Origin of the sequence: endosymbiont of Bathymodiolus septemdierum str. Myojin knoll (genome assembly GCF_001547755.1) — a bacterium.
Classification (GTDB): Bacteria; Pseudomonadota; Gammaproteobacteria; order PS1; family Pseudothioglobaceae; genus Thiodubiliella.
On sequence record NZ_AP013042.1, the window covers coordinates 513,873 to 571,543 of the forward strand.

50 protein-coding genes, 1 other RNA gene and 1 pseudogene (2 of these 52 cut by a window edge) are annotated in these 57,671 nt (G+C 38.3%); 34 read left to right on the forward strand and 18 right to left on the reverse strand.

Annotation, left to right across the window (positions count from 1 at the left end; genetic code table 11):
• The 8 genes from BSEPE_RS02740 to BSEPE_RS02775 all read right to left on the reverse strand — a co-directional run.
• Positions 1-10, reverse strand: the start of a protein-coding gene (locus tag BSEPE_RS02740; RefSeq protein WP_070104552.1) for an aminoglycoside phosphotransferase family protein. 917 nt of this gene lie to the left of the window's left edge; only the first 10 of its 927 coding nucleotides appear in the window; its start codon is at positions 8-10; its stop codon lies beyond the left edge, outside the window.
• Positions 7-846: a D-amino-acid transaminase gene (gene dat, locus BSEPE_RS02745; RefSeq protein ID WP_157059371.1), complete on the reverse strand. Its 840-nt coding sequence runs from the start codon at positions 844-846 to the stop codon at positions 7-9. The genes BSEPE_RS02740 and dat overlap by 4 nt, the downstream gene beginning before the upstream one ends.
• Entirely contained in the window at positions 847-1,983 is a 1,137-nt protein-coding gene (locus tag BSEPE_RS02750; protein ID WP_157059372.1) for a D-alanyl-D-alanine carboxypeptidase family protein, read from the reverse strand. It lies immediately after the preceding gene.
• A gap of 9 nt (positions 1,984-1,992) precedes the next feature.
• Positions 1,993-2,988, reverse strand: a complete 996-nt coding sequence (gene mltB / locus BSEPE_RS02755) for a lytic murein transglycosylase B (protein ID WP_066043804.1) — start codon at positions 2,986-2,988, stop codon at positions 1,993-1,995.
• Positions 2,985-4,115: a rod shape-determining protein RodA gene (rodA, locus tag BSEPE_RS02760; protein WP_066043807.1), complete on the reverse strand. Its 1,131-nt coding sequence runs from the start codon at positions 4,113-4,115 to the stop codon at positions 2,985-2,987. The genes mltB and rodA overlap by 4 nt, the downstream gene beginning before the upstream one ends.
• On the reverse strand, positions 4,112-4,489 hold the full coding sequence (locus BSEPE_RS02765) for an Mth938-like domain-containing protein (RefSeq protein WP_231893521.1): 378 nt from the start codon (positions 4,487-4,489) through the stop codon (positions 4,112-4,114). The genes rodA and BSEPE_RS02765 overlap by 4 nt, the downstream gene beginning before the upstream one ends.
• Before the next feature lie 234 nt (positions 4,490-4,723).
• Positions 4,724-9,448, reverse strand: a complete 4,725-nt coding sequence (locus BSEPE_RS08180; protein WP_066043810.1) for a cadherin-like domain-containing protein — start codon at positions 9,446-9,448, stop codon at positions 4,724-4,726.
• Between the two features lie 2 nt (positions 9,449-9,450).
• A complete protein-coding gene (locus BSEPE_RS02775; protein WP_066043813.1) occupies positions 9,451-10,074 on the reverse strand; it encodes a hypothetical protein in 624 nt (207 codons plus the stop codon).
• Between the two features lie 120 nt (positions 10,075-10,194).
• Here BSEPE_RS02775 and BSEPE_RS02780 point away from each other — a divergent pair, with 120 nt between their 5' ends.
• From BSEPE_RS02780 to pdxH, 6 genes and pseudogenes are all read left to right on the forward strand, one after another.
• Positions 10,195-10,380 carry a helix-turn-helix domain-containing protein gene (locus BSEPE_RS02780; RefSeq protein ID WP_066043815.1) on the forward strand — a complete coding sequence of 62 codons (186 nt, stop codon included), beginning with the start codon at positions 10,195-10,197 and terminating at the stop codon, positions 10,378-10,380.
• A 186-nt stretch (positions 10,381-10,566) separates the two neighbouring features.
• Positions 10,567-11,221: pseudogene (locus BSEPE_RS08290) on the forward strand (IS256 family transposase); the annotation flags it as partial.
• Between the two features lie 276 nt (positions 11,222-11,497).
• Positions 11,498-12,424 (forward strand): hypothetical protein, encoded by a 927-nt coding sequence (locus BSEPE_RS02795; protein WP_157059374.1) that lies wholly within the window; start codon positions 11,498-11,500, stop codon positions 12,422-12,424.
• 158 nt (positions 12,425-12,582) lie between these two features.
• Positions 12,583-13,029, forward strand: a complete 447-nt coding sequence (locus BSEPE_RS02800) for a tetratricopeptide repeat protein (RefSeq protein ID WP_066043823.1) — start codon at positions 12,583-12,585, stop codon at positions 13,027-13,029.
• Entirely contained in the window at positions 13,026-14,396 is a 1,371-nt protein-coding gene (gene gltX, locus BSEPE_RS02805) for a glutamate--tRNA ligase (RefSeq protein ID WP_066043825.1), read from the forward strand. Before BSEPE_RS02800 ends, gltX begins: the two co-directional genes overlap by 4 nt.
• Positions 14,386-15,024, forward strand: a complete 639-nt coding sequence (gene pdxH, locus BSEPE_RS02810) for a pyridoxamine 5'-phosphate oxidase (protein ID WP_066043828.1) — start codon at positions 14,386-14,388, stop codon at positions 15,022-15,024. The genes gltX and pdxH overlap by 11 nt, the downstream gene beginning before the upstream one ends.
• Before the next feature lie 154 nt (positions 15,025-15,178).
• Here pdxH and aroE read toward each other — a convergent pair whose 3' ends face one another.
• The 3 genes from aroE to BSEPE_RS02825 all read right to left on the reverse strand — a co-directional run bounded on the left by aroE (position 15,179) and on the right by BSEPE_RS02825 (position 19,249).
• Entirely contained in the window at positions 15,179-15,988 is an 810-nt protein-coding gene (gene aroE, locus BSEPE_RS02815) for a shikimate dehydrogenase (protein ID WP_066043831.1), read from the reverse strand.
• 5 nt (positions 15,989-15,993) lie between these two features.
• Positions 15,994-18,198 (reverse strand): Rne/Rng family ribonuclease, encoded by a 2,205-nt coding sequence (locus tag BSEPE_RS02820; protein ID WP_083502961.1) that lies wholly within the window; start codon positions 18,196-18,198, stop codon positions 15,994-15,996.
• Between the two features lie 331 nt (positions 18,199-18,529).
• Positions 18,530-19,249, reverse strand: coding sequence for a pteridine reductase (locus BSEPE_RS02825; RefSeq protein ID WP_066043833.1), 720 nt, complete (start codon positions 19,247-19,249; stop codon positions 18,530-18,532).
• A gap of 14 nt (positions 19,250-19,263) precedes the next feature.
• On the opposite strand from BSEPE_RS02825, the gene BSEPE_RS02830 reads away from it, so the two are divergent.
• The 18 genes from BSEPE_RS02830 (at position 19,264) to BSEPE_RS02915 (ending at position 41,881) form a co-directional block, all read left to right on the forward strand.
• Complete coding sequence (locus tag BSEPE_RS02830; protein ID WP_066043836.1) at positions 19,264-20,355, forward strand: class I SAM-dependent methyltransferase; 1,092 nt, start codon at positions 19,264-19,266, stop codon at positions 20,353-20,355.
• Complete coding sequence (gene pepN / locus BSEPE_RS02835; RefSeq protein WP_066043839.1) at positions 20,352-22,844, forward strand: aminopeptidase N; 2,493 nt, start codon at positions 20,352-20,354, stop codon at positions 22,842-22,844. Before BSEPE_RS02830 ends, pepN begins: the two co-directional genes overlap by 4 nt.
• Positions 22,841-23,299: a CinA family protein gene (locus tag BSEPE_RS02840; RefSeq protein ID WP_066043841.1), complete on the forward strand. Its 459-nt coding sequence runs from the start codon at positions 22,841-22,843 to the stop codon at positions 23,297-23,299. Before pepN ends, BSEPE_RS02840 begins: the two co-directional genes overlap by 4 nt.
• A gap of 183 nt (positions 23,300-23,482) precedes the next feature.
• Positions 23,483-25,477 carry a site-specific DNA-methyltransferase gene (locus BSEPE_RS02845; RefSeq protein WP_066043842.1) on the forward strand — a complete coding sequence of 665 codons (1,995 nt, stop codon included), beginning with the start codon at positions 23,483-23,485 and terminating at the stop codon, positions 25,475-25,477.
• Positions 25,477-28,365, forward strand: a complete 2,889-nt coding sequence (locus BSEPE_RS02850; RefSeq protein ID WP_066043845.1) for a type III restriction-modification system endonuclease — start codon at positions 25,477-25,479, stop codon at positions 28,363-28,365. The genes BSEPE_RS02845 and BSEPE_RS02850 overlap by 1 nt, the downstream gene beginning before the upstream one ends.
• 77 nt (positions 28,366-28,442) lie before the next feature.
• The gene (gene dusA / locus BSEPE_RS02855; RefSeq protein WP_231893522.1) at positions 28,443-29,429 is read left to right on the forward strand and encodes a tRNA dihydrouridine(20/20a) synthase DusA; all 987 of its coding nucleotides are present in this window, start codon (positions 28,443-28,445) and stop codon (positions 29,427-29,429) included.
• A complete protein-coding gene (ftsA, locus tag BSEPE_RS02860) occupies positions 29,422-30,684 on the forward strand; it encodes a cell division protein FtsA (RefSeq protein WP_066043848.1) in 1,263 nt (420 codons plus the stop codon). Before dusA ends, ftsA begins: the two co-directional genes overlap by 8 nt.
• Position 30,685: 1 nt before the next feature.
• Entirely contained in the window at positions 30,686-31,603 is a 918-nt protein-coding gene (lpxC, locus tag BSEPE_RS02865; RefSeq protein WP_066043851.1) for a UDP-3-O-acyl-N-acetylglucosamine deacetylase, read from the forward strand.
• Between the two features lie 45 nt (positions 31,604-31,648).
• Positions 31,649-33,382, forward strand: a complete 1,734-nt coding sequence (gene ilvB, locus BSEPE_RS02870) for a biosynthetic-type acetolactate synthase large subunit (protein WP_066043854.1) — start codon at positions 31,649-31,651, stop codon at positions 33,380-33,382.
• 8 nt (positions 33,383-33,390) lie between these two features.
• Positions 33,391-33,873, forward strand: a complete 483-nt coding sequence (ilvN, locus tag BSEPE_RS02875; RefSeq protein WP_066043857.1) for an acetolactate synthase small subunit — start codon at positions 33,391-33,393, stop codon at positions 33,871-33,873.
• Positions 33,874-33,894: 21 nt separating this feature from the next.
• Positions 33,895-34,899 carry a ketol-acid reductoisomerase gene (ilvC, locus tag BSEPE_RS02880; RefSeq protein WP_066043859.1) on the forward strand — a complete coding sequence of 335 codons (1,005 nt, stop codon included), beginning with the start codon at positions 33,895-33,897 and terminating at the stop codon, positions 34,897-34,899.
• Positions 34,900-34,973: 74 nt separating this feature from the next.
• The gene (pssA, locus tag BSEPE_RS02885; RefSeq protein WP_066043863.1) at positions 34,974-35,720 is read left to right on the forward strand and encodes a CDP-diacylglycerol--serine O-phosphatidyltransferase; all 747 of its coding nucleotides are present in this window, start codon (positions 34,974-34,976) and stop codon (positions 35,718-35,720) included.
• 176 nt (positions 35,721-35,896) lie between these two features.
• Positions 35,897-37,429: a 2-isopropylmalate synthase gene (locus tag BSEPE_RS02890; protein ID WP_066043866.1), complete on the forward strand. Its 1,533-nt coding sequence runs from the start codon at positions 35,897-35,899 to the stop codon at positions 37,427-37,429.
• Complete coding sequence (locus BSEPE_RS02895; protein WP_066043869.1) at positions 37,426-37,863, forward strand: DNA polymerase III subunit psi; 438 nt, start codon at positions 37,426-37,428, stop codon at positions 37,861-37,863. Before BSEPE_RS02890 ends, BSEPE_RS02895 begins: the two co-directional genes overlap by 4 nt.
• Positions 37,851-38,555 (forward strand): epoxyqueuosine reductase QueH, encoded by a 705-nt coding sequence (locus tag BSEPE_RS02900; RefSeq protein ID WP_066043872.1) that lies wholly within the window; start codon positions 37,851-37,853, stop codon positions 38,553-38,555. The genes BSEPE_RS02895 and BSEPE_RS02900 overlap by 13 nt, the downstream gene beginning before the upstream one ends.
• Positions 38,556-38,620: 65 nt before the next feature.
• Complete coding sequence (locus tag BSEPE_RS02905; protein WP_066043873.1) at positions 38,621-40,405, forward strand: ABCB family ABC transporter ATP-binding protein/permease; 1,785 nt, start codon at positions 38,621-38,623, stop codon at positions 40,403-40,405.
• Positions 40,406-40,412: 7 nt separating this feature from the next.
• The gene (gene tgt / locus BSEPE_RS02910; protein ID WP_066046070.1) at positions 40,413-41,516 is read left to right on the forward strand and encodes a tRNA guanosine(34) transglycosylase Tgt; all 1,104 of its coding nucleotides are present in this window, start codon (positions 40,413-40,415) and stop codon (positions 41,514-41,516) included.
• Positions 41,516-41,881, forward strand: coding sequence for a hypothetical protein (locus tag BSEPE_RS02915; RefSeq protein ID WP_066043875.1), 366 nt, complete (start codon positions 41,516-41,518; stop codon positions 41,879-41,881). The genes tgt and BSEPE_RS02915 overlap by 1 nt, the downstream gene beginning before the upstream one ends.
• Here the strand turns inward: BSEPE_RS02915 and mrdA are convergent.
• The 4 genes from mrdA to BSEPE_RS02935 form a co-directional block, all read right to left on the reverse strand.
• Positions 41,861-43,705, reverse strand: coding sequence for a penicillin-binding protein 2 (mrdA, locus tag BSEPE_RS02920; RefSeq protein ID WP_066043878.1), 1,845 nt, complete (start codon positions 43,703-43,705; stop codon positions 41,861-41,863). The genes BSEPE_RS02915 and mrdA overlap by 21 nt on opposite strands.
• A gap of 51 nt (positions 43,706-43,756) precedes the next feature.
• Positions 43,757-44,230, reverse strand: coding sequence for a rod shape-determining protein MreD (gene mreD, locus BSEPE_RS02925; protein WP_066043881.1), 474 nt, complete (start codon positions 44,228-44,230; stop codon positions 43,757-43,759).
• A 1-nt stretch (position 44,231) separates the two neighbouring features.
• A complete protein-coding gene (mreC, locus tag BSEPE_RS02930; protein WP_066043884.1) occupies positions 44,232-45,032 on the reverse strand; it encodes a rod shape-determining protein MreC in 801 nt (266 codons plus the stop codon).
• A 189-nt stretch (positions 45,033-45,221) separates the two neighbouring features.
• Positions 45,222-46,253 carry a rod shape-determining protein gene (locus BSEPE_RS02935; protein WP_066043886.1) on the reverse strand — a complete coding sequence of 344 codons (1,032 nt, stop codon included), beginning with the start codon at positions 46,251-46,253 and terminating at the stop codon, positions 45,222-45,224.
• An 88-nt stretch (positions 46,254-46,341) separates the two neighbouring features.
• Here BSEPE_RS02935 and BSEPE_RS02940 point away from each other — a divergent pair, with 88 nt between their 5' ends.
• Positions 46,342-47,829, forward strand: coding sequence for a fumarate hydratase (locus tag BSEPE_RS02940; protein ID WP_066043889.1), 1,488 nt, complete (start codon positions 46,342-46,344; stop codon positions 47,827-47,829).
• 18 nt (positions 47,830-47,847) lie between these two features.
• Here the strand turns inward: BSEPE_RS02940 and BSEPE_RS07980 are convergent, their stop codons facing one another.
• A complete protein-coding gene (locus tag BSEPE_RS07980; protein WP_157059375.1) occupies positions 47,848-48,021 on the reverse strand; it encodes a hypothetical protein in 174 nt (57 codons plus the stop codon).
• A gap of 154 nt (positions 48,022-48,175) precedes the next feature.
• On the opposite strand from BSEPE_RS07980, the gene rnpB reads away from it, so the two are divergent.
• From rnpB to BSEPE_RS02975, 7 genes are all read left to right on the forward strand, one after another.
• Positions 48,176-48,516, forward strand: an RNA gene (gene rnpB / locus BSEPE_RS02945) — RNase P RNA component class A.
• 53 nt (positions 48,517-48,569) lie between these two features.
• Positions 48,570-49,886, forward strand: coding sequence for a 23S rRNA (uracil(1939)-C(5))-methyltransferase RlmD (gene rlmD / locus BSEPE_RS02950; protein ID WP_066043892.1), 1,317 nt, complete (start codon positions 48,570-48,572; stop codon positions 49,884-49,886).
• On the forward strand, positions 49,883-50,326 hold the full coding sequence (locus tag BSEPE_RS02955) for a L,D-transpeptidase (RefSeq protein ID WP_066043895.1): 444 nt from the start codon (positions 49,883-49,885) through the stop codon (positions 50,324-50,326). Before rlmD ends, BSEPE_RS02955 begins: the two co-directional genes overlap by 4 nt.
• On the forward strand, positions 50,326-50,727 hold the full coding sequence (locus BSEPE_RS02960; protein ID WP_066043898.1) for a rhodanese-like domain-containing protein: 402 nt from the start codon (positions 50,326-50,328) through the stop codon (positions 50,725-50,727). The genes BSEPE_RS02955 and BSEPE_RS02960 overlap by 1 nt, the downstream gene beginning before the upstream one ends.
• On the forward strand, positions 50,721-52,247 hold the full coding sequence (locus tag BSEPE_RS02965) for an AmpG family muropeptide MFS transporter (RefSeq protein ID WP_066043901.1): 1,527 nt from the start codon (positions 50,721-50,723) through the stop codon (positions 52,245-52,247). The genes BSEPE_RS02960 and BSEPE_RS02965 overlap by 7 nt, the downstream gene beginning before the upstream one ends.
• Before the next feature lie 8 nt (positions 52,248-52,255).
• Positions 52,256-53,242 (forward strand): beta-N-acetylhexosaminidase, encoded by a 987-nt coding sequence (nagZ, locus tag BSEPE_RS02970; protein WP_066043904.1) that lies wholly within the window; start codon positions 52,256-52,258, stop codon positions 53,240-53,242.
• On the forward strand, positions 53,239-53,517 hold the full coding sequence (locus tag BSEPE_RS02975; protein ID WP_070104555.1) for a hypothetical protein: 279 nt from the start codon (positions 53,239-53,241) through the stop codon (positions 53,515-53,517). Before nagZ ends, BSEPE_RS02975 begins: the two co-directional genes overlap by 4 nt.
• Before the next feature lie 13 nt (positions 53,518-53,530).
• Here BSEPE_RS02975 and BSEPE_RS02980 read toward each other — a convergent pair whose 3' ends face one another.
• Together BSEPE_RS02980 and uvrD are read right to left on the reverse strand one after the other, a co-directional pair.
• Positions 53,531-54,091, reverse strand: coding sequence for a DUF2278 family protein (locus tag BSEPE_RS02980; protein ID WP_066043916.1), 561 nt, complete (start codon positions 54,089-54,091; stop codon positions 53,531-53,533).
• 135 nt (positions 54,092-54,226) lie between these two features.
• Entirely contained in the window at positions 54,227-56,392 is a 2,166-nt protein-coding gene (uvrD, locus tag BSEPE_RS02985; RefSeq protein ID WP_066043919.1) for a DNA helicase II, read from the reverse strand.
• 129 nt (positions 56,393-56,521) lie between these two features.
• Between uvrD and BSEPE_RS02990 the strand changes: the two genes are divergently transcribed.
• Together BSEPE_RS02990 and BSEPE_RS02995 are read left to right on the forward strand one after the other, a co-directional pair.
• On the forward strand, positions 56,522-56,707 hold the full coding sequence (locus BSEPE_RS02990; RefSeq protein ID WP_066043921.1) for an Alvin_2107 family globule sulfur oxidation protein: 186 nt from the start codon (positions 56,522-56,524) through the stop codon (positions 56,705-56,707).
• 52 nt (positions 56,708-56,759) lie between these two features.
• Positions 56,760-57,671 carry the 5' portion of a KamA family radical SAM protein gene (locus BSEPE_RS02995; protein ID WP_066046073.1) on the forward strand. It continues 30 nt past the right edge of the window, so the window shows 912 of its 942 coding nt (coding positions 1-912); its start codon is at positions 56,760-56,762; its stop codon lies beyond the right edge, outside the window.

Consider the following 57,671-nt stretch of genomic DNA (forward strand, 5'->3'; position numbering starts at 1 on the left):
AATCTATCATTCGGATGCCTCTTTGAGGTGTTGATAATGTTCATACACACATTCCCAATATTGCCCGACTTTACCGCTATTCACAGTGCGCCCATCTATCTGGATAATCGGCATCACTTCACGGGTGGAGCTGGAAATCCAAACCTCGTCAGCGTTCAATAATTTATTTAGCGTGAAGGTTGATTCATTAATCGTAAGGCCACAGGCTTGTGCACTTTCCATTGCTAAATCTCGGGTAATGCCTGAGAGGATATTCACCCCTGTTGGGTGCGTGTAAAGCGTACTGTCTTTTATCATAAAGACATTAGAAGTTGCGCCTTCGGTGATGATATTATCACGGTGCAAAATTACTTCTTCCATTTTCTGTTCTTTGGCGTTTTGTGCGTAGAGCGTATTTGCTAATAGCGAAGTGGCTTTGATGTCGCATCGTGACCAGCGAATATCAGGCTGGGTAATAACACGAAAACCCTGTTCTAATACTTGTTTGGGTTTTGGTATTAACGGGTTAGTCTCAATATAAACCGTTGGGGTTAGCGATTCAAAACTGTGTTTTCTTTGTGTGTCTACGCCACGCGTGATTTGAAAATAGATGGATTGGTCATCTGTTTTTGCATGGCTGAGTAATTGATTAAAAATATCTAACCACTCACTTTTGGTATGAGGGTTGGGGATTTTTACTGAGTCTAAACTTTTTTGTAGGCGTTTAAGATGTGCTTTTAGACGAAATATTTTGCCGTTATAAACAGGGATAACCTCATAAACACCATCGCCGAATAAAAAGCCTCTATCCATAACAGAAATAGAGGCTTTGTTTTTTGCAATAAAATTGCCGTTCAGATAGACCATTTATAGCCCAATTTTATCCAGTAGTCGTGAGAAGAAACCAGATTCAGGTGCATCTTCCAGGGCGATAATCGGCAGTTTTGCCAACACATTGCCTTCAAATTTAATAATAAAGTGTCCAATGTTATCGCCTTTGCTAATTGGTGCTGCCAAATTATTATTTAACTCAATCGCCTGCTGAGACAGTCTGTATTGACCACGCGGTAAAGTGATTGCTTGCGGATGATTAAAACCCACTTTTATTGCTTTTTTGGTTGAACTGGGAATCGGTATTTTATTGCTAATTTCACTAATTTTTTTGGTTTCATAAAAACGGAAACCATAATCCAAGAGTGTTTGAGTTTGTTCTGCTCTGGCTTGCGTACCCGTTGAGCCAAGCACTACGGAAATTAGACGCATATCGTCAACACGCTTAGCACTAACAACAAGATTGTACCCCGCCCTTTTAGTGTGACCTGTTTTTAGCCCGTCTACTGTGTGATCGGACCAAAGTAATTTATTACGATTACGCTGTTTTATACCGTGATAAGAAAACTCTTTTTGTGAAAACCATGGGTAGAACTGTGGGAAATCACGAATAATTGCGGATGCAAGTTTTGCCATATCTCTGGCGGTAACATTTTGCTTGTTATCTTTGACTGGTAAACCTGAGGCATTTTCAAAATTAGAACTTAACATCCCTAGCTCTTTAGCATACTCATTCATATAAGTCGCAAAAGTACCCTCAGTGCCAGCAATATGCTCTGCCAACGCGACCGCCGAATCATTGCCAGATTGAATAATCATACCTTGTAATAAAGTTTCTAATTTAATGGTTTTACCGACCTCAACAAAACTTTTTGACCCGCCTGTTTTCCATGCTTTTTTACTAATGCGCACATCATCATTTAACCCTACTCTACCATCTTTAATCAGTTGAAAAACCACATAGGCAGTCATTAATTTGGTTAAACTTGCGGGTGCGCGTAATTCATCTGCATCGCTAGAGGCAATCACTACGCCTGAATTATGGTCAACGACGAGATAGGCCGCTGCATTAATTGAAGGCGCCTTAGGTGTGATGAAAATAGACGCCTGTACATTGAATGATAAGACGCTAAGGGTGATCATTAATTTTTTAATAAGTGATTGATATTTCATAGTTTTTATTTAGTATTTTAAATTAAATTGTTGTTTTATTTTTTCTGATAAACGATAAGCGGTTATTGCATATCGGTTATCGTGATTATAACGGGTTAGTACATAAAAATTCCAAAAAGTGAGCCAAGTTTCGTCAATTGTTTTTTGCGGTAGCCGAATAAAGGCTAATTTTGTTTTATCATTAATATCTACATCAATGTTGAAGCCTTTGTTGCGCCAAAATTTTGCGTTCATTTTTGGTTTAGAATTCGCGCGTTTGGCGTGTTCAAGTTGTTTACCATGGAGTTCAATAGGGCGAGCGATTTCACCAAAATCGTGCCAATGGTGCTGGTCAAAATAATTGGCAATAGAGCCAATAGCATCCGCAGGCGAAGAGAACAAATCAATCACACCATCGTGGTCAAAGTCTACTGCATAATGACGATAAGAACTGGCAATAAATTGCGGAAATCCCATTGCCCCTGCGTATGAACCTTTAACAGACAAAGGCGCAATGGCATTGTCACGCGACATTAGCAAGAATGACTCTAATTCATTGCGGTAAAAATTGCGTCGGCGGTAATTAGTAAAGGCGCGGGTTGTTAAAACCTTGAAAGTCGAGTGCGTACCTTTTTTGCTACCATAACTGGTTTCTATGCCTAAAATAGCAACGATAATTTCAGCAGGTACATTGTAAGTTTTTTCAGCGCGCGTTATGACTGCTAAATTATCCTTCCAAAACTTAACGCCATTATTAATGCGTTCTTCGGTAAGAAATAAGTCTCTATATTTGTCCCACACCATCGGCGGTTTTTTCACGCGCTTGACTTTATTTTTCTTGATAGGTTTATCAGCAATTTTAAATTTAACAGTGGCAAAAATAGTCAGTAATTCATCACGATTAAAATCGTGCTTTGTTACCATTTTATCAATGAAATTCTGCGTGGTTTTAAAGTAGGTTGCTGGCACTATTTTGGCAGAAACCAATGAGGATAGGAGCAAGAGAGAAATAGCAAGGAGTCTCATGATAAGTAACTCGGTGCTTTATGTTTACGGATTGACATAATAATACCAAAACTTGCAAATAGCGTAATCAACGATGAGCCACCATAACTAATAAGCGGCAATGGCACACCTACAACTGGCAGTAAGCCTGACACCATTCCGATATTAACAAATATATAGGTAAAGAAAATCAATGTTAAACTGGCGCCAAGCAGTTTGGAAAAAGTATCTTCTGATTCAATGGCAATGACGAAGCAGCGCCAAACAATTAAACCGTAAAAACACAATAATAACAAGACACCGATAAAGCCCAATTCTTCTGCAATGACAGCAAAAATAAAGTCAGTACTGTGCTCTGGTAAGAAGTTAAGTTGCGCCTGAGAGCCTTGCTCAAAACCCTTGCCAAGCAGTCCGCCAGAGCCAATGGCAATCTTAGATTGCAAGATATGATAGCCCGCACCAAGCGGGTCTAAAGTTGGGTCAATCATGGTTAGAATGCGTTTCTTCTGATACCCTATCAATAAATAATTCCAAGCGACATAACCACTGCCAATCACACCTGCACCGATGACACCAAGATTGAGAAAATTGTTTCTCAGGATTTGAATACGCACGCCTGAAAGTATTAATACATAAATACCACTAGCACCGATGAGTAGGGAGGTGCCTAAATCAGGCTGTTTGGCAATCAATAAAACAATAACGATGATTGCTGACAATGAAGTGAATATTGACACAGGCTGCGGTGGAAGGGTTTTTTCACTAAGGATTGAAGCAATCGCAATCGGCACAATAACTTTCATAAGTTCCGATGGTTGAAAACGCATAAATCCCATGTCCAGCCAGCGTTGAGCGCCGCCACTACTGGATCCAAACAGTAAAACCAAGAGTAATAAAAAGATACCAAGTAACATTAAATAGGGGGAATATCGCCTAAAGATATAAGGTGGTATTTGTGCAATAATCAGCATCATACTGATTGCAAGCGCAAAGTGCAACATTTGCTTATAAACCAAACTGATTGATTCAGCCGAGGCGCTATAAAGTATGGTCAATCCAAAAATACTAATACCCATTAACATTAAAAATAAAGGGGTGTCCATTTTGAAGTAGTGCCAATAATGTCGAAGTTTGTCTATTTGAGTCATAGCAAAAGGAGCCCCACTAAGCGCATATCAGACAATAATAAATTAAAACTGCGATAGGCAGATTCCGTACTCATACTTTCAATGCCAATCCCCATTTGTTGAATGGCAACTTGCTGTTGCGGGTCTAAAAAACAACCAGTTGCACCTGTGCCAACAATGAGTATGTCAATATCATCTTTTGAAGAAAGTGGAAATAATGACATTTTATCCAACTTTTCTAGTGTCATATCCGGTGTTTCTGTGTGATAGTTAGTGGAGACAAAGCAGGGCGTAGTCAAACTTGTGTGCGATAAAGTGATGGTTTTATCATTCACAGAAATAATGCTATTTTTCTGGTTGTCCTGCTGGTTAAATTCCACTTTTAAAATATGCATATGTGTAAAAATGATATTATAACAGCGAGCGTTTTGTTATTTATGTTGATTCTGTTTATTACATCGTCTAATAATTATAAACTCACAAAGACCTTAATCTGATTATGACAAGCGTTAATCATGTAATAAATCAAAGTCATGGAATAAGTCCCCTTGTATCTTTTTATTAATATTTGCACTCCTTTATTTTACTTTTGCCTTTATATATTTTTTGGTTTGATGGATTACTATTTATTAAATAACGCTCATATCATCAATGCCCAGTGAATAAGTGCCTATATTAGAGCCAAAAGACTCAGCAGAGATATAATAAGTACCAGATTCTACCGCATTAAAAATAAGTCGTGAGTTAGTTGACACACCTCCATCATCATTGTTGGTGCCACTTATTATATGGCCATTGGCGTCACAAATACCACCTAGATAAGTATCGCTCAATGTACCTGCATTAGTAGGGGCGCCCTCTAGGTCGATCTGATAGTTTATACCGGCTTCCAAAGTAATACGGAACCAATCTGTATCATTGGATGTTTCAATAGCACCAGTAATAACATCGCCTAATGTCAGCTCGCCCGTGGTGTTAATATCATTAGAAATATCAAAGTTTACAGCCTCTATATTTGCTATGGCAATAGCGTTAATCGTTGCCTGCCCATCACTAATATCATAACTCAATTGAATTTGACCATTGAAGTTAGCATTTGGCGCAAGACTCCAAGTGCCATCGTTGTTATTAGTTATGCTTGCATTGTTGCCAATGACAACCAAATTACTAACAGTCAAATCATCACCATCAACATCACTCGCATTGGCTAGTAATTGCGCCGTGGTAATACTTAGATTTTGGTCTTCTGTACCTGTAAGGCTAACCGCAGTAGTTACAACTGGCGCGTGATTATCACTTATAATTTGAGCGCTAGAGTATGTAGTTACACTTTCTAAAGTGCCACGATCATCAGTATAACTAACAACAGTTCTTACATACTTGCCAGTATGCGCTTGTGCTAGGGTTAGTTCACTACTTGTGGCGCCAACAATATCTACCCAGGTTTGCCTATCTGTCGATACTTGCCATTGGTAATTAACATCACCCATACCATCAGCATCAGACACAGAGCTAGTTAATGTTAGGGTTTGCCCCTGTGTTGTTTCACCTTGCAGGTAAATCCTTCCTGTTGCATCTGCATTAAAATTATCATTTGCTGCATTGATATACCAAATAGCGCCATCGGCAAACATAATGCGCTCAATAACCCCATTTTCCGTGTCTTTTATGCGAATACTGTCTTGATCGTTTATAGTAAGTAATAAATCAGCTCCATCTATAGTAACGCTAATATCAGCAATTTCAATGCCATCGCCAAATACAATACTATCCACACCTTGAGCATCAACAATAACATCATTTCCATCGCCTAAACTAAAGTGATAAGTATCATTACCCACGCCACCATCTAAATTATCATCACCTGCGCCGCCTGTAATAACATCATTTCCAGCTTGGGCTTTAATATTATCATCACCTGCTAAACCTTGCAAAGTGTTATTACCACGATTACCAATAATATAGTTTGCTTCATTGTTACCAGTTGCATCTATATCCTCATTCCAAAGTTTAACCGTTTCTTTGGTGTAAATAGTATATGCATTAGCAACATCTGCTGCCTTGCGGAAGGTTTCAATATCAACAAAACGCGTCATATCATTAACCTTACCACGCCCCGAATCACTGATATAGAACCCTACAAGTTCGCCATTACCAGCGTTGTGCACTGCACCCGTTAAAGTGACGGCGTGGTTTACACTGCCGCTACCTACATAATTTTGCTCATCCCATAACACACCTGCATTAACGGATAGTATTAGCCCACGACCGCCGCGTAATAAATTAGCAATGCCTGTTTCGTTATAGCCTTGAATAACATCATTATCAATCCCATAATTATCTAGGATTGCTTGTTGTTGTAGGTAGTTTGAACCACCTAATTGACTTGCTGGCAAACTCGGATTATTAACTGCCCAGTTGTTTTTAATAGCCAAATTAACCACCTCACCCTCTGTGGTAGGTTTGCCTGTTTGGGTGATAAGATTGGCAATTGAAGTGAGTGCACAAGTGCCTTGGTAATTCTCAACAGCATCACCTTGGATGTAATCAAGTTCGTTGCGTTTTGGAAAGCCGTAAACCAAAACATCTTCACCGTCCACTTTGCCTTTTTCAGGCTTAGAGAAGTCAAGTAAGATGAGGTTTTCAGTATTAGAGTCTAGTGTGTAGGTAATGCTACTTTGTACATTGTCTATGCCTTCGTTGTTGTTTTCAATAACTTGGTCATTGATATTATCAACATAATAAGTATCGTTGCCTAAACCACCAATCATCACATCAGCACCCGTTACGCCATCAATGATATTATCACTACTGTTGCCAATAATTTTATTATCTTGTGCATTACCTGTGCCGTGGATATCAAATCCTTCCAGTAGGCGCAATTCTTCAATATTAGCATTCAGCAAATAACTAGTACTAGAGATAACTGTGTCATAACCTTGATTGCTTTGCTCATAAATACTATCATTCACACTATTTACAATATAAATATCATTGCCTTTGCCACCGACCATGACATCTGCATCAGCGCCACCATCAAGATAATCATCACCTAAGCCACCAACTAGAGTATCAAAGCCCGCGCCACCGTATAGGTGGTCGTTATCGCTTTCACCTGCATTTAGAGTTTGCTTGTCTTCATTGCTTGCGGTAAATCCAGCTAAATAATCATTTCCAGCGCCACCATACAAAACATCATCACCCACTTGACCAAACAGATTGTCGTTGCCTTGTTCGCCATAGAGTTTATCATCACCCTCATCGCCTTGGAGCTCGTCATTCTCAGTGCCACCATACAATATATCATCACCCAAGCCAGCGATTAATACATCGTTGCCAGCACCGCCATGGAGATAATCATTATCAGTTTCCCCAGCATCCAGGCTTTGCTTGTCTTGATTCGCAGCAGTAAAGCCTAGAAGTAAATCATTCCCAGCACCACCCCAAAGCTTGTCATTGCCTGTTTGTCCAAACAGCCTATCTTCGCCGTCTCCACCGATTAATTCATCATTACCCTCATTGCCTTGGAGTTCATCATTACCACTACCGCCAAAGAGTTTGTCATTGCCCTTACCGCCAACCAGCACATCATTCCCAGTGCCGCCATCAAGGTAATCATTGCCTAAGCCGCCGTATAGATTATCATCGCCCGCACCGCCATATAAATGGTCGTTATCACTTTCACCTGCATTTAGCGTTTGCTTGGCATCGTTACTGGCAGTAAAACCTAGTAGTAAATCATCACCAGCACCACCTAAAACAGTGTCATCACCTACATCTGCAAAGATTCTATCGTTACCTTGCTCGCCATATATCATGTCGTTGCCTGCATAGCCAAGTAACTCATCATTACCCTTGCCACCCCAGAGGCTGTCAGATCTAGCACTACCACCCATAAAATCATTGCCATCACCTGCAAGGAAGTGGGTGATTAGATTAAGGTTAAAGTAGTTAGTGCTAGCATAATAATTCACATTAAAGGCATCATTACCATCAGTGCCGATTAAATAACTTTTATTGTTGTAGTTTATCTTTACCATAGACGAGGTCCATTTGTACGCGCCTCCATTAACAAAATAAACATTATCTGTATCTCGCAGATGGCGATAGTTACTATTAGGTGTTGTTGGCTCGGCTATTTGACTTACTTGATTAGGCTTGTTTGTAGCAATATGTGCATTGCCTTGGGTATAAAGAGCGTAATCAGCTTGTTTAATAGGGCTTGATAATGTACTTAACTCAACTAATTCATCGGTATTTAGTTGCCCATCTTCGTTAGTGTCCGTCCAGAGTTTTAGTCCGGTGGTTTCATCAGTTGTTAGTTGTCCGTCGTTATTAGTATCTAGCGCTGCTAGTTGTTCTTTGGTTATTGGGTTTAGGTTACTGTCAACAAGCACACCTGTGCTGCTAGCAATACTTTGGGCATTGTCATACTCTGCACTTTGAGAATCATAAAATGCACCAATTGGGTAGCAGAGTTCATTAAAATCATAGTTAGATTTAAATTTATAATTACCTAAGGAGGAATTTAATACATAATCTTGGAAGGCTCTAAACTCTTCACGAGTTATCCAGCCATCTTTTAATTCTTGGCGCATGGCTTTTTCTGCGTTAAACAAATCACCGATATCGTTAAAATCAACATCAGGGGTGTTAACTACCCATTTACCTTGGTCGTTAAGGTCTAGGATGTCTTGGTTTTGCCAGTTTTTTAGGGCTTGGTCTGCGGTTTGAGAGGTGAATTTGTCTATTGGGTTGCCCAGGAAGGATTCACGGGCAATTGCGTTTAGTATGTTTTGCTGTTGGGTTGAACTATCCGATGGCTGTAGGTTGAATTCAGTACTGATTTCTGCCAAGGTTTTGGGGCTTTCTATTTCAAAGGCTTGTTTGAATTCACTAGATGTACCATCAGCAATGGTGTTGAATTGTTGTTGTTTTTGTTCAGGGGTAATGTCATCATTAAACCAGTTGTTGAGAGTAGATTTTACTGTATCGCTGATTGTATTATTATAAACTATACTGCCACCCCAGCTTATAGTAATTAATGTAATAGCAGCGCCTATTGGATTGGAGACAAACGCTACTGCACCAACACCAGCAAGTGTACCAATACCCCAGCTAATTGCTGCATCAATGCCTCCTGCTGCACCCTCTTGATGAGTAGCAAGAGCAATTTGAGCGATACCCAGTGCACCACCTTTGAGTTTAAAGGTGTTATTCATCATTTTAAGTGCGTCATCACTAGCGCCTAAGGCTCTGGCTGTTTCCACTTGTGCAGAAAATACAATGTCTACAGCTAATTTAACTTTTGCTAGATTGTCTTGATTTTGTTGCTCTTCATTTGTTAGACTCATGGTTATTCTCCTTTATTTGAATTGTTTGTAAAAAGTGTTTTTGTGGCTAGTATTGAAACTATAAAATAGAATGTCATCAAATAGATAAGAGAACCAAGCACTAACCTGTTAAAAATAAAGCCATAAATACTATTCCACTGAAAAATATCATTATTTCTACCTACCTTGTCTAATTGGTCATACAGCATATAAAATTTTGAACCTTCGGATGCATTCGAGAAAATCGTTCCAATAAGGAAAATCCCTGTAAAAAAAATATAAAACACCATTAAATATTTTTTTCTAACTCTTTTATGGGTGTAGTGAATTGCATTCTGTTTATACCAAGCCCAATCTTTAATAAAAATCCCGATGGTCGTAATAAAAACAAACCAAAAAATCCCTTGATACAAAACATACAGCAGTATCATTTTCTCCCGGTACGCCACTGACACATTTACCCAGTATTGCGCCTTTGGAAAAACCTCTAGCAGTTGAGTATTGTATTGCCCTAAATTAAATATCCACTCACCAATGGGCGTATTTAGCAAATAAATGGTAATTACAGAATAGAATACTGCCAAAGCTAGATAGAGTTTTTCTGGTCCTGTTAGCTTATATTTTTCCTTTTCTTTGTTGTTTCCCATTTTTAATTATATTCCCTGATTGCAACCAATACTGATTGTCAAATATTATACTCTCTATATTAGAGAGTTTATCTTTTCTACATTCAATTATTATTTTTTTATTTTATTGCAAGTTCCATAATGAAATACATTGATTTTAATGAAAACGAAATACAAGATTTTTGCAAAGAAGCGGCAAAAAATGTAAAAGATCTTCGTATAAAAAAAGGTGTGAAACAAATAGATTTAGCAGTGGCAATAAACATAAATTCAACAGGTTCTTATAGTGATTATGAAAATAATAAACAAAACAAAAGTTTAGTTTAATCCATCTGTATAAAATATCAAAAGTGCTAGATGTTAGTATCAAAAAACTCCTCCCTTAGAAAAATAAAAAGACCCTGTAAACCAGATTGTGTAAACCCTCATATTTTATAATCCCTAAAAAGGAGAAAAAACATGAGTAACGCAACACTAAGAAAAAACCAAAAGAACCAACTGAACAACACAGGCATTAACCAACAAAAACTCCGTGCTTTTGCTGGTGAGCTTGCCAAAGACATCCACACCCAAGATGACTTGGCAGACTTGTCTGCATCATTGGTTAAGATGACCATAGAAGCGGCACTTGGTGCTGAGATGGAACATCACCTTGGCTATCCAAAATATGGACAAAATGGCAATGAATCTAATGCCAGTAATAACGCTCGCAATGGCTACTACTCTAAAATTGTTAAAGGTAATCATGGCGAAGTTGAACTTGCTATTCCAAGGGATCGATGCTAACTTTGAGCCTGCTATCATTGAGAAGGGTCAAACCAGATTAGGCACTTTTGATAATCAAATATTAAGCCTGTATGCCAAAGGCATGAGCACCCATGATATTGTCACAACCTTTAAAGAGATGTATGACGCTGACATCTCAGCAACGTTGGTGTCCAATGTAACACAAGCGGTTATTACTCACGCCACAGAGTGGCGTAATCGTCCATTGGATGAGATTTACCCCATTGTTTATTTAGACGGTATTGTCATTAAAGTTAGGCAAGATAAACAAATCATTAAAAAGACCATGTACATTGCCCTAGGCGTTAATCTTGAGGGTAAAAAAGAATGTCTTGGCTTATGGTTGTCCAAAAATGAATCTTCTAAGTTCTGGTTGGGCGTTTTTTTACTCATTTTTTACTCTGATTTTTTACTCTGATTTTTTTTGTTTAGTTTAACGGGTTTGAAATAAGAAAGTTTAGATTGTTGTTTGAAATTGTTGGGGTTTTATAGTTTTGAGATAATAAATTAATAAGCCAACTTTTTACTATAAAATATTGGATTTATTAAAAGATTTTTGATAAAAACTGGGGAAAATTATCTGATTTTGTTTTTAATATGATGTATCGGGGCGATAATGCCTTATTTAACCAGTTAGATTGAAAAAATGGTGATAGACATGCGTTTTACTGTAATATTAGTATCTTTAATATTTCCTATTTTATCTGGAATATCTTTTGCGCAAGAAAAAATAATTTCAAAAACTAATACTTTTTATACATCAAACGATTTACAAATATATAAGAATATTCTCCATAAATTTGAAGTTATAGGAGAAAAACATACTTACGACAAAAGCTATAATTATTCAAATCATCAATGGACAATTGGCTTTCTTTCTGGAATTTTCAAAAAATACCCGAAAATAAGAAAGGAAATTTTAAACAAAAGCACATCAAAATTTGTACAAGGTGCATTTCTAATTTCCTTATATAGGGCTAACATTCCAAATGAGGCTGAAAAATATGCAGCAAGTAATTTATCAGAAAAATGGAGTAATTATTATAAAACTAGAATTCTATCTTTAGAAGAGGTAATACCTCGAGATACCCCATCAGAAAACGACCTTCTTTTAGGGGCTTTTGCCGCTACTGGAACAAAACAATATATCTACAATATGTTATATTACTTTGAAAAAGAAAATATCGAAAAAATTACAGATGCTATTAAAGTGGGCTTACTTATAGAAAAATTTGGACCTGAAATGACACCTAAAAAAGGATATAAAACTAAAATAACCAGCGCTTTTGTCAAAAAATATAACGCTAAAAATGATATAAAAAGTTATTTACACTTAATGACTATGGGGGTAGCTATTTGGTCTATACGCTCCAACATGAAAAAAGATGACAACCTTAAAAAGCTATTTGAAGATTTCCTTTCGAAAAATAAAATTTTAAAACCTATACTAAAATCAGAAATTAATTATCTGTCAAATTATATTGTTGACTTTATTGGTTACAATGCCACAAAAAGCAATATCCTAAAGAAAAGTTTAGATCGTTATGAAAGCCTAGAGACGCAAATTAATTTTAACAAAATCTAACAAGTCATTCCCATCTATCTGCTTACGTATTAGGTGATTTTAGGCGTTACAAAAAAATGACAATCAAACTAAAGAACTTACTACGACATCAGTATTCAGCCTAACTATAGTTTATGACCGTGTAAAATAATACTATTTTTTAAAATCACAGAATTCTTATGTCAAACACCAATGAAACAGATGCATTTAGTGCAGATTTAAACAGTGGCATTGCTGCTTTTGATTCCAAAAACTTTACGATGGCTTATCAATTATTAGCCCCGCTTGCCACGCAAAGTAATGCTGAAGCGCTATGGCGTCTTGGAATGATGCAGATGAATGGTTTGGGGATGGTTGAAAATCAGCCTTTGGGTTTTGAGAATTTTAATCAAGCAGCCGAGCAGGGTCACGCTTTTGCACACCATATGATTGCAGTAGCGTATATGACGGGCGAAGGGGTTGAAAAAGATATCACTAGGGCGATTGAATGGTTTGAAAAAGCCGCTGAATTTGGTTTGCCGGGTGCGATGTATGCTTTAGGTATGTTATATGAAGACGGTAAGGAAATTGAAAAAGACCTTGAAAAAACCCAATATTGGTATGACGAGGCGGCGAAAGTCTCATGAAGTCGAGATTTGCCCCTTCCCCGACAGGATACCTGCACATTGGCGGTGCACGCACGGCATTATTCGCTTGGGCGTATGCGAAAAAACAGCAGGGTAATTTTGTATTGCGCATTGAAAATACGGATAGAGAGCGTTCTACACAGGCGTCAGTTGATGCTATTTTAGATGGGATGAATTGGCTAGGATTGGATTATGACGAAGGTCCGTTTTACCAAACTCAGAGATTTGAGCGTTATCAAGCAGTCATTAGGCAATTATTAAATGAAGATAAGGCTTATTATTGCGAGTGTTCAAAGAAGCGATTAGAAGATTTGCGAGAAGTGTTAATGGCAAAAGGTGAAAAGGCTATGTATGACGGTTGTTGTCGTGATAAAAACCTCACCTCAGGCGTTGTGCGTTTCAAAAATCCGCAGGAGGGTGTGGTAATTTTTGAAGATAAGGTTAAAGGCAAAATCTCCATTGCTAATAAAGAGTTAGATGATTTAATTATTGCGCGCACTGACGGCACGCCAACCTATAATTTAACCGTTGTGGTTGATGACCATGATATGGAAATCAGCCATGTGATTCGTGGTGATGACCATATTAATAACACGCCGAGACAGATTAATTTATATGAGGCATTAAATTGGGCGTTACCTAAATTTGCACATTTGCCAATGATTTTGGGCAGTGATGGTGCGCGCCTATCAAAACGACATGGTGCAGTTAGTGTAATGGCGTATCGGGATGCGGGTTTTTTACCTGAGGCACTTTTAAATTATTTGGTGCGTTTGGGTTGGTCACATGGTGACCAAGAGGTTTTTTGTTTGGATGAAATTGTATCGTTATTTGATTTAAAAGACATTAACAAAGCCCCTGCGAGCTTTAATGAAGAGAAGTTATTGTGGCTTAATCAAGAATATATTAAAAAATCCACACCTGAACATTTGATTAAAAATTTGCAATGGCATCTAAATGAACAAAGTTTTAACACCAGTAATGGACCCGATTTACCTTTGGTTGTAAATGCCCTGCAAGCGCGCTCAAAAACTTTGGTGGAGATGGTAGAGGGTATGAAAATGTATTATCAGGATTTTGATAAATTCGATAAAAAACTTGCTGATAAACAGTTTAAAGACACAGCGCCACTTGCTGCATTACTCGAGGAGCTTATGCAATTAGACATCTGGGAAGCCGAAGCAATCAAATCTTGCATTAAGCAGGTGTGCGATGATTTAGGTATTGGTTTCGGTAAAGTTGGGCAACCATTCCGTTTGGCACTCAGTGGCAATGGCAATGCAGGTAATATTGATGCTGTGGCTGAATTAATCGGCAAGTCAATCACGCTAAAACGCTTAGAAAAAGCCATTCAATATGTCGGTTGATTTACAACAATTACGACGCGAATTTACCAGTACAGGTATCGTTCGTGCTCAGTTGGATACTGACCCTTTTGCACAGTTTAAAGTTTGGATGGAACAGGCAATTGATGCAAAATTAACTTTGCCAAATGCCATGAGTTTAGCCACCAGTGACGATAAAGGTGTTGGCATTAGAACGGTGTTATTAAAGACTTTTGATGAACAGGGCTTTGTATTTTTTACCAATTACAATTCTAAAAAATCTAAGCAAATTGCTAACAACCCGAGCGCGGCGCTATTGTTTCCTTGGTTGGATTTAGAGCGTCAGGTAAAGATTTCTGGCGAGGTAGAAAAAATACCAACCTTAGAATCCATCAAATATTTCGCATCGCGTCCAAAAGATTCGCAACTCGGTGCTTGGGCGTCAGCACAATCTTCAGTGTTAAATTCAAGGCAGATTTTATTGTCGGAATTTGACACAATGAAACGCAAATTTAACAAAGGCAAGGTGCCTTTGCCTGATTTTTGGGGTGGGTATCGCGTGGTGCCAAAAACCATTGAGTTTTGGCAAGGTAGAGAAAATCGTTTGCACGACCGTTTTGTTTATACCAATAAAGACGGCATTTGGAATATTAGTCGTTTAGCGCCTTAGGAGACTGTTGAAAGTACAATTTATAAAACACATAAAACAGCACCTTTTCCACTCAAAAACTCGTCAAATAACTGGCTATTCTCCTCATTTTTGAGTAAAAAATGCACTATTTTCTGCATTTCCTAAATTGCACTTTCAATATTCAACAATCTCCTTAGCTTCTTGCTCTAATAGTATCTATAATCGACCGAGTATTAGGTTGTTTACCTGTCCAAAATTCAAAAGCCGCCGCCGCTTGTTCTACCAGCATACCCAAACCATCAATAACCATTGATGCGTTGTTTACCTTTGCCCATGTCATAAACGGTGTGATTTTTCCATACATTAAGTCATAGCAAATCGCACCATTAGCGACGCCATTGGGAATGGTTAACATTTTTCCATCAAGTGAAGCGCTGGTAGCGTTGATAATTATATCAACAGGTTTGGACTTGATTTTTTCCAATCCAAAGCCACAAGTTTTGCCGTATTCTGAAAAGTCATTTGCTAGTGTTGTCGCCTTAGAGGCGGTGCGATTGGCAATCATCACTCGCGTGGGATTTTGCTCTAACAAGGGTAGTAAAATTCCTCTTGTTGCTCCACCAGACCCTAAAATCAAGATGACTTTATCGCGCAAATCAATACCAAGGTTTTTGGTTAAATCATTGACCAGTCCAACACCATCTGTATTTTCACCGATACAAGTATTGCCCTCAACTTTAATGGTATTGACCGCACCTGCTGTTTGTGCGTTGCGTGTGCGTTGCGTGGCAAAGTTAAAGGCGTCAATTTTAAAGGGTACGGTAATATTAAAGCCCAACCCCCCTTGTTGAATAAAATTATTTGCTGTTTGCGTAAAGGCATCGATTGGCGCTAATTCCTTTGTGTATTTAACATTCACACCTGTTTGCTGTGCAAACATTGCGTGAATGGTAGGCGACAAACTGTGCTCAATCGGATTGCCAAAAACTGCTAACTTATACATTGTTCCTATTTGTTGCCGTCAGCGTCAGGGCTTGCGTCGATCTTGTTGCCATTAACTTTGGTTTCTTTTTTAACGACGACTGGCTTAATCTCCTTTTTAATCTCTTTTTTCTTTATTTCTACTGGCTTATCAGGGTTTTCCATTTTTATAACGACTTTTTCAGTCTTAACTTTATCTTTTGGATTGACCTTTTTTTCCTTTACTGCTACTGGTTTATTGGGATTTTCTATTTTTATAGCAGATTTTTCAACCTTAACTTCTGAGTTAATATTATCTTTTGGTTTAACTTCTTTTTTAGTCACAGGTTTTGGCTGAGGCTTTGACTTGACTTGCTTTTGTGGTTTAGGGTTTGCGTCATTCAATTTTTTCTGTTGAGGGTTACCTTTATTTTGTGACTTGCCTTGTTTTGGTTGATTGTTATTTTTCGGCTTCTGGCGTTGTTGCTGTTTATTTTGATTTCTATTTCTGTTTTGATTCCTGTTTCTATTTCGATTTTTATTATTACGCTTTTTATTTGTCTGATTTTTCTTCTTGTTGGCGCTAAATAACGACTTAAGTTTACTCCATAATGAAGTTGAAGGTTTTTTAACAACTGATTTTTTATGTTCAGGGACGCGTGTCGTAGGGTGGTTGGTGTTAATCTCTGGTGTCTCTCTATCGGTACTTAAGCCATTATCAGAAAGCGTATTTTGTGGCTTAGAAATACCTTGATAACTCTTATGGTGTGATTTTTTATCGCCTTTTTGCTTATTAATAGTAAAATCTGGGAACTGCATATAAGGATTAGGCAATAAGGTGATTTTAATGCTATGTTTTTCCTCTAAATGATTGACATCATTACGCTTTTCATTTAATAAATAAGTGATAACATCAACGCTAGATTGAATTGTTAATCTCTGTGTTTGATTAGAGGCGTTACAGCCGTCTTCTAGTTGTCTGAGGATGTTGAGTGCCAAACTTGGAACGGTTGGCGTAGTGCCACGACCATCACAAGCGGAGCAAGTTTTTTCTACTGATTCGGTGACTGAACTCATCAGACGCTGTCTTGACATTTCTAACAAACCAAAGCGAGAAATCGTACCAATTTGAATGCGTGCACGGTCTGAGCTGGTGGCTTTTTCCATGATCTTTTCAATTGACCTTTTGTGTTCTTCAGAAGCCATGTCAATAAAGTCAATCACTACTAAACCACCAATATCACGCAATTGTAACTGTATGGCAATCTCTTTTGCTGCTTCTAAGTTGGCGTTATAAGCCGTTTCTTCAATATCATGACCTTTGGTTGCACGGGCAGAGTTGATATCAATCGCAGTTAACGCCTCAGTTGGGTCAAATACAATTGTTGCACCTGAACGCAAAGAAACTTCACGATTAAAGACGCTTTTAACTTGCGCTTCAATGCCCATGTGGTTAAACAACGAATGTTCAGATGCGTCAAATTGCTTAACACGATCTAAGTAGTGCGGCAATACGAAACTCACGAATTCTTTGGCATTTTGGAAAGTGGCTAAATCGTCAATAATCACACTATCTGTGTCTTTTCTCAAATAGTCACGCAGGGTGCGAATAACGATGTCACTTTCTTGGTAAATTAAGAAAGGGGCTTTGCGATTTTCTGCAGCGGTATTAATTGAACCCCACAGTTCTGATAGGTAATCTACCTCCCACTGTAACTCTTCTAAAGACTTTCCAGCACCCGCAGTACGGATTATTAAACCAGAATTTTCTGGCATGGTAATTTTGTTTATAATTTCTTTGAGTTCTGACCTATCAGAAGCGCCGATTTGTCTTGAAATTCCGTGGCTCTTGGCGTTGTTTGGCGTTAAAATCATGTAAGCGCCAGCTAAGTTAATAAAGGTACTGAGTGCTGCACCTTTGTTGCTTCGTTCTTCTTTTTCTACTTGAACGATAATTTCTTGACCTTCTTTTAGAACATCAGAAATTGTTAATTTATCGCCTTTAGCAGTGGCATTTGCACGCAATGCTTCGGTAATTTCTTTAAAAGGTAAAAAGCCTTGTCTTTCTTTGCCGTAATCGACAAAAGCGGCTTCTAGGGATTGCTCAACACGGGAGATTTTACCTTTATAAATATTGCCTTTGTTTTTTTGATTAAGGCTGGTTTCTATGTTTAAGTCGGTGAGTTTTTTATTGTTGACAATCGCAACTCTGATTTCTTCCGAGTGCGTTGCATTGATTAAAATTTGGTTCATGGTTTTGTCCTTGTGTAAGGCTTTTTTCCACACATAGAGAATCAACACTGCTGTGCTGATGTTGAATTTTAGTTATGTTTATTAGATACATTGAATGTCTTAAAATCCTGATTTTACGGGGTTGTTAGCCCCATTTTTTAGTTCGTTATCTGCTAAAGTTAACGAACTTCTATGTTCTCGTATTGTGTGGCAAAAAAAAGCCAACTAATTAAATTATGTTGCTTTGTGATGTTTGTCTTGCACCCAAACTTCAAATTCTTTTCTTGACAGAAAACTATTATAAATCTTATGCCAAGCGTTTTGAATTATAGCATATATTTGGTTGTGACTTTTATTGATTTAATGTGCGTCCACCATCAACACTAATAATTTGCCCCGTAATGTAAGGTGAATTTGTCAAAAATAAAACCGTGTTAGCAATGTCTTCTGGCGAGCCTTGCTTATTTAAGGGGATTTTATTCAGCATTTTATTTTTTTGCTCATTACTCAGTTCTGCTGCATTTTCTGGCCATAAAATCGAACCTGGGGCAACGCCGCAAACTCGAATATTGGGTGCCAATTCTTTTGCTAAAGTTTGCGTCATCATTGCAACGCCCGCTTTAGAAATGTTATAAATTGCGTGATTTTTAAGTGGGCGTTGTGCGTGAATGTCAACGATATTAATGATACAACCTTGATTTTTTGACAAAGTTGCCGATAAAGATTTCGATAAAAAAAACGGCGCCATTACATTGGTGTCCATTATTTCTTGCCACTCGTTTTTACTTGCTTTTTGTATGGGTGTTGGGTAAAAAACTGAGGCATTGTTGACCAATACATCCAGTTTCTCAATAGAGTTTGCCAGTGTTTTTATCGCTTGTATGTCTGATAATTCTGCCTGAATAATGCTAACAGAATCCGCACGCATTTGATTGAGTTGGTTGGCTAACGCCTGTGCATCTTTACTAGAATTGCGATAATGAATGATAATATTGTAATCATTCGCATGTAGTGTTTTGACAATTTGTGCGCCAATACGCAATGCGCCACCTGTGATAAGAGCTGTTTTCATATAAAATACTTTTTATGGACTTAGAGCGAACAATTAAAAACACCATTATACAAAAAGCTAAGCCTATCGGGTTTGATGAATTTATGAATTTGGCATTATATTATCCTGCCAAAGGATATTACACTGGTGGTTCACAGAAATTTGGCGAACAGGGTGACTTCATTACTGCGCCAGAAACCTCAGATTTATTCGGATTTTGCTTAGCGCGACAATCTGCGCAAATATTAGCTAATGAAGATGATATATTGGAATTCGGTGCGGGTAGTGGTATATTGGCTGCACAAATTTTGTTTGAATTAGGGCGATTAGATAAGTTGCCTCGCACTTATTATATTTTAGAACTCAGTGCTGAATTAAAGCAAAGGCAAAAAGATACGATTAACAAAACCCTGCCAGAGTTGATAGATAAAGTGGTGTGGCTAAATAATTTACCCGAACATTTTTCCGGTGTTATTATTGCTAACGAAGTGCTGGATGCTATGCCTGCTAAACGCGTCATTAATAAAGGGGGCGAATTTTTTGAGTTGGGTGTGGATTGCCAAGACGATACTTTGGTGTGGCAAACATTGGGCGTTTATCAAAATGATAAAATGCAATTACCCACAGAAGTTACACAAGGCTACACCACCGAAGTCAACGAAAGGGCAATGGCATGGGTCAACAGCCTAAATGATTTTATGGACAAAGGTGTGGTTTTGCTGATTGATTATGGTATGGCGCGCGATGAATACTTCCATCCGCAACGCGGCGACGGCACTTTGCAATGCTACTATCAGCACAAAGCCAATGACAACCCATTTGAACACATTGGTGAACAAGATATTACCACTTCCGTCAATTTTTCAGATATTGCCGACCAAGCAAGCGCCAGTGGCTTTGTCATTGAAGGTTATGCCACACAAGCGATGTTTTTAATTTCTTTGGGTATTGACGAATATTTATTAGCCGAAAAAGACGAGAAAAAAAATGCACTTTTGGCGCAACAAGTCAAATTACTGGTGTTGCCAAGTGCGATGGGAGAGAGTTTTAAAGTATTGGCATTCAGTAAAAATACACAAGTAAAATTAGACGGTTTTAAAGAACAAGACTTAACTTGTAAATTATGAAATCTAAGCCACAACCTGTTTATCGTAAAGATTATCAACCAAGTGCATATTTAATCCACACCACAGAACTCAGTTTTGATTTGAGTGAAGTCGGCACAACGGTTACTTCAAAAATTGATTTTTATCAAAACCCCCAACTTATAAGCCCGGCGTCTAAGTTGTTTTTAGATGGTGTTGAATTAGAATTAATTTCTATTTTGGTTAATGGTATTGAGCCTAACTACAAAGTCAGTAAAGAGGGTTTAATGTTGCGTGATTTACCTAAAAATTTTATTTTAGAAATACAAAATAAAATCCATCCAGAGGTTAATACCAGTTTAAATGGCTTATACCAATCCAGTGGCAATTTTTGCACTCAGTGCGAAGCCCATGGTTTTCGTCAAATTACCTATTATTTAGACCGCCCCGATGTGCTTAGTATTTTCACGACGCACATCACTGCTGACCATGACAAGTATCCCATTTTGCTTAGTAACGGTAATCTCATCAGTCAATCCAACGGCAAGGTCACCTGGCACGACCCAAGTTTAAAACCGTGTTATTTATTCGCTTTGGTTGCAGGCGATTTTGCTGTGTTAGAAGATACTTATACAACGATGTCAGGCAAGGAGGTGGTACTTAAAATTTTCGTCCAAGCGCACAACATCGACAAAACCCAATTTGCCATGGATGCTTTGAAAAAATCCTTCAAATGGGATGAGGAACGCTTCGATTTAGAATACGATTTAGATATTTATATGATTGTCGCTGTCGATGATTTCAATATGGGAGCGATGGAAAACAAAGGCTTAAATATCTTTAATTCTACCTGCGTTTTAGCCAACACAAAAACTGCTACAGACGAAGATTTTATTAGAGTGGAGTCTATCATTGGTCACGAATATTTTCACAATTGGACGGGCAACCGCGTGACTTGTCGAGATTGGTTTCAACTCAGCCTAAAAGAAGGGTTAACTGTGTTCCGTGATCAAGAGTTTACTGCTGACTTGCATGCTCGCTCTATCAAACGCATTGAAGATGTTAGTGAGTTACGCACCCATCAATTCGCCGAAGACGCAGGGCCAATGTCGCACCCTGTGCGCCCAGAAAGTTACATAGAAATGAATAATTTTTATACGATGACGGTCTATGAAAAAGGTGCAGAAGTCATTCGTATGATTCACACTTTCCTTGGTGAAGAAGGTTTTCAAAAAGGTATGAAATTATATTTCCAACGCTTTGATGGGCAAGCCGTAACCATCGATGATTTTGTTGCCTCAATGAGCGACGCCAATGATTTTGATTTTACGCAATTCACGCATTGGTACACACAATCAGGCACCCCAGAAATTCACATCTCTACGCATTATAATAACGGCACTTATGTTACTACGGTCACTCAAGAAGACAATTATTTCTTGCCACTCGCCTTCGCATTGTTAGACAAATCTGGCAACGAATTAAAAGCTGGCGTACTCACCATTAAAGACAAAGAGCAGAATTTTGTCTTTAAAAATCTAACTGCAGAGCCTACCCCCTCGTGGTTTCGTGGTTTTTCAGCGCCTGTCAAATTAACCGACGATTTGACTTTTGAACAAAAAATATTCTTAGTTAAACACGACAAAGACAGTTTTAGCCAATGGGATAACGCACAGCAACTTTGGCAAACGCTTATCCTTACCCCTGGTAAAATTGATGAATCGTTGTTTTTTGATGCTATCGAATTCACCGTCAAAAATATCAAAGATAAATCTTTGGTATGCGAACTCCTTACCCTCCCATCGGAACGCGTTTTACACAACGCTCAGACCGTCATAGATGTATTTGACATTCACAACAAACGCGAGCGGGTTATCGAAAAAATCCGCACTCGATTCAAAGCACTATTTTTTGATTTGTATCAATCGCTAAACACCAGTCAAGCCTATGAACTGACTCCAGAGGCCGTCGGACAAAGAGCCCTAAAAAACATTTGTCTATTCTATCTCTCCGAAGATTCAGACATTGCCTACGCCCAATTCCAATCCGCCAACTGCATGAGCGACAAATTCGCCGCCTTCAAAGTCCTAACTGACACCGATAACACATACCGAGAGCAAGTTTTAGCGGATTTCTACCTAGCATTTAAAGACGACACCCAAGTAATGGATAAATTCTTTACCGCCCAATCTGCCAGTAGTATTTGCGATATAAAAACCATAAAAACTCTGATGCGGCACGAATTGTTTTCATTTAACACCCCAAATCGCCTCCGCAGCGTTGTCGGTACTTTTGCCCAAAACTACACCAACTTTCACAATCAAGACGGCTATCAGTTTTTCACCGATATTATCCTCAAACTTAACACCAGCAACCCTCAAATTGGTGCTCGCCTAGTTGCCGTTTACAACCATTGGAAACGCTACACACCAGCGTTAAAAGCCTTGCAAAAACAACAGTTAGAAAAAATCCTTAACGCCAAAAATCTATCAAAAGACATCTTTGAAATCGTCCAAAACGCCTTAAAATGACTAAGTTAGCACAATTATTAAAACAAAAAAAATACACCATTGCTGTGGCAGAATCCTGCACAGGCGGTAACTTATCCGCACTACTTACCCAGGAAAGTGGCGCATCAGTTTATTTTGACAGAGGTTTTATCACCTATAGTAATCAAGCAAAAATAGACATGCTTGGCGTGAAAACACACACTTTAGATACCCATGGTGCAGTTAGCGAACAAACCGCACTAGAGATGGTAGCAGGCGTTATTCAAAACTCTAATGCTGATATTGGTGTATCTATTACTGGTATTGCCGGACCAACAGGCGCAACAAAAGACAAACCTGTCGGCACAGTGTGTTTTGGCTTTTATGTCAATGGCGAGTATTTTTCTGCCATTGAGATTTTTTCAAATCAAGATAGGGCGCAAGTTATTCAAAGTAGCGTTGATTTTGTTATAGGTAAATTAACCAAATGGTTGTAGAATAGAAAAAAGTATAAAATTAAATCAGAAAAAGAAAAGGGCTTCTTAGGGTTTGCTATATAAGGAAATTTAAAAAGTTGTTTGAGGTTTTTAGGTGGTGTAATACAATGTAAAATATTGTTTACAAACTTAACATGGGTTTTATATATTGCAAAAATGGAATAATTTACTCACATAAAAAATATGAAAAAAGAAAAAACATTTGATAATTCGAACACAACGACTAACAGCACACAACTGGAAATATTAAAAACCAACTTTCCACAATGTTTTGACAAGAATGGCAGTTTTATCCCGCATAAAATGCAAGATATTGTTGCTAAAGACGGTATTAATCTTTCAAAGGAAAGTTATAGCCTAAATTGGCTAGGTAAATCTTATGCTAGATTGTTGGCAAACGAGCAACCGCTTACCTTGCTTAAAGAAGATAAAAACCATAACCAAAAACCTGAAAATATCAACAGTGAAAACTTGCTGATTAAGGGTGATAATTTAGAAGTATTAAAACATTTACGCCATGCTTATAGTGAGCAGGTGAAAATGATATATATTGACCCACCTTATAATACGGGTAATGATGGCTTTGTCTATCAAGACGATAGAAAATTTACCCCCGAACAACTGCAACGCTTAGCAGGGATTGACGAGGACGAGGCGCAACGGATTTTGGATTTTACCGCCAGCAATTCAAATTCTCATAGTGCGTGGCTGACTTTTATTTATCCACGGCTGTATATTGCCAGAGAATTACTCACTGATGACGGGGTGATATTTATTAGTATTGATGATAACGAGCAAGCACAGTTAAAACTGCTTTGTGACGAGGTGTTTGGGGAGGAAAATTTTGTTGCAAGTTTGGCAACTATTATGAATTTAAAGGGTAATAATGATGAGTTTGGTTTTGCTGGAACTCATGAGAATACGATTGTTTTTGCAAAACAGAAAGACAAAGCACTATTAAATAAATTTAATATAGATAAAGAAGAACTTGAAGATTGGTCAGAAGACGACCTTGGTTTTTATAAACAGGGTGCCAATTTAAAAGCAACGGGCATGAATGCCCCTAGAGAAAAGAGACCTAATTTATATTTTCCGATTTTTATAGATATAGAAAGCAGAATTTATATTACTGATAATAATGAACCGCCTAATTTTGTTGGAGAATTAACTACTCTATATCCAATCACAAACGGAAATGAAATGTCTTGGAGGTGGAGTAAGGATAAATTTAAAGAAGAAGTCAACAGTATTATTGTATCAAGAAATGGAACGATAGGGGTTTATAAAAAACAAAGACCGTTATTAGGAGATATGCCATCAAAAAAACCCAAAACAACATTTTACAAACCAGAATACAGTAGTGGCAACGGAACCGCTCAAATGAAAAAAATCTTTAATGAAAGGGTATTTTCCAACCCTAAGCCATTGCAGTTATTACAAGATTTTGTAGAAATTGGCTTAAATAAAAATGATATTATCCTAGATTTTTTCGCAGGCTCTGGCACAACCGCTGATGCCGTTATGCAACTCAATGCCGAGGATGGTGGCAATCGCCAATGTATCTCGGTGCAACTAGCTGAACCAATAGATGAGGCGAAAAACAAAACTGCCTATGATTTTGTCAAAGAGGAATTGGGCAAAGACAGTCCAACTGTTTTTGACATTACCAAAGAGCGGATTTTACGCGCAGGGGCAAAAATCCAACACGACAATAGCGAAAGCAAAGAGCCTAAAGATTTATCCCAGCAAGATTTTGGTTTTAAAGTCTATGAAACACTGCCAATGTTTGACGGTTATTTTGATGAAATGGATGAGTTAAATGCACAACAAGCTTTATTTGATGGCACAGAGTTATCAAGTGATGATTTAGCCGTGCTTTTAACCTCATGGATGGTAAATGATGGCATCAAACTCACTAAAAAGGTAGAAAAAATAACCCTCGATAAATACACAGGTTATTATGCGGATGAAAAACTCTATTTTATGGATAAAGGCTTTAGCACCGATGATTTAAAAGCTTTATTGGAAAAACTAGATAACGATAAAGACTTTCAGCCTAATAAAATTATTCTTTTTGGCTATAACTTTGAGAGCAAACACCAAAGAGAAATAAGCGAGGCTTTGAATAGTTATACCAATAAAAAACAGATTGAATTAGATAAAGTGGTGCGATACTAATGGCAGGGTTTAACTTTGAGCGAGATTTACCTCATCAACAAAACGCAGTAAATAGTGTATTGAGCGTATTTAACGGTGCATTTGCAAACCCTTTGCAAGACAAAGCACAAGCGAGTATCTCTAACCCCATTATTAAGTTTAATGACCTTAATAGACGCACAAGAAATATCGCACAATTACAAAAAGACCACAATATCAATACAGAATATAGCGATAAAGATAGCAACATCCTAGATATATCAATGGAAACAGGCACAGGAAAAACTTATACCTATACCAAGATGATTTTTGAGTTAAATAAAAACCTAAAATTATCAAAATTTATTATCGTTGTACCGACATTGTCAATCAAAGCAGGCACAGTGAATTTTCTAAATGCTAAAGCCACTAAAGAACATTTTAAGCAAGATTATAAGAAAGTGTTAAAAACCTATATTGTAGAGAGTAAAAAAACAAACAAGAATAAAAAAGCCACAATGCCACAAGCAGTGCGAGAGTTTGTAGAGGCTAGAGATAATACCAGTATCCATATTTTGGTTATAAACGGAGGAATGATTAACTCTGACACAATGGCTAAAACTTTTGATGTAAGCCTGTTTGATAAGTATTCATCACCCTTTGAAGCAATTCAATCAATTAAGCCGATAACCATTGTTGATGAGCCACATAAATTTGCCACGCAAAATAAAACATGGGAAAATATTAAAAAATTACAATCGCAATATATCTTTAGATACGGGGCAACCTTTAACGAACAATACGAAAACCTTTTATACCAATTAACAGCTGTCCAATCGTTTAATCAAAATTTAGTTAAAGGAGTGGTGGCGTATGTAGAAGAATTTATAGAGGGCGAAAAATGTTTTGTAACGCTTAAAAAAACCGATGGCACAGAAGCAGAATTTGAACTCAACACTAATGGCATAGAAACCACACATAAATTGCTAAAAAATGGCAGTTTGGCACTCATTCATAGTGAAATGTCAGGGCTAACGATTGAAAAACTTAATAAAACTATTGTGCTATTATCTAACGGGTTGGAACTTAAAAAAGGCAATAAAATCAATCCTTATAGTTACGCCCAAAGTATGCAAGAAAAAATGCTTAAACAGACTATATCCAAGCATTTTGAGATTGAAAAAGATTTATTAACCAGAGAGGCGAGGATAAAACCACTCACGCTATTTTTTATTGATGATATTGAAAGTTTTAGAAACAAAGATGGGCAGTTAAGAGTTTTTTTTGAAACAACCGTCAAGGCACATATTAAAAAACTACTCAAAACAGAAACTGATGATTTTTACAAAGATTATTTACAAAAATCTTTAAATGATTTATCGTTGGTTAGTGGTGGTTATTTTTCTAAAGACAACACCGATAAAGACGACAAAATACAAAAAGAAGTTAATGAGATTTTGCACGATAAAGAGTCGTTGTTAAGTCTGGATAATCCACGCCGATTTATTTTTTCAAAATGGACTTTAAGAGAGGGTTGGGATAATCCTAATGTTTTTCAAATCTGCAAGTTAAGAAGTAGTGGTAGCACGACCTCAAAATTGCAAGAAGTAGGCAGAGGATTAAGATTGCCTGTGAATGAATACATGGCAAGGGTAAAAGATGAAAATTTTGACTTAAATTATTATGTTGATTTTACCGAAAGTGATTTCGTTGATAATTTAGTCAATGAGATAAATGAGAAATCCAATAATGACTGGAAGGAAGACGCACCAAAACTAACCCAATTAATGATAGATGACATTAAAAATACTTATGGCGTTGATGAAAATGAGCTTTTAGAGAGGCTAGATGAATTGGATGCTATTAAACGCAGTAATGACTTTAAAGACGGTGGCTATAGAAAATTACAAAATTTATACCCAATTAACAACGCACTAGATAAGGGAAAAGTAAGGAATAACAATACAACAAAATCTAAAACTACAATCAGAAAAGCAAAATATCAAGAATTAAAAATATTGTGGGAAACTATTAATCAAAAAGTCGTCTTGGAGTATAAGATAGATAATGAAGAACAATTTTTGCAATTATTAACTGGCTATTTTAAAGATAATTTAAAGGAATTTAGACTTCAAGGAATAGCGTTAAAAACCCAAAAAATAGCATTTAATAACGCACAGGCTTATTACCAAGATTTAGATATTACCAAAAATGAATTAATACCTATTGTAACAATGGGTTATAAAGAATTTTTAATTGCCTTAGCAGGCAAAATTAATATTAATCTTAACACCATCCATAGCGTATTTTTAGGTTTAAAAGATAAATTAAATATTAATGATTACATGAACGAGCAGACCATCCGCATTATTAAAAATGGTTTTAATAAATACTTGCTAGATAATGCAATAGATAAGTTTCATATTGGATATAAGAGAATATCTAATGCAATTCATCCTACAAAGCTAACGGATAATCAAGGTAATGTGTTAAAAGAAATTAACGCCTCTGATGTTGGGGTGTTTGATGGTGATGATAGAGTGGCAGATAATTATTTATTTGATGAGTTGTTTTACGATTCAAACTTAGAAAAAGGAAATATTTTACAAAATATATCGAATATAACTGTTTTTACTAAAATACCTAAAAACTCTATCAAAATACCTGTGGTTGGAGGTTTTAGTTATTCCCCTGATTTTGCCTATGTAGTCAAGGATATACAAGGCAATCAAACTCTAAATTTGATTGTTGAGACTAAAGATAAAGCAAAAAGAGATTTATCTAGCGACGAATCTCAAAAAATAAAACATGCAGAGCAATTTTTTAATAATATCGGAAATAATGTTAAGGTTAAATTTGAGACACAATTTAGCGGAAATAAGATTTTAGAGATAATTCAAGAAAATATCAATCAATCAAACCTACCGTAATAATCCCATTTTATTGTTTATATTGTCGATGATAACAAACATATGTCCATTATTAGAGCTCGCCATCAAAGAGAAGATTGGCACATACATTAGACAATATTATGCATAAATCTTCAGTAGCACCGATGATGGATTGGACCGATAGGCATTGTCGATTTTTTCACAGATTGTTATCAAAAGAAGTGCAATTATGGAGTGAGATGGTGACCAGTAAGGCAATTTTGCACGGGGATAAAAATCGCTTACTGGATTATAGTGCGGCGGAACATCCGCTGGTGTTGCAGTTAGGTGGGAGTGAGCCACAGGAGATGGCGGACTGTGCGAAGATTGCACAGCAGTGGGGGTATGATGAAGTTAATATTAATGTCGGGTGTCCGTCGGATAGGGTGCAATCGGGGCGTTTTGGGGCATGTCTAATGCAAACGCCAAAGGTAGTGGCGCAGTGTGTGGATGCGATGAGGCAGGCATGCGATATACCAGTGAGTGTGAAGTCACGGATTGGCGTGGATGAAATGGAAAGTTATGAGGAATTGGTAGATTTTGTCACTCAGGTGAGTGAGGCAGGGTGCGATAATTTTGTAGTACATGCAAGAAAAGCCTGGTTAAAGGGATTGAGTCCTAAGGAAAATCGCACGGTTCCGCCGTTGAATTATGAGTGGGTTTATCAGTTGAAGCGGGATTTTCCACAGTTGATAATTGGGATTAATGGTGGAATTGCCAATATTACAGAGGCGAAAGAGCATTTGCAGCAAGTGGACAGTGTTATGTTGGGGCGTTCGGCGTATCATCAGCCGTATTTGTTGAGTGCAGTAGATGGGCAGATTTATGGCAAAAAAACGGACATATTGTCGCGTGAACAAGTATTATTGCAATTTATTGAATATATGAAAAAGCAAAATGCCCAAGGCGTGCCAATTCGGTCAATGACGCGACATATTTTGGGTTTGTATCACGCACAACCGAATGCCCGGAAGTTTAAACAGTTGTTGAGTGGCAAGACGGTTAAGTTGACGCATTTGTATGCATGGTTGGATTTTGTAGATGGGGTGGAATTAAGTGGCTAAAAGACATTCTAATGAGCATTATATTGTTGCTATTGATATCGGTAGCAGTAAAATTGTGGTTTTATTTGCAGAAGAGGGTGCGGGGGGCAGGTTGGAGATTTTTGGCCAAGCACAAGGTCGATCGGCTGGCGTTCGCAGGGGTCAAATTGTTGATATAGAAGCGACATCTATGGCTGTTCGGGCGGTTGCAGAAAAAGCTTACTTAAGTTGTAATACCAATATTGGGGGTGCGACAATTAATATTTCAGACCCAAACCTCAGGGTCTTTAATCTCACTACAAATACACATATGGATAATAGTGGCAGGGTTAAGGAAGCTGATGTAAAAAGAGTTATTAAGACGGCTGAAAGCGTCAAAATAGCAAAAGCTGAACGCCATATTAGCAGTGTAACACAGCATTATATTTTGGATAAGGACCCACATACCGGGCAAGGTGTTGTTGTTAGGCAACCGATTGGCGAAGAGGCAGAGATGCTAGAAGTGAATATGCACATTGTCGTCGCATCTGAACAGGGGGTGAAAAACATTGAAAGCAGTATTGAGTTAAATGATATAAAAGTGCTTCATGTTGTACCCAGTTCAATGGCAAGTAGTGAGCCTTATTTGACCCAAGATCAAAAAGATGATGGCGTGTGCTTGGTTGATATTGGTTCGGGTGTAATGGATTTATCAGTCTTTAAAAATGGCAGCATTGTACATAGTGAGGTGATTCAACGGGGCGCAGAGAGTGTTACGAGTGATATTGCTGATGCTTTTAATACGACTTTTGAGGAGGCAGAGCGTCTAAAATTAAAATATGGACAGGCGCAAATTACCCTTCCTGGAGAGGATAAACTCATTGAGTTTCAGCAAGTTAACGATATAAACGATTATTATTTATCACACCAATCTTTGATTAAAGTGATTGAATTGGCTTATTTAGATTTGTTTAAATTGATTAGAAATAGATTGAATAATGGAAAATATTATCGTTCCCTCAAAGAGGGGTTCGTTTTGGTGGGCGGAGGTGTTAAAATTGAAAACTGCGATAAGCTAATGTCTGGTCTTTTTAAAAAGAAGGTTAGAATCGGACATGTTAATACAGGTTTAATTCGCGTAAATACCAATTCAGTCTCTTCAAACGATGATTTGTTAGCGCCAGAATATGCTTGTGCACTTGGTCTGTTGCTGTTTGAGAATGACGAACATGGGCTTAAAGAGCGGCAATCTGTCAATAAAGCAGGATTTATCAAAAAACTTAAACTAAAATTTTAATATGATTAAACAAAGAACAATCAAAAAATCCGTTAAAGCGCGAGGTATTGGCATTCATAGTGGTAATATCATTAATATGACGCTTATTCCTGCGAAAACCGACCACGGCGTAGTTTTCAGGCGTATGGATGCAGGCGGTAAATTGGTCAGAGCACATAATGCCTTTGTAAATGAGGTGGTATTGTCAACCAGTATCGAGGATGAAGGGGTTAAGATTTCGACGGTTGAGCATTTAATGAGTGCATTTTCTGCACTTGGAATTGACAATGTTTTAGTGGAATTAGATTCATTCGAAGTGCCGATTATGGACGGTTCATCAGCACCGTTTATTTTTTTGGTACAATCGGCGGGGATTGAAGAGCAGGATGAGGCTAAAAAATTCTTTGTCATTAAAGATACAGTGCGGGTAGAAAATAACGGATCTTGGGCGCAAGTGTCACCTTATGAGGGCTTTAAAGTGAGTCTTGAGATTGATTTTAACCACAAGAAAGTAAAAGAAAGCGGGCAAAAACTCAGCATTGATTTTGCGAAAAAATCTTATTTGAAAGAGATTTCTAGGGCGAGAACTTTTGGCTATGCGAAGGATGTGCAAACCTTGCAAGAAAATAACCTAGCACTAGGTGCAAGTATGGATAATGCGATTGCTTTGAGTGACGATGATGTTTTGAATGAGGAGGGGATGCGCTATGAGAATGAATTTGTTAAGCATAAGATTTTGGATATTGTTGGTGATTTGTATTTGCTCGGTGGCAATTTGATTGGACATTATGAGGGTTATAAAACTGGACATTTTCTCAATGACCAATTATTATCAACTATTTTAGATCGACCAGAAACCTGGTCAATTGAGACTTTTAAAACCAAAGATTCACCGATTCAATTCTATTCAGAAGATTGGCAAAATTCACTTAAAACATAGCTACCTTAGGTATAATTCTAAGGTTTTTCCAACTCAACAAAAGCAATGAAGTTAAATGGCGCTCAAATATTGATAAATTGCCTTCAAAGTGAAGGCATTGATCATATCTTTGGCTATCCTGGGGGTGCCGTCTTGCATATTTACGATGCATTGGATGCCTGCATGGAAATTAAGCATATTTTAGTTCGTCATGAGCAGGGTGCTGTGCATGCAGCTGATGGCTATGCGAGAACCAGTGGTAAATGTGGTGTGGCATTGGTAACTTCAGGTCCAGGATTGACTAATGCGGTGACAGGCATTGCTACCGCACATATGGATTCCATTCCAATGGTGGTGATTTCTGGTCAAGTGTCTTCAGCAGTGATTGGCAATGATGCATTCCAGGAAGTTGATGCTGTGGGTATCACGCGTTCTTGTGTTAAACATAATTTTTTGGTGACCAATATTGATGATTTGGCATTGATTGTTAAAAAAGCCTTTTACATTGCTACTACAGGTCGCCCTGGCCCAGTTTTGATTGACATTACTAAAGATACCACGATTGCCACTACGGAATTTTCTGGCTATCCTGAAACCATTGAAATGCGTTCTTATAACCCTAAAATTAAGGTTGAAGCAAGTCAAATTGAAGCGGCAATCGCCTTAATCACACAAGCGAAAAAGCCGATTATTTATTCGGGTGGTGGCAGTGTGATTGGTAATGCCGATGCCGAATTGATTGCTTTTACTAAGCGCACGGGCTTTCCAATTACGCAAACTTTGATGGGTTTGGGTGCATTTCCTGCAACGGATAAACAATCTCTTGGCATGCTAGGGATGCACGGAACTTACGAAGCTAATATGAGCATGCACGATTCGGATTGTATTGTTGCGGTGGGCGCACGATTTGATGACCGTATTACCGGTAATTTAGATTTATTCTGTCCGTATGCGAAGATTATCCATATTGATATTGACCCATCTTCGGTGGGTAAAACCGTAGGTGTTGATGTTGCTATTATTGGGCAAGTAACGGATGCATTAAATGCATTGATGGCTGGCTTGAAAGACAAACAGATGGCAGATATTAGTGCGTGGTGGAAGCAGATTGAAAAATGGCGAGCCGTTGATTCAATGACTTACCAAACCAAAGCAGGCGTAATTAAGCCGCAAAGCGTGATTGAAGCCTTGTATGAAGTGACTAAGGGTGAAGCGATTGTAACTTCTGATGTGGGACAGCACCAAATGTGGGCAGCACAATATTATCCATTTGACAAGCCTCGTCGCTGGATTAACTCTGGTGGTTTGGGCACCATGGGCTTTGGCTTGCCAGCAGCAATGGGTGCGAAATTAGCCCAGCCTGATTTAGATGTAGCGTGCGTTACGGGCGAAGGTAGTATTCAAATGATGACGCAAGAGTTATCAACGATGTTGCAATATAATACACCTGTTAAAATCATTAATTTAAACAATGGCTACTTAGGCATGGTCAGACAATGGCAAGAGTTTTTCTATGAGAAACGCTATTCAATGTCGTATATGGATGCCTTGCCTGATTTTGTTAAATTGGCAGAAAGTTATGGGCATATCGGCATTAAGGTTGAGAAAGAAGAAGATTTAATGCCTGCTTTGAAGCGTGCTTTTGCAGAAAAAAACAGAACGGTATTTTTAGATATTTTAACCGACCCAAGTGAGAATGTGTTCCCAATGATTCCATCTGGCGCAGGGCATCATGAGATGTTGTTGGCAGGGCGTGATGAAATGGCATCAACAAATGACGAGGGGCTGAATTTAGTTTAGAGACATATATGAGACATATTATTTCAATACAATTAGAAAATGAATCGGGTGCATTGTCAAGAGTGGCAGGTTTGTTTTCAGCGCGTGGTTTTAACATTGAGTCGCTTACAGTGGCGCCGACCAACGATGCAACACTGTCTCGTATGACCATTGTTAGTATCGGCGATGATGATATCATTGAGCAAATTGTTAAGCAATTAGATAAGTTAATTGATGTTGTGACGGTGACGAATTTGACTGCGACTGAACATATTGAACGAGAGTTAGCACTGGTGAAAATTGATGTAGATACAAGTACGCAAGCGGATATTGATAAACATATTGATGAATATGCGGGCAAGATAGTGGATGTAAATGAAAATACTTATACCGTGGAAATCGCGGGCAAAAGTCAAAGAGTGAATGATTTCTTAGCATCGCTTGATGCGACGAAAATTTTAGAAGTTTCAAGAACAGGCGTCACTGGCGTTTGTCAGAAAAGAGAATATTAATAAATTAAAGAGGAAATAAAAATGAATAGATATTATGACAAAGATGCGGATTTAAACATTATTAAAGGTATGAAGGTAGCGATTGTTGGCTACGGTTCACAAGGTTATGCACATGCAAACAACTTGAATGACTCAGGTGTTGAAGTGGTAGTGGCATTACGAGAAGGTTCTGCATCAGCGGCAAAGGCAATAGAGTCAGGTTTGGCGGTTAAGTCAGTTGAGGACGCGACTGCATGGGCTGATTTAGTGATGGTGTTGGCACCAGATGAATTCCAAGCGAAAATCTATACAGATGCAATTGAGCCTAACTTACAGCAAGGTGCAACTTTGGCATTTGCACACGGTTTAAATATCCATTTTGAAATGATTAAACCTCGTGCCGATTTGAATGTGATTATGATTGCGCCGAAAGCGCCGGGTCACACCGTGCGCTCTGAGTTTATTAAAGGTGGTGGCATCCCTGATCTAATAGCAGTATTCCAAGACACTTCCGGTAACGCAAAAGAAATCGCATTGTCTTATGCGTCTGCTATTGGTGGCGGTCGTACGGGTATTTTAGAAACTTCATTTAGAGAAGAAACTGAGACTGATTTGTTCGGTGAGCAAGCAGTCTTATGTGGTGGCACAACTGCTTTGGTTCAAGCAGGTTTTGAGACTTTGGTTGAAGCAGGTTATGAGCCAGAAATGGCATATTTTGAGTGCTTACACGAATTGAAATTAATTGTTGATTTGATGTACGAAGGTGGTATTGCTAATATGCGCTATTCAATCTCAAACACGGCAGAGTATGGCGATGTAACTCGTGGTCCGCGTGTTATTACTGCGGATACCAAGGCAGAAATGAAGAAAATATTGACAGAAATTCAAGATGGCTCATTCGCCAAAGAATTTGTTGCCAATGTGGGTGAATTACCTGCACGACGCGATATTCAGCGTCAGCATCAAATTGAAAAAGTGGGTGAATCGTTGCGTTCAATGATGCCTTGGATTTCTAAGAATAAAGTGGTTGACCAAACCAAGAACTAGAAAGACTTAAAAAAACGCTCAACTCAGTTGGGCGTTTTTATTGGAACAAAGTTTAGAACGAGGGAGTGTTTAGAATGGCAGATAAAAAACTGAGAAGAGGGGTGTATTTACTTCCTAATGTTTTAACGACATTTGGACTTTTCTCAGGTTTTTTTGCGATTATTCTAGCAACCAAGGGTCAATATGCGGAAGCGGCAATTGCTATTTTTGTAGCAATGTTGTGGGATGGTTTAGATGGTCGTGTTGCACGAATGACAAATACGCAAAGTGCGTTTGGCGAACAATATGACTCTATGGCAGATATGGTGTCGTTTGGTGTCGCTCCTGCATTGTTAATCTATTTTTGGCAATTTGAAAGCATTGGTAAGATTGGCTGGATAGGGGCTTTCATTTATACGGCTTCTGGTGCGTTGCGTTTGGCGCGTTTTAATACGCAAATCGGTGTTCAAGATAAGCGTTATTTCCAAGGTCTACCCTCACCCGCTGCCGCCGCTTTAATCGCTGGTTTAGTTTGGACCAAAGAAACGATTGGTATTACGCCGTATGACCAGTATTTATTGATCGTCAGTTGGGTCATCTTGGTTGGCGCTGGTGTGTTAATGGTGAGCAATGTTCGCTACGCTAGTTTTAAGGAAATCAATCTAAAGGGCAGGTCGTCGTTTAAGTGGTTGCTGATTGCTATTGCGGTCATTGTTGTAATTACCTTGTGGCCACATACTGTTTTATTTGTATTTTTCTTTATTTATACACTGTCAGGTTTGATTATGACAGTGATTGATGTGCGTAAAAAACGCGCCTTGAAGAAAAAAGCGAGAAGTTAATAAAATTTTCAGTTATAATTCATTTTATGAAAAATCAACACGAATTTTTTAACCCTAAAAACACTCTCCTAGTGTTACGATTATTACCGTAAGGTAATCTATCATCTCGTATTGCTGAAAGGCAAACGCATAAATACATAAGTAACACAACAATAAACGATACAGGAGAGACAAAAATGTCCAACAAACTAATTATTTTTGACACAACACTAAGGGATGGAGAGCAATCCCCTGGGGCGTCAATGACCAAGGACGAAAAAATACGCATTGCCAAAGTGCTAGAAAAAATGCGTGTTGATGTTATTGAAGCCGGATTTGCCATTGCTTCAGTGGGTGATTTTGAAGCGGTTAAAGCTGTTGCTAATATTATTAAAGATTCAACCATCTGTTCGCTCGCCCGTGCATTAGACAAAGACATTGACCGCGCAGGGGAAGCACTTAAAGGTGCTAACTCATCTCGCATTCATACCTTCATTGCCACCAGTGATATTCACATGAAGATGAAACTAAATATGACACCTGACCAAGTGGTAGATCAAGCGGTGCGCGCGGTAACGCGTGCGAGAAACTGGACGGATGATGTAGAATTTTCTCCAGAAGATGCAGGACGCAGTGACGAAGATTTTCTTTGCCGTGTGATTGAAGCGGCAATTAATGCGGGTGCAACCACGATTAACATCCCTGATACCGTAGGCTACAATATGCCACATCAGTTTGGTGAAACTATTAAGAATTTGATTGAGCGCATCCCTAATTCTGACAAAGCAATTTTTTCCGCACATTGTCATAATGATTTGGGACTTGCTGTTGCCAATTCACTCTCAGCAGTATTGAATGGTGCGCGACAAGTAGAATGTACCATTAACGGCTTGGGAGAGCGAGCAGGTAATAGTTCCCTTGAGGAAGTAGTGATGGCAGTGCGCACCCGGCAAGATGTATTTGCTTGCGATACCAATATTGATACAACGCAAATTCTACCGGCTTCTCGTTTAGTTTCAAGTGTAACAGGTTTTATCGTGCAACCAAATAAGGCCATTGTGGGTGCGAATGCCTTTGCTCACGAAGCGGGTATTCATCAAGATGGCGTGTTAAAACACCGTGAGACTTACGAAATCATGCGGGCTGAAGATGTCGGTTGGAATGCTAATCAATTGGTAATGGGTAAGCATTCAGGTAGAAATGCCTTCAAAGTAAGACTAAATGAATTGGGCGTTGAATTTGATTCTGACAAAAGTTTAAATGATTCCTTTACCCGTTTTAAAGAACTGGCTGATAAAAAACATGAAATTTTTGATGAAGATTTGCAGGCATTAGTATCAGAAGCGCAAACTAAAGACCATGAAAGCATTAAATTGATTTCACTTAAGGTGTCTAGTGAAACAGGTGAAAAAAATGCAGCAAAAGTACAGCTTTCCATTAACGGCGAAGAAAAAACAGCCACCGCTAAAACTTCGGGTGCTGTTGATGCGACTTTTAGCGCTATTAGTTCATTGCTTGATACGGATGTTAATTTGCAACTTTATTCAGTCTCTAATGTCACCCAAGGTACTGACGCACTTGGTGAGGTTAGTGTGCGCCTTGAATTCGATGGTCGCATTGTTAATGGACAAGGTGCGGATACTGATATTATTATTGCCAGTGCTAAAGCCTATATTAATGGACTGAATAAATTTTTAGTTGCCACTGACAAAGCGCATCCGCAAGTATGAACCAACGACAACGCAGTGATTATTTAGAAGCACTTGGTGTGCCATATTTTTTATACGCTGACACCGATGTTGCTGGTGCCACTCAAAAAACATCTGCACCCAAGGTATTGGTGAAAATTGATACGCAATGTTTGGTAGTTGAGTCTCAAAATTCACACTCATTCTGTCAAACAGGCAAAACCCAAGATTTTTTATTTAAAATGTTAACTGCAATTGGATTGAAAGTGGACGATGTTCAGTGCGTTAGTACCAATGATTTATCGTCGACATTAGAAAAATATAACGCCAAAACGGTATTGTTGATGGGCAGTAATTTACAGTCATCCTCTACGCAACATTTTAGCACTCATCATCCAAGTGAAATTTTAGCCAAAGAATTTCTTAAGCGAGAGGCGTGGGAAGTATTGAAAAAGGTGCAAGCATGCCTAAAGTAGATTACAGCTTAACGGGCTATAACCGCCCTAAATTGGAAACTCCTAATGGCGAGAAAAAACTATTAATGCATTCTTGCTGTGCTCCTTGTGCAGGTGAAATTATGGAGGCTTTGGCGGCATCTGAAATTGATACGACGATTTTCTTTTATAATCCAAATATTCATCCAAGAGAAGAATATGAATTGCGCAAAGAAGAAAACATTCGTTTTGCCGAAAAATTAGGCATGCCGTTTATTGATGCCGATTATGATAAAGACAACTGGTTTAAGCGTACCGAAGGGCAAGAAAATGCACCTGAACGCGGCGAACGCTGCACCACTTGTTTTGATATGCGTTTTGAAGTTACTGCGCAATATGCTAAGGATAACGGTTTTAATTTAATTTCTTCAACTTTGGGTATTTCTCGTTGGAAAGATATGGATCAAATCAACAACTGCGGCGTAAGAGCCGTTAACCCATTTGAAGGTGTTGCTTATTGGGATTTTAACTGGCGCAAGCAAGGGGGTTCGTCAAGAATGCTAGAATTATCTAAGCGTGAATCGTTCTATCAGCAAGAATACTGCGGTTGTGTTTATTCTCTGCGTGATACTAATCTTTGGCGTGTTTCTCGTGGTAGAGAAAAAATCAAGCGAGGGGTGAAATTTTATAAGCAGGCAATGGATGCGCTTAGTTTAAATAACACCAAAGAATAAATATAAGAGAGCAGCACATTAACTCATCACTTATCAGTGGTCTTCAAGGGCTATTTTAATTAACGATGCACAACATAAACAAACAAACTAAAGCCTACGATTTTAAAACACAAGATATTAAAGTGTTAAAAAAGTTAATGCCTTATTTGTTGAAAATGCGTGCCCGCGTTATTTTAGCGACATTGTTTTTGATTGTTGCTAAATTGGCAAATGTGGCAGTTCCCGTTGCACTTAAAGGTATTGTTGATGCACTTGATAAGCCAGATATTTTGGTTATTCTGCCTTTGGGTTTGTTATTTGCTTATGGGTTGTTACGCTTAAGCAGCGCCTTGTTCAACGAGTTACGCGACGCTGTGTTTGCCCGTGTGCGTTATCATGCAATGCATTTGATTGCCTTAGGTGTTTTTAAGCACTTACATACTTTAGATTTGTCTTTTCATTTAGACCGTCGAATTGGCGGCATTACTCGTGATATTGACCGTGGCACGCAAAGTGTTTCCACGCTGTTATCAATTTTTGTCTTTAATATCATCCCTTCATTTTTTGAGATTGCGATGGTGGTCGGTTTATTGTGGCTAAATTACGATGTGTTTTTTGCAGGGATTTCGTTAGCAACGGTATCATTTTATATTGCATTGACTTTGGCAATCACTACTTGGCGGATGAAATATCGCTATGAAATGAATGATATGCAATCCGAAGCAAATACCAATGCGGTGGACAGTTTAATTAACTATGAAACGGTGAAGTATTTTAATCGTGAGGCTTTTGAAGTTAGTCGTTATGACAAAACCATGGGTCGCTGGGAAGAAGTTGCTACCAAGAGTTTTACTTCGATGACCGCATTGAATTTTGTGCAGTCTAGTGTGATTGCTGTGGGTGTGACGATTATTTTAATTATGGCAGCGCAGGGTGTGGTCGATGAAAAACTAGGCTTGGGAGATATGATTATGATTCAAGCCTTGTTGTTGCAATTATTTTTGCCACTCGGTTCTTTGGGTATTGTTTATCGACAAATTAAACATAACTTTATCGATATGAACAATCTGTTTGATTTATTGGACCGTAATGCGAAAGTTAAGAGTGTTAAAAATGCGCCATTGTTAGAATTGGGTCGAGGAAAAGTTGAATTTAAACAGGTTTCTTTTGCCTATGAAAATAAAGACAAAACCTTAAAAAAAGTTAGTTTCACTATTTTACCCGGTAAAAAAGTTGCGATTATTGGGCAGTCAGGGTCGGGTAAATCTACTTTGGCTAAATTATTATTTAGGTTTTACGATGTCAATAGCGGTGAAATTTTAATTGATGGTCAAGATATTAGAGCTGTCGACAAAGATTCAGTGCAATCCATTATTGGTGTGGTACCACAAGATACAGTGATGTTTAATGAGAGTATTTATTACAACATTGCCTACGGTAAAGAGGGTGCAGCCAAGGAAGAGGTAGAGGCCGCTGCGAAGGCAGCATTCATCAGTGATTTTATCGCAGACTTGCCCAAGGGTTACGATACTATGGTTGGCGAACGCGGATTAAAATTATCAGGCGGTGAAAAACAACGGATGGCAATTGCCAGGGTTCTGCTTAAAAATCCACCAATTTTGATTTTTGATGAGGCTACTTCAGCCCTAGATTCTTATTCGGAAAAGAAGGTGCAAAAAGCCTTAAAAGAACTCGGTAATAAACACACGATTTTAGTGATTGCACATCGTCTTTCTACCATTATTGATGCCGATAAAATTATTGTCTTAGATAATGGTATGATTCTGGAGCAAGGTACACATGATGAACTGTTGGCAATAAAGGGAAAATATGCACAACTTTGGCAAATACAATCAAACAAGAGCAAATAAGGTAAAAATGAAGTTTAATTTAAAAAATACCAACGAAAGAGCGCGCCGTGGCACTCTAATTTTTGAACGAGGTGAAGTGGAAACGCCTGCCTTTATGCCAGTAGGTACTTATGGTACGGTAAAAGCCATGACACCAGAAGAAGTACAAGAGTTAGGTGCGCAAATCATTCTTGGCAATACCTTTCATTTAGCGATCACACCTGGTATGGAGGTAATTAAAGCCCATGGTGATTTACATAATTTTATGCATTGGCAAGGTCCAATTTTGACAGATTCAGGTGGTTTTCAAGTGTTCAGTTTGGGTGATATGCGTAAAATCAGTGAAGCAGGTGTGGAATTTCGTTCCCCTAAAAATGGTGATAAAATCTTTATGGGTCCAGAGGAATCTATGCAGATTCAGTATCAATTAAACTCAGACATTGTGATGATTTTTGATGAGTGTACGCCTTACCCTGCGGATAAAGTCACTGCCGATAAATCCATGCAACTATCCTTGCGTTGGGCGCAACGCTCAAAGGACGAACACAAAAAACTGGATAATAAAAATGCTTTATTTGGTATTGTACAAGGTGGTATGTTTGAGGATTTACGCTCGCAATCAGCAACAGCTTTGATGGGTATTGGTTTTGATGGTTATGCGATTGGTGGGTTGAGCGTAGGCGAGCCAAAGGAAGAAATGATTAAGGTATTAGATTATTTACCTAAACAACTGCCAGCAGATAAGCCAAGATATTTAATGGGTGTTGGCACACCGAGTGACCTGGTAGAAGCCGTTGAACGGGGTATTGATATGTTTGATTGCGTGATGCCAACGCGTAACGCACGCAATGGCTATATGTTCACTTCAACGGGCATTGTTAAAATTCGCAATGCACAATATAAATTAGACACAGGTCCTGTTGATGGTCGCTGTGGTTGTTATACTTGCAAAAACTATACGCGTTCTTACTTGCACCACTTGCAACGAAAAAACGAGATTTTAGGTGCAAGACTTAATACTATCCATAACTTACATTATTACCAAGATTTGATGCAAGGCATGCGTGATGCGATTGAAAACAACACCTTTTCAGAATTTAAACAAACCTTTTATGCGCAACAAAAAGCATAATGAGTAAGCGATTATTATTTTTTGTTGATGAGGGCGGTTTTGATGATTTCACACCTTTATTTCAGCAGTTGGGTTTTACTGTAGATTTTGAAGATTCTCAAAGAAAAGCGACCAAATTAGCCAAGAAAAATCAATACGCCGTCTTGGTCGCTGAATTTAGTCACAATCCAGAGTTCCGTGACCGCGTCAGTAATATCGAATCTTTATTGGCAACTTTAGAAGGCAGCTCACCCGATGCTAGGATTATCATTTTGTACGATGAAATCAACCAACCGCAACTAGAGCAACTCAAAGCACGCTATAAAATGGATAAAACGCTGTCTTTTCCAATTCAAGAGGTGCAGTTACAAAGCAGTCTTGGCTAATTTTTTAAAGTAAACATCCAAGACTTTTTTAGCAAGTGGTGCTGCTTTTGCGCTACCACTGCCCGCATTTTCTACAATGACAGCAATTGCAATCTTAGGGTTTTCAATCGGCGCAAAGCCCGTGAACAAAGCATGGTCTCGCAAACGCTCATCTAGATTAGCTGCAATGTATTGCTCCTCTGCATCTAAACCAAACACTTGGGCGGTACCCGTTTTTCCTGCCAGGGTATATTTCAATGCTTTGTTTAATCTTCTACCTGTACCTCTTGGTGAGTAGATAGTTTGTCTCATACCATCAATCACAGTTTCCCAATTGTGGATATCTTTAATTGGGATTTGTTGTTTAGATCCTCTTTTACTTTCTTTAGCTGCTTCGCCAGGAATTTGAAGACTTTTTAATACTTTCGGTTGAATAAGCACACCTTTGTTGGCTAATGCGGCAGTAGCAACTGCAAGTTGTAGCGGGCTAGAGGTCATAAATCCTTGTCCGATACCGGTAATTAAAGTTTCACCCCGGTACCAGGGTTCATCCTTGTTGACTTTTTTCCAGGATTTTGAAGGCAAGATGCCGCTACGCTCCCCAGGGATATCAACCCCTGTTTTCTTGCCAAAATTAAAGAGCGCCAATCCATCGTGTAAGTCATTAATCCCCATTTTATCGGCCAATTCATAAAAGAACACATCACAAGATTGCGCAATAGAATCCTTAACATCAACAACACCATGCCCGCTACGCTTCCAGTCGTTAAATTTCCGTTTTACATTGGGTAGTTTAAAGAATCCAGGGCAGTAAGATTCGCTATGTGCAGTAATTTTCCCTTGCTCAAGCCCTGCAAGTGCAACCATTGGCTTAATAGTTGACCCTGGTGGATACAAACCTTGAATGGCGCGATTAAACTGTGGAATGTCTTTTGAGTTTTGCAGCTTCTGATAATCTTTATGCGAGATGCCATGCACAAACCAGTTGGGATTGTAGACGGGGGTGCTCACCATGACTAATACTTCGCCATTCGTCGTATCAACGACCACAATTGATCCGCGTTTACCTTTGAGCAAGGACTCCGCTTTTTTCTGCATCTCTAAATCAATGCTTAAATACAAGTCCACACCTTTTTGCGCTTCTTTAATTACTTTGGTATTAATGATTCGACCAGTAACATTGCGTTCAATTTGTTTTTTCCCACTTTTTCCATGTAACAAAAGTTCATATTGTTTTTCAATGCCTGTTTTTCCGACAAAAGAAGTGCCAATATAATCTTTCTTATTGTAAAGTTTTTTATCTTTTTTGTTCATTCTAGATACATAACCCACAACATGAACACTGGATTCATTATTAGGATAAACCCGATGAAAATAAGGTTCAATATCAATACCAATAAAGGAATTACTGACCAAAAATTCTGCTACTTGTTCTTCGTTGAGTTTGTACTTCAAAGGGATGTTGTGGAATTTTTTGTAACGCCCTCTATGTTTATTAAAAGTAGCGATGTCATTGTCATTGATTAGTTTTTGCTGTTTGAGTGCTAACAAAGTTTTAGGAATATCTTTGGTTTTTTCAGGTGTTAGTGTCAATTGATAAGCAAGTTGATTGCCAGCAAGAATTTTGCCATTGCGATCAAAAATATTACCCCGTGTTGGTGCGATTGACAATGTGCGCATTTGATTACCAAGGGATTCCTCAGTGTAATATGAGTAATTTATGATTTGCAGGTTGAAAAGTCTTGATATTAAGACGCCAGTTAAAACAAGGATAAAAACAATGGATAAAATTATCCTATTAGAAAAAATTTTATTTTCTAGTGGAGTATTGCTGATTTTATCCATATTTATTTACAAGGGAGGTTACGCATTGCAAGGTTCTCATTGTATACTGGCTTAATGCTTGCATTTTGAAAGCAATAATTGCACTAGTGGCCAAAGTAGTGCACCAGTAAATGGCGTGAGTAAGAGATAGTAATTAAAGTCGAAACTTTGTGTAGATAGATCATGCACTAGTAGCAATATACCTAAATAAATACTTGATGCTACAAAAAGGTAAATCTGTTGTGTGGTGATATTGGAAACAACAAGAGACTGTTGAATTTTGATAATGAAGGCGGAACTTAAGATAAGTGCTAGAGCATTTTGACCTAAGATGTCCCCATGCAATATGTCAATTAAAACGCCCAATGTTAAGGCAATAAAAAACTGCCCGTGTGTCTTAAAGCAAATTAACCAATAACTAAAAAATAATAACATCGTAAAAGGCATAACATTCAAAAGAATTTCTGGCAAGGGGAGGGTGTTTATAATTAATGCAAATAAAGTAATTTTTATTAGGAAAATGTAAGGTCTTTGAGCGTGTGGCATTCTAGTTTACCTTTTTATTGATTAAAACAAATTCCAACTGTTGTACGCTTTGGATGGGCGTTAATTCAATTTGTAAAAAAGGGTTGTCCACTTGATTTTCTATATGAGTGACGCGACCTACTGGATACCCTGCAGGGAATTTTGAGCCAATTGCACTGGTTAAGAATATATCACCAACTTTGACATCTAACCCTAACTCAATGAAGCGCAATTTTAGCTTACCTTGCCGTGAAGCCATGCCTTTAGTAATGCCACGAATGCCATTGCGATTATTTTTCACAGGGATGTGTTGCGTAGGGTCGGTAATCAACAAAACAGTTGAATAAAAGGGCGTTACCTGATTTACCTGCCCAAGTACACCATCAGAACCAAGTGCAATTTGACCTTTTTCAATGTTGTCCATGCTACCTTTGTCAATAACGATTTGTTTTTTTAGCCGTGATTGATTCATAGCGCTAACCCGTGCTAATACAAAGGCAGTCTTATCAAGTTGATATTTGGATTTCAGTAAATTATTGAGTTTTTGATTTTCCAATAATAAGGCATCATGATCTTGCAAGTCAATTTTCAAGCGTAGCAGTTCCGCACTTAGTCGTTTGTTTTGGTTTAATAAATGCTGTTTGCTTGTCCCTTGCTCATTAATCCAAATAAAGATTTGAGAGGGTAAACTAGACAGTAAATAGAGTGGTGATATCAATTTAGCAACAGATTGTTTAGCGCTGTCTAAATAAGAAAATTTATAATCAGAAAAGATTAAAAAAATTGAAATCAAAACAGGTATAAAAAGTTTTAGAAATTGCATGACTTAGGAGACTGTTGAATGTAAAAAGTGTGATTTATAAAATAGTGCTATTTTCATCAAAAAATGAGAAGAATAGCCAATTATTTGCCGAATTTTTAGGCGGAAATAGTGCATTTTATGCGCTTTATAAATTGTACTTTTTATATTCAACAGTCTCCTTGGGCGCCTATCTTGATATTTAAACAGAGCTTATTCTGACGATAAAAAACCCACATCGTGCTTGTTAATCGTTTGTAGTGCAACACCGCCACCGCGAGCAACGCAAGTTAGCGGGTCATCAGCAATACGCACTGGTAGGTTGGTTTCTTCGTTAATTAATTTGTCCAAACCATCTAATAACGCACCACCACCGGTTAATACCAAACCGTTTTCTGCGATGTCGGAACTTAATTCAGGCGGTGTTTGTTCGAGTGCAACTCTAACAGCGCCAACAATAGTTGCCAGGGGTTCTTGTAAGGCACCTCTGATTTCTGTATTGGTTATCTCAAAGCCAACTGGAATGCCTTTGGCGACATCTCTACCTCTGAACTCCACCTTTTTAATGGCACTTGTGGTAAAGGCTGAACCCACTTCTTGCTTAATTTTTTCCGCAGTAGATTCACCGATAATAATACCGTGCTCTCTGCGTACAAATTTAATAATACAATCGTCAAACACATCGCCACCAACACGCAGTGAATCAGAATAAACAATACCATTTAACGACATAATTGCAATTTCTGTTGTGCCGCCGCCAATATCGACCACCATCGTACCTGAAGCTTCTTCAATTGCCATGCCTGCGCCGAGTGCGGCAGCCATCGGCTCTTCAATCAGATAAACATCACGAGCGCCCGCACCAACGGCACTTTCTTTGATTGCACGGCGTTCAACTTGGGTTGCACCACAAGGTACACAAATCAATACTTTAGGACTTGGTGAAAAGAATCCAGCATTCAGTACTTTTTTAATAAAGTGTTGCAGCATTTTCTCTGTGATTTTGAAATCTGCAATGACACCATCTTTCATTGGGCGAATTGCTTCGATTGAACCAGGTGTCCTACCTAACATATTTTTAGCATCTTGACCCACTGCAATGACGGTTGCTTCTGTTGCTCTTTTATCGTGATGGATGGCAACAACAGAAGGTTCGTTAAGTGCAAGTTCGCCGTTCATAAAAATAAGTGTATTAGCAGTACCAAGGTCGATAGAAAGGCTTTGTGATTTGAAAAAATTAAACATAAAAACTCCGCTTAGACAATAGATTAAATAAAAAGAGATATAATACTATAAATAGGCAGTAATTTCTTAACAAAATTTAGATAAAAATATGAAAATTCAACAACAAGATATTATCGAAAGCATCGCCAACGCATTGCAATATATTTCTTATTATCACAGTCCTGATTTTATTCAGGCAATGACCAATGCATACGAAAAAGAAACACATAAAACTGCCAAAAACGCCATCGCTCAAATCCTTATTAATTCAAAAATGGCAGCCATTGGTCAACGCCCTTTATGTCAAGATACAGGCATCGTCAATGTCTTCGTTGAAGTGGGTATGGATATCACTTGGGAAGCTGATTTATCTTTGGAGGAAATGATTAACGAAGGTGTCAGGCAAGCCTTTACCAATATCAAAAACCCGTTGCGTGCCTCAATTGTCGAAGACCCTTTGTTTGCTAGGCGTAATACCAAGGACAACACGCCTGCTGTTATTCACATGAAAGTTGTTAAAGGTGATAAGCTCGATTTCATCGTCGCCGCCAAAGGCTGTGGGTCAGAAAACAAAGCCAAATTCACCGTCCTACAACCCGACGATAATGTTAGTGATTGGATAATAAAAACGATTCCAACCATGGGCGCTGGTTGGTGTCCACCAGGTGTTATTGGTATCGGTGTTGGTGGCACTGCTGAAAAAGCCATGCTCATGGCAAAACAAAGTCTAATGGAGCCAATCGATATTACGGAAGTCGCACAAAAATCTAACCCAACTAACATTGAAAGAATGCGCTTAGAATTGATGGATAAAATCAATAATCTTGGTATCGGTGCTCAAGGGCTAGGCGGACTCACTACTGTCTTAGATGTTAAAATTAAAGACTATCCGACTCACGCTGCCTCTCAAGCCGTCGCCATGATTCCAAACTGTGCTGCCACCCGTCATCTGCATTTTTCTATGAATGGTTCAGGTATTGCAGACTTGCCAGTAGTGGATATGAGTATGTATCCAAAATTAGAAATCGATTATTCCCAATACCAAAAAATTGACTTAAATACCCTAACTAAATTGCAAATGAACGATTGGCAAGTTGGTGATACTTTACTACTTTCAGGTACGATTATTACCGGCAGGGATGCTGCACACAAACGCCTAAATGAGATGATAAATAATGGCGAAGGGCTACCAAAAGGCGTCAATTTTGACAATAAATTTATTTATTATGTTGGTCCAGTCGATGCTGTTGGCGATGAAGTTATTGGTTCTGCAGGTCCAACTACTGCTACGCGTATGGATAAATTCACTGATATGATGTTAGAAAACACAGGTATTTTAGGTATGATTGGCAAAGCTGAACGCGGTGAAAGTACTATTCAAAGTATCAAAAAACATAATGCCAGTTATCTAATTGCTGTTGGCGGCGCTGCCTATCTGATTTCTAAATCTATTAAAAAAGCCAAAAAAATTGCTTTTAAAGAAATGGGCATGGAGGCTATTTATGAATTTGAGGTTAAAGATATGCCAGTAACCGTTGCAGTGGATTCTCAGGGTGAGAATATTCACGCTATTTTTAAAAATTTATCAAATACCTGATCAGTCCAACTGGTTATTTTAAGCGTCATCCATGCCAGGAATAAATATAGTTTCTATTTCTACTTTTTTAACGCGTGGGTCGCAGCCACCTGCTTCCATACGCATCTGAATGCGCTCAGCACATTCATTTAAATCTTCACATTGAAATACTATTTTTTCTGTTATTTCGTTTTCTTCTAAATATATAGTCATTCTTGCGCTTGAAAATGCAAATTGACTTAGGGAGATTATGATTAGGGTTAATATTGTTTTTTTCATTTTGTACCTTAGTTTTTATGAAATATATTATAACATTATAATACTCTAATATATAAATAATTAAACAATAAAATGTTATAATTACCCCGAAGTTGGTCGGATAGTCGCTGGTAGTTTTCTATCAGAGGAAAGTCCGGGCTCCATAGAGCAAAGTGCTAGTTAACGACTAGGTATGGTGACATAATGGAAAGTGCTGCAGAGATTTAGACTACCCATTAACTGGGAAAAGGTGAAAAGGTGCGGTAAGAGCGCACCGCGCAACTGGTGACAATTGTGGCAAGGTAAACCCCACTTGGAGCAAGCTCAAATAGGCTGCCATTGGTGCTGCTCGCACAAGGTAGCGGGTAGAGTGCTAAAGCATACTGGTAACAGTATGCGTAGATGAATGACTATCGATAACAGAACCCGGCTTATAGACCGACTTCCCTTTTTTTTTGACAAAATACAAAATTATTTAAGTAGAAGTCTCTACTATAAAGACCATGGGCAGAAGCAGAAAATTAAAGTTAAAAACTTACGAACTAGAGATTGAATCACTTTCCCATGAGGGACGAGGGATTGCACACTTAGAGGATAAGGTGATTTTTGTAAGTGGCGCACTACCGGGGGAACGAGTGATTGCGGATAGGTGTTTTTCACGAGCGAAGTTTGAGGAGGCGGATGTAACAAAGGTTTTGGTGGCGTCAGAGAAGCGAATTGATCCGAAATGTGCGGTATTTGGAATTTGTGGTGGCTGTTCATTTCAGCATTTGTCCAGTGGTGATCAGATTGAGGCTAAATGGGAATGGCTAAAGGATGCATTTTCTTCTCAGGCAAAAGTTAAGCCAAAGAATTGGTTAGAGCCTTTACAGGTACAAGATTGGGGCTATCGTCGTAAGGCAAGGATGGGTGTGCGGTTTGTTGTAAAGAAGGATAAAGTTTTGGTGGGCTTTCGTGAGAAAAAATCGGGCTGGATTGCAAATATGGACCGATGCGAGATTATGCATCCTTCGATTGGTGAGCACCTGGTGGCGCTAGGTGAGTGCATTAAAAAATTGTCAATAAAATCGCAGATTCCACAGTTGGAGGTGGCAGTTTCAGAGAGTGACACAGTATTAATTTTGCGACATTTAGCCCCTTTGACGGCGGAAGATGAACAGATATTGTCAGATTGTGAAAAGCAATTAAACATCATTTTTTATACGCAAAGTGGTGGCGAAAATACAGTGAAACCGTTGAATAAGACAGCTATTTTGACTTATTCTCATCCTGAGTATAATATTATTATGGCATTTTTACCGACAGATTTTACCCAGGTAAATTTTCTACTCAATCAAAAAATGGTATCGTTGGCGATGGATATGTTGGCATTAAATGACAACGATGAAGTTATTGACTTGTTTTGCGGATTGGGGAATTTCACTTTACCGATGGCGCGTTATGCAAAACATGTCGTGGGCGTTGAAGGTGATGCAGGGCTGATTGAGCGGGCGAAGGAAAATGCGAAAAAAAATAACATCTCAAATGCGGATTTTTACAAGGCAGATTTGTTTAAAGAAGTTGATGGTTTTGAGTGGTTTCGTGGCAAAACTTACAACAAAGCCTTGATTGACCCTGCGCGTTCTGGGGCAATTGAAATTGTGGAATTATTACCAAAATTAGGTGTTGAACGCTTGGTTTATGTATCGTGCAATCCTGCGACTTTAGCGCGAGATACTGAGAAATTAATTGAAATTGGCTACAAATTAGAAACCGCAGGCGTTATGGATATGTTCCCGCAGACGGCGCATGTTGAATCTATTGCATTGTTCACAAAATGATTGAAATCAATATAGCCCAACAAACCTTAAATTTTAAGGGTGAAACTTATTCGATTAGCACTGCTAAAAATGGAATAGGCGAAAAAGAAGGGTCGTTTTGCACGCCGACTGGGCGGTTTAAAGTCGCTGAGAAGATTGGTGATGGGCTTGAAGTAGGGGCGGTTTTGGCTGGTAGAGTAGCAACGGGAGAGGTTTTCTCTCAGGCATTATTGACAAAGAACCCTGATCGAGATTGGATTTTGACGCGTATTCTTTGGTTGGATGGCGTTGAAAAACACAATCAAAACACCAAAGAGCGTTATATTTACATCCATGGTGCACCTGATGAGGCTTTGATGGGAGTGCCAGAGTCAAAGGGCTGTATTCGTATGCATAATAAAGAATTGATTGAATTATTTGATGCAGTTCAGGTTGGTGAAAAAGTCGTTATAATTAAGTGATGAACGAATTAATACAATACTTTCCAAAAAAAGCCTATGAACGCCTACAGTCCAATCAAGATGCTGTTTTGATTGATGTGCGCTGTGAGGCAGAAAATAAATTTGTCGGCAGGCCGTTGAACTGTATTTTTGTACCTTGGGTTGATGAGCCTGATTGGGCGCCACATGCTGATGAATTTATTGCTGCCGTTCAGCGTTTTGGCTGTCAATTAGAGACAGAAATTATCTTAATTTGTCGCAGTGGCTATCGTTCTACTGATGCAGGGCAGTGTTTAATCAATCACGGTTTTACTAGTGTAGCACATGTGGTTAGTGGCTTTGAGGGCGACCTTGATGAAAATAATCAGCGTGGCAATATCAATGGCTGGCGACATGATGGAATGGAGTGGGAACAATGTTAAGTAGTTATGTAGACGGTATTAAAATGTTTGTTCATCCGCGAGTGATGACAATGTTGTTTCTGGGTTTTTCTGCAGGTATTCCTATTTTGCTGATATTTTCCACGCTGGGCTTGTGGCTGAATGAGGCGGGTGTTGCTAAATCAGCAGTAACTTATTTTTCATGGGCAGCATTAGGTTATTCTTTTAAGTTTGTGTGGGCACCTTTGGTGGACCGTTTACCTTTGCCTATTTTAACCAAAACATTAGGGCGTCGTCGTGCTTGGATGTTGGTATCGCAGTTGAGTATTATTGGGGCTATTTTATTAATGTCATCTGTTGACCCTAAAATGGGAGGAAATAGTCTGGAAATGATGGCTTATGGTGCGGTGTTACTAGGTTTTTCATCAGCAACCCAAGATATTGTAATCGATGCTTACCGTATTGAATCGGCCGATAAAGAGATGCAGTCAATGCTGTCTGCTACTTATATAGCAGGTTATCGAATTGGGATGCTGGTGGCAGGTGCAGGCGGTTTACTGATTGCTAGTTATCTAGGCTCGACAAAAATGCTTTATAGTTATGAGGCATGGTCTGGTGCTTATAAGGTAATGGCAGTGGTAATGCTGATTGGTGTTGCAACGACATTGATTATTGGTGAGTCAAAATCCAAACGCATAGAAACTGAATATACAACACAAGATTATGTGCGATTTTTTTTGTTATTTTTATTTGTTGTTGCTACATTTATTTTGACATTTATTACTACAGCAGATTTGGTAAAAACGGCTAAACACACACTAAATGAATTTTTTAACAACAAGCCCCTTGCTGGATTTATTATGGGTGTGCTACGCTTAGGAGTAGCATTAGTTGGTGCGTATGTGTCGGCACGAATATTGATTACACTTAATGTTGTTAATCAATCAATGGTAAGCGATACTTATATTGACCCTATTAAAGACTTTTTTAATCGCTATGGAATGAGTACGGCTTTGTTATTATTGGCGGTGATTGGTTTGTATAGAGTGAGTGACATTGTAATGGGCGTTATCGCGAATATTTTTTATCAAGATATGGGTTTCAGCAAAGTTGAAATTGCCACAATTGCTAAAACTTTTGGCTTATTTATGACGATTGCTGGTGGGTTTATTGGTGGCGTAGTAGCACTTAGAATTGGTGTGTTTAAGGTGCTATTCTTAGGAGCATTATTGTCATCAATCACTAATTTATTATTTATTGTATTGGCAAATATAGGGCATAATATTGCGTGGTTGTATGTAACGATTAGTATGGATAATTTATCTGCTGGTCTTGCTGGTGCTGCGTTTATTGCTTTTTTATCCAGCCTAACCAATGTAAAATTTACCGCTGTTCAGTATGCAATATTTTCATCTTTAATGACACTGTTACCGAAAATATTCGGTGGTTATTCAGGTACATTAGTTGAGCAATTTGGCTATAGTGAATTTTTTATAATTACCACGCTCATTGGCGTACCAGTGCTGTGGCTAGTCTATAAAGTAAAGCCCTATATTAATTAGAGGAATCAATGAAAAAATTAGGCTCAATAATGATGGATGTGTCAGGTTTGACACTCACAGAAGTAGAAAAAGCACAACTCGCAAAGCCGAGTATTGGCGGTGTGATTTTATTCTCTCGTAATTTTGCAGACATTCACCAAGTAACAGCATTGATTAAATCTATGCGTTTGGCAAATCAAAATCTATTAATTTGTGTCGATCATGAAGGTGGTAGGGTGCAACGCTTTAAAGAAGGCTTTACCCATCTTCCAGCGATGGCAAAACTTGGTGAAGTTTATGACCAAAATCCAGACTTAGCCTTAGAACAAGCACATTCTTGTGGTTTCGTTTTGGCGGCAGAACTATTAGCCATCGACATTGATTTTTCTTTTGCGCCTGTGTTGGATTTAGACCATGGTAATTCTTTAGTGATTGGCGATAGAGCTTTTCATTCCAACCCTGATGCGGTGGTTAAGTTGGCAGGTGCGTTGATTACAGGCATGCACGAAGCAGGGATGAAGTGCGTAGGAAAACACTTCCCCGGACACGGTTTTGTGGTAGCAGATTCACACTTGGATTTGCCAATTGATGAGCGCTCGATGGAAGAAATTGCTCAGGATATGTCAATTTTTAAAGACTTGACCAATCACGGCTTAGATGCAGTAATGCCAGCACATGTGGTATATTCTGAAGTGGATGATAAGCCAGCAGGTTTTTCATCAAAATGGATTAAAGAGATTTTGCAAGCACAACTTGGTTTTAATGGCGTGGTGTTTAGCGATGATTTGTCAATGCAAGGTGCATATTTTTACAAAGATATTGTTAAACGCGTGAAAGTATCGCTCGAAAGTGGATGTGATATGGTGCTCATTTGTAATCATCCTGAATTGGTGAAAAAAGTCATTGATAAAGAATGGTCAGGTAGCGAAAAATTGCAATCAATGAAAGGTTATCTCACTGATGGGTATAAAATAGCACTTGAAATTCATCAACAAGCTATTCGGGAATTATTATGAGTAAAAAAACTCCAGATTTTGAAATCCGCTTACTAAGTGCTGTCCGAAAAACCCTAATTTCCATCGCAAAAGACACAATGACCAAGCCAGGTATGCGTCATCCACTGACAGAACAAACGCAAAAAATGATTACCGATTGTTTAGATATTGTCGTTTCCAGACAAGTGGCAATTGAAAAAGACAGCGGCACACACACCAAAATGAAACCTGTTTACACCGATGAACAAACGGTGCAAAGCGTTTCTGTTGACGAGCTAAAGAAAACTTTGAACTAGATTAAGAGTGTTATTACGAGGCAAGCACTTGAATGTGAAAATGAAAAAATAAACCCTCATATTTATCGTTAATTGCATCATATAAAACTAAAGCACCATCTTGATAAGGTGTTTCTGGTTGGCTTGGGTAACCTTGATTCATATGTATATCATGTATTCCACCAGGAAAACGAGAACCATAGGCGATTAATCTAGAACCATTTTGAGCGTCAATATAAGGTTTAATTATTTTTATTATAGTGTTGCTTAAGTCCTCTTTAGATGCTTTAGAAAATTGTTTTTTACTAACAAAACCACCTCTAATATAATCCAACGCCCCTGATTCTTTGGTTGTTTGTAAATTACAAGCACCATTTTTTATCGTTGCTAAATGACTTAAAAAGTCAGCTGTTAAGTCTTTAATATGAGCAAAGAAAACTTCAGATTTATCATAATCCTCTATATTGACTGCTATTTTAAAAGGGTCTCCATCGTTGTTTTTGACATAAATATATAAATGTGGATGCGTCCCTTTTTCAAAATCTTTTAAAGGTATTCCAGCAATCAAACCGTAGTGAATATTAGAGTAAGACATAATTTTATTCCTATAAAAAAACTTCATATGAGTATACCAGAGTCTTGATTAGTTAAGTGGTTCTTTTAGAATTTGAATGGGCGCAATTAAAAATTGCTTAACTCTCTAAATCGCACTGGGGTTTTTGGAAGTTTATTAAATAAATTCTAAATTAGCGTAAGCACTAATCAGCCATTTTGTGCCTGCGGTTTTGAATTTCACTTGCACTCTGGCACTCTCGCCATCGCCTTCAAAATTAAGCACAGTGCCAAAGCCAAATTTGGCATGTTTAACAGTTCTGCCAATGGATAAATCGCCATTTGCTTGTGGTTTAATATCTTGATTAAATACATCATCTTTTTGGTAATTTTGCGGTGTTGCGCCATATTTTTGTTTAATCTGATTAAGATGTTTTTCTGGAAATTCTGACAAGAATCGAGATGGGTAGGCGTAGTTGGATTGTCCATGCAAGAAGCGTTTAATGGCGAATGACAGAGTGAGTTTTTTCATTGCACGGGTCATACCAACATAGCATAGACGCCTTTCTTCATCTAATAAATGCGGCTCCTCTTTGGACTGCCTAGATGGAAATAGGTCTTCTTCTAAGCCTGCTAAAAATACATACGGAAACTCTAAGCCTTTGGCAGAGTGGATGGTCATTAATTGCACATTTTGCGTCGGTGGTGCACTGCTGTCGCCACTAGAATCAAGCGAAGCGAGTGAGATGAAGCCTGTAACTTCGTTCATTTCACTGTCTTCTTCATGTGTGTATTGTTCGGCAGCGGCAATGAGTTCTTCAAGGTTGGCGGGTTTGCTGCCAGCTTTATCGGTTTTATCGTTGGAATAATAGTCAAATAAGCCTGATTTTTTAATTAAATAGCCAATTTTTTCAGATAAATCCAAATTCTGGGCATGGTCTTGCATTTCTTCAATCAATTGCATAAATCCGATTAAGGCATTGGCAGCGCGGGTTGGTAAAGTAGGTGCCATACTGATAGCCGCTTGAAATAAGCCTGTTTGGTTCATTAACGCATGCTCTCGCACTTTTTCGATGGTGGCAGCGCCAATACCTCGCGTTGGGAAATTGACGATGCGCTCAAAAGCAACACTGTCTTCGGTATTTTCCATTAAGCGCAAATAACACAAAGCATCTTTAATTTCCGCGCGCTCAAAAAATCGCAAACCGCCGTAGATAATATAAGGTACATTGTATTTAATTAAGCGCTCTTCAAAGGCCCTAGATTGTGCATTGGAACGATAAAGAATAGCACATTGATTAGCAGGAATGCCATTATTAATGATTTTTTGAATACTGCCAACTACATAATCAGCCTCGTCTATTTCGGTGCGTGCTTCGTATAAATCAATCAAATCGCCATCACCTGAATCGGTCCATAGTGATTTACCCATACGGTTTTTATTATTGGCAATGAGTGCATTTGAGGCTTTTAGAATATAGCCTGTTGAGCGATAATTTTGCTCAAGGCGAATAGTTTGAATCGGTGCAAAATCAGTGCTTAACTTGGTGATATTTTCAATTTTTGCACCACGCCAACCGTAAATAGATTGGTCGTCATCGCCAACGCAAAAGACATTATTTTTGCCATTGAACAACTGCTGAATCCATCGGTATTGTACGGTATTGGTGTCTTGAAATTCATCAACTAAGATATGTTGAAAGCGCGTTTGGTAGTAAGTCAACAATTCAGAATTGTTTCTTAATAGCTCGTAACTGCGAACTAATAATTCGGCAAAATCGATTAAGCCGTTGGCGTTGCAATGATTTTCATAAAAACCAAAGACTTCAAGGCTTTTCTTAACAAAATAATTATGTCCTGCATCGATATCACCTGGGCGAATACCTTCATCTTTTTGCTGATTAATAAACCACTGCACTTTACGGACGGGAAACTTGGATTCATCAATGCTATTTTCTTTCATTAAGCGTTTAACAATGCGATACTGGTCTTGCTGATCAAGAATCTGAAATTGCGGACTGAGGTTGGCTTCGGCAGCGTGGGTGCGTAATAATCGGTGTGCCAAACCATGGAAAGTGCCAACCCACATTGTTCTAATTGGTCGCCTCAACAACACTTCAAGGCGTTCACGCATTTCTTTAGATGCTTTATTGGTAAAGGTTACCGCTAAAATTGCATCAATCGGTACATTTTTTTGTGTAACCAGATAGGCGATGCGATGTGTCAGCACACGGGTCTTGCCAGAGCCCGCACCTGCGAGTATTAAGGCATTTTGAGTGTTGTCCAAGACAACTGATTGAGATTGATTGTCGTTAAGTCCGTCGATTATTTCAGATAAATGCATGCTTTTTTATTGTATTTTTTTTATAAGTGGTTATAATATTACCTTTCTCTTATATCCCAAGATTAAATTGGCTTATAAGAAGTGAGAAATTATAGACTTTATTTATTATTATATTAAGGAGTATCAGCAATGACATACTACGAAGGCGTTAAAAAAATGGAAGAAATGGGTGTAAACGATAATTATATTCAAGGTTGGGTCGCTGGTTTCTTACATAACCCTGAAATTGAAGAGCAAAGAGTCACCGATGAGTATGAATCAGGTTACGAAGATGGTAAAGAGCAAACTGATGCCAACTTTTCAAACTTCTGTTAATCTTCGATTAAATGAATTTAAAAAAGCCCCGTTTTACGGGGCTTTTTACTTTATGAGTAATAATTGGCAACACAACACACGCAATACGCTAAAAGGGGCAAATAGTTGTAATGCGTTTTTTGAAACCCAACAGTTTCAAGATCAAAGTTTTCCAATTAAAATTCCTTTGGATTTCGCCAATCTTATTGATAAGAATAATCCAAACGACCCTTTATTAAAACAAGTCATCAGTGTAGATACTCAAAAACAAATAGGCTTCAGCGAGTCACCTTTAGAGGATGAAAGTAACGCTCCTGTTGCAGGTCTTATTCACAAATACCCCAATCGGGTTTTATTGATTGCCTCCAGAGTTTGCGCTATTCATTGTCAGTATTGTTTCCGTCAGAATTTTGATTACAACGGGCATGATGCGATTAGCAATTGGTCGGCAATTGAAGATTATATTTGCCAACATACAGAAATCAATGAAGTGATATTGAGTGGCGGCGACCCACTCAGTTTGAATGATGAAAAATTGCAATCACTTATTACCTATATTGAAAATATTTCCCACATTAAAACTCTACGCATTCACACGCGTAGCGTTGTGGTAACACCAAGTAGGATAACGCCTGAATTGGTGATAATGTTAGCTAAGAGCAGACTTAATATGGTATTGGTATTGCACATTAATCACGCTAATGAGCTCTCAGATGCCTTTGCCAAAGCGGTGCAAAAATTGACCAATATTACCTTGCTCAATCAGTCGGTTTTATTAAAGGGTGTGAATGATTCTGTTAGTGTATTGAGTGAATTGTCGCTAGGCTTGTTTGACTTGGGTATTTTGCCGTATTATTTGCATCTATTAGACAAGGTAATCGGCTCCGAGCATTTCTTAGTGGATGACAAGGATGCTATTAAGTTACACAAAACTTTGAGTAAAAAACTCAGTGGTTATTTGGTGCCAAAATTGGTTAGAGATGAA

Coding starts and splice junctions, on each gene's coding strand:
- BSEPE_RS02850 (WP_066043845.1), top strand. CDS start 25,477: ATGGCAGGGTTTAACTTTGAGCGAGATTTACCTCATCAACAAAACGCA.
- BSEPE_RS02830 (WP_066043836.1), top strand. CDS start 19,264: ATGGACTTAGAGCGAACAATTAAAAACACCATTATACAAAAAGCTAAG.
- pdxH (WP_066043828.1), top strand. CDS start 14,386: ATGTCGGTTGATTTACAACAATTACGACGCGAATTTACCAGTACAGGT.
- BSEPE_RS02915 (WP_066043875.1), top strand. CDS start 41,516: ATGAGTAAGCGATTATTATTTTTTGTTGATGAGGGCGGTTTTGATGAT.
- BSEPE_RS02840 (WP_066043841.1), top strand. CDS start 22,841: ATGACTAAGTTAGCACAATTATTAAAACAAAAAAAATACACCATTGCT.
- ilvB (WP_066043854.1), top strand. CDS start 31,649: ATGAAGTTAAATGGCGCTCAAATATTGATAAATTGCCTTCAAAGTGAA.
- BSEPE_RS07980 (WP_157059375.1), bottom strand. CDS start 48,021: ATGACTATATATTTAGAAGAAAACGAAATAACAGAAAAAATAGTATTT.
- BSEPE_RS02845 (WP_066043842.1), top strand. CDS start 23,483: ATGAAAAAAGAAAAAACATTTGATAATTCGAACACAACGACTAACAGC.
- gltX (WP_066043825.1), top strand. CDS start 13,026: ATGAAGTCGAGATTTGCCCCTTCCCCGACAGGATACCTGCACATTGGC.
- mltB (WP_066043804.1), bottom strand. CDS start 2,988: ATGAGACTCCTTGCTATTTCTCTCTTGCTCCTATCCTCATTGGTTTCT.
- BSEPE_RS02965 (WP_066043901.1), top strand. CDS start 50,721: ATGTTAAGTAGTTATGTAGACGGTATTAAAATGTTTGTTCATCCGCGA.
- BSEPE_RS02975 (WP_070104555.1), top strand. CDS start 53,239: ATGAGTAAAAAAACTCCAGATTTTGAAATCCGCTTACTAAGTGCTGTC.
- mreD (WP_066043881.1), bottom strand. CDS start 44,230: ATGCCACACGCTCAAAGACCTTACATTTTCCTAATAAAAATTACTTTA.
- BSEPE_RS02765 (WP_231893521.1), bottom strand. CDS start 4,489: ATGCATATTTTAAAAGTGGAATTTAACCAGCAGGACAACCAGAAAAAT.
- BSEPE_RS02935 (WP_066043886.1), bottom strand. CDS start 46,253: ATGTTTAATTTTTTCAAATCACAAAGCCTTTCTATCGACCTTGGTACT.
- tgt (WP_066046070.1), top strand. CDS start 40,413: ATGAAGTTTAATTTAAAAAATACCAACGAAAGAGCGCGCCGTGGCACT.
- BSEPE_RS02900 (WP_066043872.1), top strand. CDS start 37,851: ATGCCTAAAGTAGATTACAGCTTAACGGGCTATAACCGCCCTAAATTG.
- mrdA (WP_066043878.1), bottom strand. CDS start 43,705: ATGGATAAAATCAGCAATACTCCACTAGAAAATAAAATTTTTTCTAAT.
- BSEPE_RS02750 (WP_157059372.1), bottom strand. CDS start 1,983: ATGAAATATCAATCACTTATTAAAAAATTAATGATCACCCTTAGCGTC.
- BSEPE_RS02940 (WP_066043889.1), top strand. CDS start 46,342: ATGAAAATTCAACAACAAGATATTATCGAAAGCATCGCCAACGCATTG.
- dat (WP_157059371.1), bottom strand. CDS start 846: ATGGTCTATCTGAACGGCAATTTTATTGCAAAAAACAAAGCCTCTATT.
- BSEPE_RS02890 (WP_066043866.1), top strand. CDS start 35,897: ATGTCCAACAAACTAATTATTTTTGACACAACACTAAGGGATGGAGAG.
- ilvN (WP_066043857.1), top strand. CDS start 33,391: ATGAGACATATTATTTCAATACAATTAGAAAATGAATCGGGTGCATTG.
- mreC (WP_066043884.1), bottom strand. CDS start 45,032: ATGCAATTTCTAAAACTTTTTATACCTGTTTTGATTTCAATTTTTTTA.
- ilvC (WP_066043859.1), top strand. CDS start 33,895: ATGAATAGATATTATGACAAAGATGCGGATTTAAACATTATTAAAGGT.
- nagZ (WP_066043904.1), top strand. CDS start 52,256: ATGAAAAAATTAGGCTCAATAATGATGGATGTGTCAGGTTTGACACTC.
- BSEPE_RS02775 (WP_066043813.1), bottom strand. CDS start 10,074: ATGGGAAACAACAAAGAAAAGGAAAAATATAAGCTAACAGGACCAGAA.
- pepN (WP_066043839.1), top strand. CDS start 20,352: ATGAAATCTAAGCCACAACCTGTTTATCGTAAAGATTATCAACCAAGT.
- BSEPE_RS02980 (WP_066043916.1), bottom strand. CDS start 54,091: ATGTCTTACTCTAATATTCACTACGGTTTGATTGCTGGAATACCTTTA.
- aroE (WP_066043831.1), bottom strand. CDS start 15,988: ATGTATAAGTTAGCAGTTTTTGGCAATCCGATTGAGCACAGTTTGTCG.
- BSEPE_RS02825 (WP_066043833.1), bottom strand. CDS start 19,249: ATGAAAACAGCTCTTATCACAGGTGGCGCATTGCGTATTGGCGCACAA.
- BSEPE_RS02905 (WP_066043873.1), top strand. CDS start 38,621: ATGCACAACATAAACAAACAAACTAAAGCCTACGATTTTAAAACACAA.
- BSEPE_RS02960 (WP_066043898.1), top strand. CDS start 50,326: ATGAACGAATTAATACAATACTTTCCAAAAAAAGCCTATGAACGCCTA.
- BSEPE_RS02800 (WP_066043823.1), top strand. CDS start 12,583: ATGTCAAACACCAATGAAACAGATGCATTTAGTGCAGATTTAAACAGT.
- lpxC (WP_066043851.1), top strand. CDS start 30,686: ATGATTAAACAAAGAACAATCAAAAAATCCGTTAAAGCGCGAGGTATT.
- rodA (WP_066043807.1), bottom strand. CDS start 4,115: ATGACTCAAATAGACAAACTTCGACATTATTGGCACTACTTCAAAATG.
- rlmD (WP_066043892.1), top strand. CDS start 48,570: ATGGGCAGAAGCAGAAAATTAAAGTTAAAAACTTACGAACTAGAGATT.
- BSEPE_RS02895 (WP_066043869.1), top strand. CDS start 37,426: ATGAACCAACGACAACGCAGTGATTATTTAGAAGCACTTGGTGTGCCA.
- BSEPE_RS02820 (WP_083502961.1), bottom strand. CDS start 18,198: ATGAACCAAATTTTAATCAATGCAACGCACTCGGAAGAAATCAGAGTT.
- BSEPE_RS02955 (WP_066043895.1), top strand. CDS start 49,883: ATGATTGAAATCAATATAGCCCAACAAACCTTAAATTTTAAGGGTGAA.
- BSEPE_RS08180 (WP_066043810.1), bottom strand. CDS start 9,448: ATGAGTCTAACAAATGAAGAGCAACAAAATCAAGACAATCTAGCAAAA.
- uvrD (WP_066043919.1), bottom strand. CDS start 56,392: ATGCATTTATCTGAAATAATCGACGGACTTAACGACAATCAATCTCAA.
- BSEPE_RS02795 (WP_157059374.1), top strand. CDS start 11,498: ATGCGTTTTACTGTAATATTAGTATCTTTAATATTTCCTATTTTATCT.
- pssA (WP_066043863.1), top strand. CDS start 34,974: ATGGCAGATAAAAAACTGAGAAGAGGGGTGTATTTACTTCCTAATGTT.
- BSEPE_RS02990 (WP_066043921.1), top strand. CDS start 56,522: ATGACATACTACGAAGGCGTTAAAAAAATGGAAGAAATGGGTGTAAAC.
- BSEPE_RS02780 (WP_066043815.1), top strand. CDS start 10,195: ATGAAATACATTGATTTTAATGAAAACGAAATACAAGATTTTTGCAAA.